The sequence below is a fragment of the Paractinoplanes brasiliensis genome (genome assembly GCF_004362215.1).
In the GTDB taxonomy this organism is placed as follows: Bacteria; Actinomycetota; Actinomycetes; order Mycobacteriales; family Micromonosporaceae; genus Actinoplanes; species Actinoplanes brasiliensis.
On sequence record NZ_SNWR01000001.1, the window covers coordinates 5775551 to 5832144 of the forward strand.

Sequence of the window (56594 nt, forward strand, 5' to 3'; positions counted from 1 at the left end):
CCGACCGGTTCCTCGACGACTATCCGGGGGCGATCGGGGCCTGCATCCGCGCGGGCGGCGACGTCGACACCACCTGTGCCATCGCCGGGGGAGTCGTGACGGCGTACACGGGCAGCGACGGCATCCCGGCGCGCTGGCGAGCGGCCCGTGAGCCGCTGCCCGGGTGGCTGACCGCCCAGGCCTGACCCGGTCGCTGACGTAGGGTGCCCGTGTGAGCGACCCCGACGGCCTCGAGCGGCTCTGGACCCCGCACCGCCTCGACTACGTCACCGGCGAGGGCCGTCCCGACGGCTGCCCGTTCTGCCTGGCGCCGGCCGAGCCCGAGGCGACCAGCCTGGTCGTGGCGCGCGGCGAGCTCGTGTTCGCCGTGCTCAACCTCTATCCGTACAACCCCGGGCACGTCATGGTCTGCCCCTACCGGCACGTGGCCGACTACACCGACCTCACCGACGCCGAGACGGTCGAGGTGGCTTCCTTCACCCGTACGGCGATGCGCGTGATCCGGTCGATCAGCAGCCCGCACGGCTTCAACCTGGGCATGAACCAGGGCGCCGTCGCGGGCGCGGGGATCGCCGCCCACCTGCACCAGCACATCGTGCCGAGGTGGGGCGGCGACGCGAACTTCATGTCGGTGGTCGGTCAGACCAAGGTGCTCCCGCAGCTGCTCGGCGAGACCCGCCGCCTGTTGATCGGCGCGTGGCCGGTCACTTGACCGTCTGCTCCTTTTTGAAGGCTTCTGCCAGGTGCACGGGCATGGGTTCGTGGCGGGCGTACGTGCGGGTGAAGGTGCCCGCGCCGGAGGAGAGGGCTCGTAGCTCGACGGCGTAACGCACCAGCTCGGTGGCGGGCACCTCGGCGCGGACCAGGCTGTGCGTGCCGTCGCCGTCGTTCTCGGTGCCGAGCGGCCGGCCGCGGCGCCCGGAGAGGTCGCTCATCACCGCGCCCACGTACGTGTCGGGCACCCGCACCACGATCTCGTCGATCGGTTCGAGCAGCGTGACCTGCCCGTTCGCGGCGGCTTCGCGCAGCGCGAGCGCACCGGCGGTCTGGAACGCGGCATCCGACGAGTCGACGCTGTGCGCCTTGCCGTCGTACAGGGTCACCCGCAGGTCGACCACCGGGCAGCCGGCCGCCAGCCCGCGTTCGAGCTGGGCCCGCACCCCCTTCTCGACCGAGGGGATGTAGTTGTGCGGCACCGCGCCGCCGACCACCTTGTCGACGAACTCGAAGCCGGACCCGCGGGGCAGCGGCTCGACCCGGATGTCGCACACCGCGTACTGGCCGTGGCCGCCGGACTGCTTCACGTGCCGCCCGTGCCCCTGCGACTCGCAGCCGAAGGTCTCGCGCAAGGCCACCTTGACCGGCTCGGTGTCGAGCTCGACCCCGCCCGAGCGCAGCCGGTCGAGCACCACGTCGGCGTGCGACTCGCCCATGGTCCAGAGCACCAGCTGGTGGGTGTCGGGGTTGCGTTCCAGCCGCATGGTCGGGTCGCCGGCGACCAGGCGGGCGAGGTTCTTGGCCAGGGCGTCCTCGTCCGAGCGCGACTTGGCGACCACGGCGATCGGCAGCAGCGGTTCCGGCATCGTCCACGGCTCCATCAGCAGCGGCAGGTCCTTGCTGCTGAGCGTGTCGCCGGTCTCGGCGCTGCCCGACTTGGTGATCGCGCAGATGTCGCCGGCGACGCACTGGCCGACCTCGCGCAGCTGGGCGCCGAGAGGGGAGTAGATGTGGGCGACCCGCTCGTCGGCGTCGTGGTCGGGGTGGCCGCGGTCGGCCATGCCGTGCCCCGAGACGTGCAGCGTCTGCTCCGGCCGCAGGGTGCCGGAGAACACCCGTACGAGCGAGACCCGGCCCACGTGCCTGTCGATCGTGGTCTTGACCACCTCGGCCACCAGTGGGCCGTCGGGGTCGCAGGTCAGCGGCGGGCGAGCCGAGCCGTCGACGCCGGTGACCACCGGCAGCTCGTGCTCCAGCGGCGACGGCGCGGCGCTGACCAGGCCGTCGAGCAGCGCGTCGAGCCCCACGCCGGTGCCCGCGCAGACCGGGATGACCGGATAGAAGTTGCCCCGGGCGACCGCTTTCTCGAGGTCCGGCAGCAGCGTCGCCGTGCTGATCAGTTCGCCGCCGAGATAGCGGTCCATCAGGGATTCGTCCTCGCTCTCGGCGATGACCCCCTCGATGAGCGCGTTGCGGTCGTCGGCGATCGGGTTGAGGTGCTCGGGCTCGGCCTCGCCCTCGCGCGGCGGATACCCCTCGGAGTAGTCGAGCACCCGCAGCGTGACCAGGCCGATCAGGCCGGCCACGGAGACACCGTCGTCGCCGAGCATGGGCTGGTAGATCGGCATCACGTTCTCACCGAACGCCTCCTGCACGCCGGCCAGGGTGTCCTCGTAGTCGGCGCGCGGGTGGTCGAGCCGCGTGATCGCCACCGCCCGGGGCATACCGACCGCGGCGCACTCCTCCCACAGCGCGACGGTGGCGTCGTCGACCCCGTCGACGGCCGAGACCACGAAGAGCGCGGCGTCCGCGGCCCGCAGGCCGGCGCGCAGCTCCCCGACGAAGTCGGCATAACCGGGGGTGTCGAGCAGGTTGATCTTGACGTCCCGGTGCACGACCGGCGCGCACGACAGCGCGACCGAGCGCTGCTGACGGATCGCGGCGGGGTCGTGGTCGGTCACCGTGGTGCCGTCGGTCACCGAGCCGGCCCGGGAAATCGTCCCGGTGGCCGCCAGCAGGGCCTCGACCAGGGTGGTCTTGCCCGCGCCGGAGTGTCCCACCAGCACCACGTTGCGTACTCTGCCGGGCTCGGTCACCACCGGCGCCGTCGCGCCGTTGAGCCCCTTCTCCGAGGTCTTCTGCGCCATGGCGGCCGCTCCCGTCCGGTTCGAGGTCCTTCGGGGCCGGGCTCCCGCGCGCGGCCGACGAAGTCCATTACGTGACTGTTACGACGCTCTTACTGAATCCCACACCCGCGAGTGTCCGAAGGGCAACCCTTTGTGGTGGCGGAGCGTCACAGAAATGACGATACGGCCAAGGCCGCTCACCGGACGCCGGGGACCGGCGCCTCGGCCGATATGGTGGGACGGCCATGGCAAAGATCGTTCAAGTACCCGCGCGCGCCGTCATCGCCTACGGCGTGAATCCACTCGCCCGATTCCTGCTGCGGATCGGCGTCACGCCCAACGCGGTCACCGTCGCCGGCACCGTCGGCGTGCTGTTCGGCGCCTCGTTCGGTGCGAGGGGCCACCTCATCTGGGGCACGGCCATCGTCACCTTCTTCGCCCTGACCGACGCGCTCGACGGCACGATGGCCCGGATGCGCGGCGGATCGAGCAAGTACGGCGCCCTGCTCGACTCGTCGATGGACCGCATCGCCGACGCGGCCGTCTTCGGCGCGGTCGTCTACTACCTGCACACCGAGGGCAACCCGTACGGGGGGATGATCGCGGCCCTGGTCAGCCTGGCCGCCGGTCAGGTCGTGTCGTACGTGAAGGCGCGCGCCCAGAGCCTCGGGCTCGACGCCGACGTCGGCATCGCCGAGCGCCTCGAGCGGCTGCTCATCGTGGGTGTCGGCGGCCTGCTCGGCGGGGCTGGGCTGGAATGGGGCCTGCCGGCCGCGCTCTGGGTGCTGGCCGCGCTGTCGATCGTCACCGTGTTCCAGCGGCTGATCCACGCGCACCGCACGGAGCCCGCGCCGGCGAAGGAACCCACTGCGTGAAGGACCGGCTGATCGAGTGGGGCTACGCGGCCGGGTGGCGGGTCACGCGGGCCCTTCCGCTGCCCTTGGCGCGCCGTCTCTTCCAGTTCGGGGCCGACCGCGCGTACGCGAGAAACGGTCCGGGCACCCAGCGGCTGCGGCGCAACCTGCGGCAGGTCAAACCGGACATGGACGACCTGCTGGTGCGGGACGGGCTGCGTTCGTACGCGCGGTACTGGCTGGAGGCGTTCCGGCTGCCCTCGCAGACCCGGCAGCACTTCCTCGACGGCTTCGGCATGTCCGACGAGAACTACTCCGAGCTCAAGTCGGCGATCACCGACGGCAAGGGGGTCGTGCTCGCCCTGCCGCACGTCGGCAACTGGGACGCGGCCGCCGCGTGGCTGGTGTCGCACGACTGGCGCATGGTCACCGTGGCCGAACGGCTCAAGCCCGAGGGCGTGTACGAGCAGTTCCTCGCGTACCGCAGAAAGCTCGGCATGGAGGTGCTGCCGCTCACCGGGGGCCGGCGCGCCCCGCTCGAGGTGCTGGCCGAACGGCTGGGCCAGGGGTACGCGGTGTGCCTGCTGGGCGATCGTGACCTGTCCCGCAACGGCGTCGAGGTGACGTTCTTCGGCGGGCGTACCCGGATGCCGGCCGGGCCCGCGATCCTGGCCATCCGTACAGGGGCGCCCCTGTACGCGGTCGACCTGTACTTCACCGAGACGCAGACCCGGGCGGTGCTGCGCCGCATCACGCCGGCGACCGAGGGCCCGCTCGACGTACGGGTCAAGGCCACCACCCAGATGCTCGCCGACGCGTTCGCCATCGGCATCGCCGAGCACCCGCAGGACTGGCACATGCTGCAGAAACTGTGGTTGTAGGGAGCCGGGACATGCGGATCGGGATCGTCTCGCCCTACTCGTTCGACGTGCCCGGCGGCGTTCAGAACCACATCATGGACCTGTCCGAGGCGCTGATCGGGCTGGGGCACGAGGTGAGCGTGCTGGCCCCGGCCGACGAGGACGCGGAACTTCCCCCGTACGTGGTCTCGGCCGGACGCGCCGTGCCGCTGCCCTACAACGGGTCGGTCGCCCGCATCGCGTTCGGGCCGGTGTCGACAGCGCGGGTGCGGCGCTGGCTCAAGGCCGGGCGGTTCGACGTGCTGCACGTGCACGAGCCGATGACGCTCAGCCTCTCGCTGCTGGCGGTGCTGTCGGCGCGGGGGCCGGTGGTCGCCACCTTCCATACCGCCATGACGCGTTCGCGGGCGCTTTCCGCTGCTCAGGGGATGCTGCAGCTGGTGGTCGAGAAGATCACGGCGCGGATCGCTGTCAGTGAGCTGGCGCGGAAGGTGCAGGTCGAGCATCTCGGCGGGGGAGCGGTGGAGATCCCCAACGGGGTTGCTGTCAGCAAGTTCGCCTCGGCCTTGCCCCTCGACGGGTGGCCCGGAGAGGGTGGTTCGCTGGGGTTCCTCGGGCGGTTCACCGAGCCTCGCAAGGGGTTCGACATCTTGCGTGCGGCTTTTGTCCCCTTGGCTCGCCGGCGGCCGGGATTGCGGCTGCTCGTCGCCGGTCCCGGCGACCGAGACGACCTTTACCACGAAATTCCGGTTGATCTGCATGATCGGGTGGTGTTTCTAGGACTTGTCCCCGAATCGGACAAGGCTCGCATGTTGCGTAGTGTCGATGTCTACGTGGCGCCGAACACCGGGGGCGAGAGCTTCGGGATGATCCTGACCGAGGCCATGGCGGCCGGAACGGCGATCGCGGCCAGCGACCTGGACGCCTTCCGGCGGGTGCTCGACGGCGGCCGTGCCGGGGCGCTCTTCCCCACCGGTGACGCCGAGGCGCTGTGTGGCCTGCTCGACGCGCTGCTCTCCGACCCGGCCCGGCGGGCGGGCCTGTCCGAGGCGGCATCGAGCGCGGTCTTGGCGTTCGACTGGACATCGGTCGCGCAGCGTGTCCTCGAGGTGTACGCAACGGCGATAGAGGCCACCGACGGGCGGGTCATGGACGAGGAGTGGGACGAACCACGTTCCGGCGAATGACACCGGCGAGCCCCGGGGCACTACGATTCCGGCCATGTGGTGGGTCCTGGGTGTCGTGGCGGCGGTCGTGCTGCTCGCCGCCTACCTGGGCTGGACGGCTCACCGCGTCGAGCGGGTGCACGTGCGCGCCCAGTCGGCCGAGCGGGCCCTCGACGCCCACCTGATGCGCCGGGCCGCGGCGGCGGCCGTCGTCGCCGAGCAGGCCGACATCGTCGAGCTCTACGCTGCGGCGCGGCTCGCCCTCGACGCCGACCCCGACGAACGCGAGTCCGCCGAGAACGACCTGACCCGCCAGTTGCAGGCGATCACGTTGTCGGGCACGGATCCCGCCACCCGCACGCTCGTGGCCTCCAGCCGGCGGGTGGTGCTCGCCCGGCAGGTGCACACCGATCTCGTACGCGATGCTCTGACCGCTCGCCACCGTCCGCTCGTACGCGCTCTGCGGCTGGCCCGGCGTTACCCGCGCCCGCAGTATTTCGACATCGAGGAGCCACCGATGCCGCCGGCCGTTCCTGCTCCGGCTTCGGTTCCGGCGGCCCCTCTCGAGCCGGTCTGAGCTTTCCCGGCGGCGTTCTTGCCGGCCGCTTTGCCTGCCGAGCCTTTACCAGCCGCGCTCGGACAGGCGGTGCGGCACGGGCTCGTCCTCGACGTTGATGCCGACCATGGCCTCGCCCAGGCCGCGCGACACCTTGGCCAGCACGTCCGGGTCGTCGTGGAAGGTGGTGGCCTTGACGATCGCGGCCGCGCGCTGGGCCGGGTTGCCCGACTTGAAGATGCCGGAGCCGACGAACACACCCTCGGCGCCCAGCTGCATCATCATCGCCGCGTCGGCCGGGGTCGCGATGCCGCCCGCGGTGAACAGCACCACCGGCAGCTTGCCCAGTTCGGCCACCTCGCGAACCAGCTCGTACGGGGCCTGAAGCTCTTTCGCCGCGACGAACAGCTCGTCCTCGGGCAGCGTCTGCAGCCGCCGGATCTCCTGCCGGATCTTGCGCATGTGGGTGGTCGCGTTGGAGACGTCACCCGTGCCGGCCTCGCCCTTCGACCGGATCATGGCCGCGCCCTCGGTGATGCGGCGCAGCGCCTCACCCAGGTTGGTGGCGCCGCAGACGAACGGCACCGTGAAGTTCCACTTGTCGATGTGGTTGGCGTAGTCGGCCGGGGTCAGCACCTCGGACTCGTCCACGTAGTCGACGCCGAGCGCCTGCAGGACCTGCGCCTCGACGAAGTGCCCGATCCGGGCCTTGGCCATCACCGGGATCGACACGGCGTTGATGATCCCGTCGATCATGTCGGGGTCGGACATCCGTGACACGCCACCCTGCGCACGGATGTCGGCGGGCACCCGCTCCAGGGCCATGACCGCCACGGCCCCCGCATCCTCAGCGATCTTCGCCTGCTCCGGCGTGACGACATCCATGATCACGCCGCCCTTGAGCATCTCCGCCATACCACGCTTGACCCGCGCGGTCCCGACGGCGGGCTGGTTGTCAGACATGGGAAAACTCGCTCCTCAGACAGGTGATGGGTCAGCCGGATCGTAACCACGCCACCCGTCCCCACCGATGGCCAATCGACCCCCCGGTGGCCTGCCCGCCGCCGGCTACCCGAGGTCGGCCGGGTTGAAGTCCTTCTTCTCGACCAGCACCAGCCAGTTGCCTGTGTTGTCCCGCATCACCGCCTCCACCCCGTACGGGCGATCGGCCGGCTCCTGCAGGAATTCCACCCCCGCCGAGACCAGCTCCGCGTGGGTCTTGCGGCAGTCGTCGACCCGCAGGCCGAACCCGCCCATCTGTCCCGCCTCCAGCTGTCCCCGGATGAACGCGGCGGCCTCCGGCGACAGCGGCGGGCCGGGCGTCATCAGCGTCAGCTCGAGCTCGGGCTGGTTGGGGTGGGCCAGTGTGACCCACCGCATCTCACCCATGCGTGCGTCCACCCGGGGCTCGAACCCCAGATGACGTACGTAGAAGTCGCGGGTGGCCTCCTGGTCGAGGCAGTACACGGTCATCAGCGAGACGTTGAGAATCATGGTTCGACGCTAGGCCGTACCGGCGTCCCGGGCTTCTCCGAAATTGATATCACCCCGTGCATGAACAGCCAGCACCCCGGAATGTGCGGCGCCCCGTCCGCGTAGCGCCGCTGATAGGCCAGCGGGCTCTCGCCGACCAGGGCGGTGAACCGCGACGAGAACGAGCCCAGCGACGAGAAGCCGACCGCCATGCACACCTCGGTGACGGTCAGGTTGGCGTGCCGCAGAAGCTCCTGGGCCTCGGCGATGCGCCGGCGCGACACGTAGCGCATGGGAGTTTCCCCGTACGCGGTCCGGAATGCTCGCACGAGATGACAGCGCGACATGCCGGCCAGCGCGGCCAGCTCACCGAGCGTGAGATCGCGCGCGCTGTGCCGGTCGATGTGGTCGCGCACCCGGCGCAAGGCGAACACGGCCCGAGCTTAAGCTGGCCGTCGTGAACATCGGAGTGCTGGCCCTGCAGGGCGACGTGCGCGAACACCTCGCCGCGCTGGCCGAGAGCGACGTGCTGGCCCGTCCGGTCCGCCGGCCCGAGGAGCTGGCCGACGTCGAGGCGCTGGTCATCCCGGGTGGGGAGTCGACCGCCATCAGCAAGCTGGCCGTGGCGTTCGGGCTGCTCGATCCGGTCCGCAAGCGGATCGCCGACGGGATGCCGGTCTACGGGTCGTGCGCGGGCATGATCATGCTGGCGTCGACGGTGCTCGACGGGCGGCCCGACCAGGAATCGTTCCACGGCATCGACATGACCGTGCGGCGCAACGCGTTCGGCCGGCAGGTCGACTCGTTCGAGGGCGACGTGGCGATCGACGACATCGAGGGCGGGGATTTCCACGCCGTCTTCATCCGCGCGCCGTGGGTGGAGGAGGTCGGCGACGACGTACGGGTGTTGGGTCGCGTCACCGGCGGTCCGGCCGCCGGTAGGATTGTCGCCGTTCGGCAGGGGAACCTGCTCGCCACGGCTTTCCACCCGGAGCTCACCGGCGACCTCCGCGTCCACCGGTACTTCGTCGAGATGGTCCGCCAGGCCGTAGACGTTTAGGCACGACTCGGAGGTTTCGCATGTCCGGCCACTCAAAATGGGCGACGACCAAGCACAAGAAGGCCGTCATCGACGCCAAGCGCGGCAAGATGTTCGCCAAGCTGATCAAGAACATCGAGGTCGCGGCGCGCACCGGCGGTGGGGACCCGGCCGGTAACCCCACGCTCTACGACGCCATCCAGAAGGCGAAGAAGAGCTCGGTCCCCAACAGCAACATCGACAACGCGGTCAAGCGCGGCTCGGGCCTCGAGGCCGGTGGCGCCGACTGGCAGACGATCATGTACGAGGGGTACGGCCCCAACGGTGTCGCCCTGCTGATCGAGTGCCTCACCGACAACCGCAACCGCGCGGCCACCGAGGTACGCACGGCGCTGACCCGCAACGGTGGCACGTTCGCCGACGCCGGCAGCGTGTCGTACCTGTTCAACCGCAAGGGCGTCGTGATCGTCCCCAAGGCCGGCCTCAGCGAGGACGACCTGATGCTGGCCGTGCTCGACGCCGGCGCCGAAGAGATCAACGACCTCGGCGACTCGTTCGAGGTGGTCAGCGAGCCGACCGACCTGGTCGCGGTGCGCACCGCCCTGCAGGACGCCGGCATCGACTACGACTCGGCCGACTCCTCGCTGCTGCCCACGATGACCGTGCCGCTCGACGAGGAGGCCGCGCGCAAGTTCCTCAAGCTGGTCGACGCGCTCGACGACTGCGACGACGTGCAAGAGGTCTACCCGAACGCGGACATCAGCGACGAGGTCATGGCGGCCATCGACGCCTGACACACAGTATGGTGGCGGGGCCGATCGGTGATCGGCCCCGCTTCGCCGTATCCGCCGGGGAGTGACCCGCCATGTCCGGCCTCTCGCTGCCGCCCATCGAGGACCTCGACGTCGACGACCTCGCGTCGCTGCCCAAGCCCTACCGTTACGAACTCCGCGAGGGCAACCTCGTCATCGCCGCGCCCTCCAGCTTCTGGCACAAGGTCATGGCGCGCCGCGTCCTGCTGATGTTGCACGCGTCGGGCCTCAACGTCTTTCAAGATCCCGGCGTACGGGGTGACCGGCCGCGCGACAACCGCGTGCCCGACCTCGGCGTCGTCTCCCGCCTGCCACCCGGCCTGGCGACCTACTCCAACCTGCCCGCGAGCTCGTTCAGCCTCGTCGTCGAGATCGTCTCCGAGGGCGCGGCCAACGGCGAGTACACCGACAAGGCCGCCTGGTACGCCGAGCACGGCATCCCCGAGTACTGGATCGTCGACCGCACGCCCGACCGGGCCGACGACGACGCCTTCGTGTTCGTGCATCGGCTGCTGCTCGCCGGCGGCGAACCGATCTACGGCAGGGAACGCAACGTGTTGCTCTCCGAGCTCGAGGCCGAGTATCCCGATATTGCGGCCGGCTAATGTCGCTCGTCTATGTCTGAAGGCAATTGTCAGTAATCCACCGAGAGCCACTGCATGGTCTGGATCATCGTGGCGATGAGAAGCACCCCTAACACGATCCGGCGGCCCACCGCGTGCCACTGCTGCCGCCGGTACGCCTGACACCACGCTATTCCCGCGTCGGCGCTCGCGACCACACCGCGACGGACCGTGCCCGGGATCAGCTCCGCCTTGCGCAGGGCCAGGCTGCCGCCCCGCCGGTAGAAGGCGGGGGAGTACGCGGGCGGCGGGAGGACCCGCACGTCGACCTCGTAGATCTGCTCGTCGCGCCACTGCTTCGTGCGTACGGCCAAACGGTGTTGCATGTATTCGCGCACGGCGTGCGGCCGGCCCAGCAGCCGCCGGCGCCACGCCAGACGGCGCCAATGGCAAGCCACGTCGGCCAGCACGTCCATGTAGATGTGGGCGGCCTCGGTGTCGCCGCCGACCAGCCGGTTCGTCTCGCGGCGCAGGTCGTCGAGGTGGTGGGTGACGAAGTCGACGTACTCCGGCGGCGGCTCGTCGTCCATGGGCGGAACGAGATACATGACTCACCCCCTCCCTCATCGTCGAGGCGTGTCGCCACCGGGCGCAAGTGGGTCGCGTACTAAGGTGTCGAACACACGTACGTGAGGCAGGGGAGGTCCGTGGTGCGCGTGCTCGGGATCGACCCGGGTCTCACCCGTTGCGGGGTCGGGGTCGTCGAGGGCGTGCCGGGCCGGCCGTGCAAGCTGATCGGCTACTACGTGGTCTACACCGAGCCGGACGACGACATCTCGCTGCGCCTGCTGCACCTCGACCGGTCGCTGGGCGAGCTCGTGGCCGAACACAAACCCGACAGCGTCGCCGTCGAGCGGGTCTTTTCCCAGCACAACGTGCGTACGGTGATGGGCACGGCCCAGGCCAGCGCGGTCGGTGTGCTGGCCGGGGCGCGTGCCGGGCTGCCCGTCGAGACGTACACGCCCAGCGAGGTGAAGGCCGCCGTCACCGGCTCCGGTCAGGCCGGCAAGGCGCAGGTGACGGCGATGGTCACCCGGCTGCTGTCGCTCGACGCGCCGCCCAAGCCGGCCGACGCCGCCGACGCGCTCGCCCTCGCCATCTGCCACATCTGGCGCGGCGGCACCCGCGCCCGCATTCAGGCGGCCGCGGTGGCCGCAGCTCGTAAAGGGGTCAGGAAGCGATGATTGCCAGCGTGCGCGGGGTGGTGGCGGCGATCGCGCCGGACAGCGCGGTCATCGAGGTCGGCGGCGTCGGCCTGCGGGTGCAGTGCGCCCCAGGCACCCTCGCCGGCCTCAAGACCGGCGCCGAGGCCCGGCTCGCCACCAGCATGGTCGTACGGGAGGACTCGCTGACCCTGTACGGCTTCGCCGACGACGACGAGAAACATCTGTTCGAGCTGCTGCAGACCGCGAGCGGCGTCGGCCCCCGCTTGGCCCAGGCAGTGCTGGCCGTGCACCAGCCCGAGACCGTACGCCGGGCCATCGCCGGGGGTGACCTGGCCACACTGACCCGGGTCCCCGGCATCGGCAAGAAAGGCGCCGAACGCATGGTCCTCGAGCTGCGCGACCGCATCGGCCCGATGCCGATCGCCGACGGCGGCCCGGCCGGCGTGCTGCACGGCGCCTGGCAGGAACAGGTGCGCCAGGGCGTGCTCGCGCTGGGCTGGACAGCCGCCCAGGCCGACCAGGCGGTCGCCGCCGTCGCCGAGGGCATCGACGGCGAGGTTCCGCCCGTGCCCGTGCTGCTGCGCCAGGCCATCCGGCTGCTGGGCAAGTCCCGATGAGCGAGCTGGTCTCCCCCGACGCGGACGACGAGGACCTCGACGCCGAGGCCAGCGTCCGCCCCCGCCGGCTGGCCGACTTCATCGCTCAGCACCGGGTGCGCGACCAGCTCGAACTCCTCCTCAAGGGCGCCATGGGCCGCGGCACCCCACCCGACCACATCCTGCTCTCAGGCCCGCCTGGCTTAGGTAAGACGACGCTGGCCAACATCACGGCGGCGGAGCTGGGGACGGGGATTCGGACGACCAGTGGGCCGGTGATCGAGCGGTCGGGCGATCTGGCCGCGATCCTGACCAGCCTCGGCCCCGGTGATGTGCTGTTCATCGACGAGATCCACCGCATCGCCAAGCCGGCTGAGGAGTTGCTGTACAGCGCGATGGAGGATTTCCGGGTCGACGTCATCGTGGGCAAGGGGCCCGGGGCGACCGCGATTCCGATCGACGTCGAGCCGTTCACGCTGGTGGGGGCGACGACCCGGGCGGGGCTGCTGTCAGGGCCGATGCGTGACCGGTTCGGCTTCGTGGCGCACCTGGACTTCTACTCACCGGAGGATCTTGACGCGTTGCTGCACCGCTCGGCCCGCATCCTCGGGGTGCCGATCACGGCGGGCGGCGCGGCCGAGATCGCCGGGCGTTCGCGGGGCACTCCGCGTATTGCGAACCGCCTGCTCCGGCGGGTGCGGGACTTCGCCGAGGTGCGCGCCGACGGGGTGGTGACCGAGGAGACGGCTCGGGCGGCGCTCAAGGTGTACGACGTGGACGCTCTGGGCCTCGATCGGCTGGACCGGGCCGTGTTGCGCGCGTTGATCGAGTCGTTCAAGGGTGGCCCGGTGGGTCTGTCCACGCTGGCGGTTGCCGTCGGCGAGCAGTCCGACACGGTCGAGGAGGTCTGCGAGCCTTTCCTCGTACGGGCCGGCTTGCTCGCCCGGACGCCGCGTGGGCGGGTCGCGACCGAGGCTGGCTGGGCACACCTGGGAAAGACGCCGCCCTCCGGCACGGTCCAAGGGGATTTGTTCGCCCGGGACGCCTGAAATCCTCTCGTAATGCGAACGTGATGTGTGCCGCATTCGGACTTCTCAGGTTGACCGATTAGACTCGCCGCCGTTCAACCCGGGATGTGCTTATCGCCCCGGTGCGCGTGATCCGCGCCGCCGGTGGCCAACGGAAGGCTTTATTTCGTGATCCAGGCAGCCGAGGCATCCGGCGGTGGCAGCTTCACGCCGCTGCTCCTCATCGTTCTGCTCTTCGCCGTGATGTATTTCCTCATGATCCGGCCGCAGCAGAAGCGGCGCCGTGAGGCTCAGCAGATGCAGAACGCCCTGGGCCCGGGCGACCGCATCGTCACCATCGGTGGCCTGCACGGCACGGTCGTCTCCGTCGACGACGACGTCGTGACCCTCGACATCGCCGACGGCGTCCACGTGCAGTTCGCCCGTCCGGCGATCGCCCGCGTCCTTCCCGCCGAGTCCGCCGCCGCGCCGATCGAGGAGCCGGTCGAGCCCGCGGTGGAGGAGCCGGTTGTCGACCCGGTGACCGATACGCGTAAAAAGGACTGACGTTAGTCCCTACGGGCCGGCCCGCGGTGACTCATAGCCGCCGGGCCGGTTCGTCGGGTGTGCGCGGAGCCAGCCGCGTGAGCCAGATTCACCAGACCGGATCAGATTCGCAAGACACAGGGAGACCGAAGCCGTGGCACGACCACCACAGGGACAGATGCATCCCGGACGGCAGCTAGCCGTGCTCGGCGCGATCTTCGTTGTCCTGTACCTGCTGGTTTTCTTCACCGGCGGCGCGAGCGGCAGCTTCACCGACCGCCTGCACCCCAAGCTCGGCCTCGACCTGGTGGGTGGCACGCAGGCCACGTACATCGCGTCGGTGCAGGGCGGTCAGGTGCCGTCGAAGGAGAGCATGGAGCAGGCCCGCGAGATCATCGACCAGCGTGTGAACGCGCTGGGCGTCTCCGAGGCCGAGGTTGTCATCCAGGGCGACCGCAACATTGTGGTGTCCCTCGCCGGTAAGGCCGACGACCAGCTCAAGGACCTGTCGCAGGCCGCTCAGATGCGGTTCCGGCTGCTGATCGGCACGACCGGAGACGTGTCGTCGGTCGCGCTGAACCCGCCGTCGGCGCAGCCCAGCGCGGCACCGACGGGCAGCGGCGCGCCGTCGGCCCCGGCTTCAGCTCCGGCTTCCGGAGTCCCGGCCGCCACCAACGGCCCGTCGTCGGGTGGCCAGGGCGGTGGCGAGGTGGTCAAGGCCCCGGCGCCGACCCCGACCCCGACTCCGACCCCGTCGGCTTCGGCCGCGCCGGTCTCGGCCGAGGAACAGGCCAAGCTGGACGACGTGAAGGAGAAGGTCGGCGCGGCCGCGTGGGCCGCGGCCGAGAAGCTGACCGCCCCGGTCGACCTGAGCAGCGACCCGAACGCCGGCAAGCCGTTCGCCTCCTTCGCGAAGCTGAACGGGACCGAGGTGGCCGCGCTGCCGGCGAAGATGCAGTTCAACGTGCCGACGATCAGCTGCAAGCAGCTCGACGACCGGCCCAACGGCGCGATCGACGACGTGAAGACCGAGGCCGCCGTCTGCTACCAGAGCGCCAAGGTGCTGCTGGACAAGGCCGAGGTGGTGGGCGACGACATCTCGAAGGCCAGCCCGCAGATCGAGCAGCAGTCCGGTCAGTGGGTCGTGTCGCTCGACTTCAAGAGCGAGGGATCGGCCAAGTGGGCCGCGCTGACCCGTAAGGCGTTCGAGGCCACCTCGAGCGACCCCTGCTTCGTGGCCGCCCAGGCGCTGTACGGCCAGGTCGACCACTGCGCCGTCGCCGTGGTGCTCGACAAGACCGTGGTCTCGGCCCCGCAGATCCAGGGTGTGCTGAGCGGCACCTCACAGATCACCGGCCAGTTCAACAGCGCCTCGGCCAAGCAGCTGGCCGACCAGCTGAACTTCGGCGCGCTGCCGGTCACCTTCACCTCGGGCCCGGCCCAGACGGTGTCGGCGACCCTGGGCATCCAGCAGCTGCAGGCCGGTCTGCTGGCCGCGGGCATCGGCATGGCGCTGGTGGCGATCTATTCGTTCTTCTACTACCGCCTGCTCGGCACCGTCATCATCCTGAGCCTCATTCTGTCCGGCCTGCTGACCTTCGGCGCGCTCGTGTTCCTCGGCCGCTCGATGGGCTTCACGTTGACCCTGGCCGGCATCGCGGGCTTCATCGTGTCCCTCGGTGTCGCGGCGGACTCGTTCGTCATCTACTTCGAACGTCTGAAGGACGAGATCCACGACGGTCGAAGTCCGCGAAGCGCCGTGCCGCGGGCCTGGGCACGCGCCCGGCGTACGATCATCTCGGCGAACGCGATCACGATCCTGGCGGCGGTCGTGCTGTACGTCGTCTCCGTCGGCGCCGTACAGGGCTTCGCCTTCGCGCTGGGCCTGGCCACCGTTCTCGACCTGCTCGTGGTGTTCCTGTTCCGGCACCCGATCATGACGATGTTCGCGCGGACCAAGGCGTTCCTGTCGCCGCGCGTCAGCGGCCTCGGCCGCGTCCTGCGCAGCACTTCGACCGATGCCAAGGAGGCCTGACATGGCCCGCGACGGTTTCGCCACCCGCCTCTACACGGGCGAGGCGAACATCAACATCATCGGTCGGCGGAAGCTGTGGTTCTCCATCGCCGCCGTCCTCGTCCTGTTGTCGATCGGCAGCTTCGCGATCAACCGGTTCCACCTGGGCATCGAGTTCGCCGGTGGCACGTCGTTCAGCATTCCGGCCGAGACCGGCGACCGTACGCTCACCCAGGCCGAGGCCTCCGAGGCCGTCGAGCGGGCGATCAAAGCGGTCGACCCGGCGGCCGAGATCGGCGCCGCCCAGCAGGTCGGCCTGACCGGCGGCGACCAGCGTTTCACCGTCCGCGCGTCGGCGCTGACCGCGCAGCAGGCCGAGCAGGCCAAGGCGGCGCTGGTCGAGGATCTGGGCGTGCCGGCCAGCGAGATCAGCGACGACCAGGTGTCGGCAGCCTGGGGTGGCCAGGTGACCCGGCAGGCCATGCTGGGTCTGGTCATCTTCCTGGTGCTGGTGATGGTCTACCTGGTCGTCAGATTCGAGTGGCGGATGGCGGTCGCCGCCGTCTCGTCGCTGGTCCTGGACCTGATCCTCACGGCCGGCATCTACTCGTTCGTCGGGTTCGAGGTCACGCCGTCCACGGTGATCGGCTTCCTGACGATTCTGGGTTATTCGCTGTACGACGTGGTGGTGGTCTTCGACAAGGTGCAGGAGAACACCCGCGGGATCACGGCGGGCAGCACCCGGACCTACACCGAGGCCACCAACCTGGCGGTGAACCAGACCCTGATGCGGTCGATCAACACCAGCCTGGTGGCGCTGCTGCCCGTCGGCGGCCTGCTGTTCATCGGCGCCGGTCTGCTCGGCGCGGGCACCCTGAAGGACCTGGGCCTGGTGCTGTTCGTCGGCATGGGCCTCGGGGTGATCTGCTCGATCCTGTTCGCGGCGCCGGTGCTGACCGTGCTCAAGGAGCGCGAGCCCAGGATCAAGGCGCACACCGCCCGGGTGCTGGCCCGCCGGGCCGCGGTCCGCTCGGGCGACGTCGCCCCGCGGCCCGAGCGCACCGGCCGCAACGCCAACGCGACCGACTCCGACGAGGAGGCCCCGGCGCTCGCGTCGTCCGCTCCGCGGCCGGGTTCGCGGCCCACGGGGAAGCGCAACACCAACCGGGGCGGACGTCCCGGTGGCGCCGGTCCCCGGCCCAGCGGGGGCAACAAGCGACGCTAGGCGTGAACAGGGCATGACAAGACAGCGGGGGCGGCCGGATCACGGCCGCCCCCGCTGTCGTTAGGCTGGCGCGGTGACTGATGAGATCCCCCACGCCACCGGTGACAGCGGCCCCGGGCTCGCCGCGGTAGTGCTCGGCGGCACGATCGACGTGTCCGACTTCCCCAAGCCCGGCATCGTCTTCAAGGACCTGATGCCGTTCTTCGCCGATGGGCGGGCCTTCCGTACGGCGGTCGACGGCATCGTCGCCCACCACGGGCCGGGCTCGTTCGACGTGGTGGCCGGTGTCGAGGCGCGCGGCTTCGTGGTGGCGGCGGCCATCGCGTACGCGGCCGGGGTGGGTGTCGTGCCGGTGCGCAAGGCGGGCAAGTTGCCGCGGCAGGCACTGTCGGCCTCGTACGAGCTCGAGTACGGCGAGGCCACTCTCGAGGTGCACGAGGACGCGTTCATCGCCGGTCAGCGTGTCCTGGTGGTCGACGACGTGCTCGCCACCGGGGGCACCGCAGCGGCCGCCCTGGAACTCGTGGAGCGGGCCGGGGGCACGGTGGCGGGCTTCACCGTGCTGATGGAGCTGGCCTTCCTGAAGGGCCGGGAGAGGCTCAGCCCCCGTACGGTCCATGCGTTGCTGACCGTTTAGTGACTCTTTGCCCGGGGGCGGCCGCTCTTTCGGAGGTTCGGGCGGGGCATCGGGGAAGAGTCTGCGGGTAGGATGGCGTTCCTAACCAGGTGACCAACCCTGGCATTGGTGGACTTCTCCGGCCGGCGACGACCGGCGAGGTCCCGAGCGATGGTGTGAGGAGGCCGGTGTCCAGCGACGTCGTCCCTCCGGCGGAGGGCACGGTGCAGCCGACCGAGGACTCACGAAACGACGCGGACGCCTCGGCGCCCGCTGACGAGGCACGGCCGGCCGAGGTCTCTGACCCCGATGTCACCCAGCCGATGCCGCCTGCCGACGGTTCGGCGGGCGGATTCGGGCTGGCCAGCGCGCCGACCGGTCGACGGGTGCGAGCCCGCCTGGCCCGGTTCAACGCGCCGTGGCAGAGCACGCAGGTCAGCGAGGTTCTCGAGCCGCTGATCGCCACCCACCGGGCGAGTCACCCCAAGGCCGACGGCCGCATGCTGCAGCGTGCGTTCGACGTCGCCGCGCGGTGGCATTCGGGTCAGTATCGAAAGTCCGGCGACCCCTACATCACACATCCGCTCGCCGTGGCGACGATCCTGGCGAACCTCGGCATGGACACGACCACCCTGGTGGCGGCCCTGCTGCACGACACGATCGAGGACACCGACTACTCGCTCGACCAGATGCGCGGCGATTTCGGGGCCGAGGTCGCGCTGCTGGTCGACGGCGTCACCAAGCTCGACAAGGTGAAGCTGGGCGACGCGGCCAAGGCCGAGACCATCCGCAAGATGGTGGTCGCGATGGCCAAGGACCCGCGCGTGCTGGTCATCAAGCTGGCCGACCGGCTGCACAACATGCGGACGCTGACCTTCCTGCCCCGCCCCAAGCAGGAGCAGAAGGCCAAGGAGACGCTCGAGATCCTGGCGCCGCTGGCCCACCGCCTCGGTATGAACACGATCAAGTGGGAGCTGGAGGACCTCGCGTTCGGCACCCTGTTCCCCAAGCGGTTCGAAGAGATCAACCGGCTCATCGGGGAGCATCAGCCGCAGCGTGAGGCGTTGCTGCGGCAGGTGACCAACAGGGTCAGCCTCGACCTCAAGTCGGCGAAGATCAAGGCCGAGACCACCGGCCGCCCCAAGCACCTCTACTCGATCTACCAAAAGATGATCGTGCGGGGCCGCGACTTCAACGACATCTACGACCTCGTCGGCGTCCGTATCCTGGTCGACACGGTCCGCGACTGCTACGCCGCGCTGGGCGTCATCCACGCGAACTGGCAGCCCGTGCCGGGCCGGTTCAAGGACTACATCGCGATGCCGAAGTTCAACATGTACCAGTCGTTGCACACGACGGTCATCGGCCCGACCGGTAAGCCGGTCGAGATGCAGATCCGTACGTTCGCGATGCACCGCACGGCCGAGTTCGGCATCGCCGCGCACTGGAAGTACAAGGAGCAGAAGGGCGCGACGATCGTCGGCCCGCCGGCGCACATCGACGAGATGACCTGGCTGCGGCAACTGCTCGACTGGCAGCGTGAGGCGAGTGACCCGTCGGAGTTCCTCGACGCCCTGCGGTTCGACCTGTCGAGCCAGGAGGTGTACGTCTTCACGCCCAAGGGCGACGTCATCCCGCTGCCGACGGGCTCGACCCCGGTCGACTTCGCCTACGCCGTGCACACCGAGGTCGGGCACAAGTGCATCGGCGCCCGGGTCAACGGCAAGCTGGTGCCGCTCGAGTCGACGCTGTCCAACGGTGACGTCATCGAGATCTTCACGTCGAAGTCGTCGAACGCCGGCCCGACGCAGGACTGGCTCGGCTTCGTCAAGAGCCCGCGAGCCCGTACGAAGATCCGGCAGTACTTCAACAAGGAGCGGCGCGAGGAAGCAATCGAGATCGGCAAGGAGGCGATCGTCAAGGCGATGCGCAAGCAGGGCCTGCCCCTGCAGCGCATGCTGACCAACGAGAACCTCACGACGATCGCCCGCGACCTGCACCTGCCCGACGTCGCCTCGCTGTACGCGGCGATCGGGGAGAACACCGTGTCGGCCCAGTCCGTCGTGCAGAAACTCGTGGCCGGGTTCGGTGGTGAGGAAGGCGCGGTCGAGGACATCGCCGAGACCGCCGTCGCGACCCGGCCGCCGCGTAACCGCAGCACGGCTCAGGACCCGGGCGTCGTGGTCAAGGGCGTCAGCGACGTGTGGGTGAAGCTGGCCCGCTGCTGCACCCCGGTGCCGGGCGACGCCGTGTTCGGCTTCGTCACCCGCTCGGGCGGCGTCAGCGTGCACCGCGAGGACTGCGCCAACGCCGAAGACCTGCGCGACCAGCAGGAACGCGTCGTCGAGGTGACCTGGAAGCCGACCAGCGCGTCGACGTTCCTGGTCGCCATCCAGGTCGAGGCGCTCGACCGGCACAAGCTGCTGGCCGACGTCACCCGGGTGCTGTCGGAGGAAAGGGTCAACATCCTGTCCGCCACGGTCACCACGACCCGTGACCGGGTGGCCGTCAGCCGGTTCACCTTCGAGATGGCCGACCCGAAACACCTGGGTCACCTGGTGGCCGCGGTCCGCAAGGTCGACGGCGTCTTCGACGCCTACCGCGTCACCTCCGGAGCATGAAAAAGCGGGGCCTCCGGACGGAGGCCCCGCTCAACAACTCCGTTACGCGGCGGCCATCGTCAGCGACTTGATGGTGACCTCCTTCTTCGGGTGGCCACCCCCCGCCTGCTGCGCGAACGCGCCGTCGTCACCGGCCTTCACCACGTCCTTGACGATGTTGAGGCCCTCGGTGATCGTGCCCAGCAGCGTGTAGTTCGCCGGCAGCTGGGTGTCTTCCGAGACGATGAAGAACTGGCTGCCCGTGCTGCCGGGCTGACCGGTGTTGGCCATCGCGATCGACCCGGCCGGGTACGGCTTCTGGGTGTCGGTCGGCAGGTTCTCCTCGGCCATGGTGTAGCTCGGGCCGCCCTGACCGTCGGTGTCGCGCCAGCCCTTGCCCGAGGCGAACGGGTCGCCGCACTGCAGCACCTTGAAGCTGGCCTCGTTGACCAGGCGGTGGCACTTCGAGTTGTCCCAGAACTTCTTGCTCGCCAGGAACTCGAAGCTGGCCGCGGTGCACGGCACCTTGGTCTTGTCGACTGTGGCCTTGATGGCGCCCAGGTTGGTGTCCATGGTCAGCACGGCGCTGCCGGTGTTGGGCGCCGTGGCCGGCGGGGTGCCGACGTCCTTGACCTTGCCGCCGCCGCCCGCGTCGGGAGTCCAGGTGCAGGCGACCTGGCCCGCCGGCACGCCCGAGGCCGCCGTGTCGGCGGGCTTGTCGTCGTCGCCGAGCGCGGTCACGATCCACACCGCGGCGCCCGCGATCAGCACGACGGCGATAGCGGAACCGATGATGGCCTGCTTCTGCCGGCGCTTACGAGCGGCAGCGGCCCGCTCGGCCATCTCCTTCTCGAGCCGGGCCCGCGCCGCCGCGCGCTGCCGGTCCTTGATCGACGACACGGTGTTCCTCCTGCTGAATATGTCGGCCTGGGGGATTGCCTAGGACTGGGTGCTCGCCGACGGGGCTGCGGACGCTGGAGCGTCGCCGACGGTCAGGGTCTTGATGGTGATCTTCTGGGTGGGCTTGACCTTCTCGCCCGCGTCGTTGGCCGACGTCGGAATCTTGGCGATCTTGTCGAGCGTCGCCTGCCCGCCGGTCACCTTGCCGACGATGGAGTACTCGGCGGTCGCGGGGCTGTAGTCCTTGAAGAAGATCAGGAACTGGCTGCCGTTGGTGCCGGGCGGGTCGCCGATCAGCGCGACGGTGCCCTTCGGATAGAGCGGCGTCTTGGCGCCGGCGTCCGCTCCGGCCGACGCGCTCGGCTCGGGCGCGGTCGGCACGTTCTCGTTGTAGACGCTGTACGTCGGGCCGCCGAGCCCGGTGCCGCTCGGGTCGCCGCAGCGCAGAGCCCCGTACGAGGTGATCTCGTGGCAGTCGGTGTTGTCGTAGAACTGCTTGCTCGCCAGGTACGAGATGTCGGCCGTGCCGCACGGCGAGAGCTCCCGGTCGAGGCCCACCACGATCGGCTCACCCTGGTTGGTGGTGACCGTCATCGTCTCGGTGCCCAGCGTCGGGATGTCCTTGGTCGGGGGCGTGCCCACGTCCTTGAGGTTCGAGTTGGTGCTCGCGTTCTGCGGGGTCCACAGACAGATGTCCTGGTCGGCGGCGTCGGTCGACGGTTCGTCGGAATCGAACGCCCCACCCATCCACGCCACCCCGGCAACGATCACCAGAACCGCGACGACCGCGCCGGCCCCGGCCAGCAAGCGACGCTTACGGCGCTCCTTGACGGCCCGGCGTGCCATCTGCCGATCGAGTTTCGCGCGCGCCAGCTTGCGCTGCCGGTCCCTGCTGGATGCCACCGAACGCTGTCCTCTCGTACGACCCATGTCACACGCCCGCAAGAGTGTACGGGTACCTCCTGAGAAAGTGGTGTGCGCCCGCCGGGCTAGGCTCGTTACGATTCGCTACTGTTTTTCTTGCTCGCTTCTCCAGAGAGGCCCGTTGTGCTTGTCACCGGCGTGGAGGCCCAAGCCTTCGGCACCAATTGCTATGTGGTCGCCGCCGCCCCGGGCGAGCAATGCCTGATCGTCGATCCCGGCATCGGCGTGCTCGACCAGCTCGACGAGCTGCTTGCCGAGCACCGCCTCTTCCCGGCCGCTGTGCTGCTCACCCACGGCCACCTCGACCACACGTTCTCGGTCGCCCCGGTCTGCGGCGCGCGCGGCATCACGGCGTACGTGCACCCGGCCGACCGCGAGATGCTGGCCGACCCGGCCAAGGGCCTGAGCGCCGACCTCACCCAGCTGTTCGGTGGCCGCCTGCAGTACTCCGAGCCCGACGACGTGGCCGAACTGACCGACGGCGCGACGCTCACGCTGGCCGGCCTCGAGATCACCGTCGACCATGCGCCCGGCCATACCGGCGGGTCGGTGCTCTTCCGGCTGCCCGGCGCGGGCTCGGAACTCGAGGCGGACCAGGTCTGCCTCTCCGGGGACGTCCTGTTCGCCGGCTCGATCGGACGCACCGACCTGCCGGGCGGCAGCACCGCGACGATGATGACCAGCCTGCGGGACAAGATCCTGCCGCTGGCCGACGACACCGTCGTGCTGCCCGGCCACGGACCGGCCACCACCATCGGCCGCGAGCGCGCACAGAACCCGTACCTGCGGGAACTGATCGCCGCGCCCGGCCGTGGGCTGTAAAGACTTTTCGCTAGGAGACCCTGAGCCATGCCCATTTCCGGTTTTCCCGAATGGATGCCGCCGCAGCGCATGATCGAGCAGCGCGTGCTCGACCGCATCCGCACCACCTTCGAGCTGTACGGCTTCTCCCCGCTCGAGACCCGCTCGGTCGAACCGCTCGACACCCTGCTGAGCAAGGGCGAAACCTCCAAAGAGGTGTACCTGCTGCGCCGCCTGCAGGCTGACGAGAACACCAAGGACGACGACGCGCTCGGCCTGCACTTCGACCTGACCGTGCCGTTCGCCCGGTTCGTCATGGAAAACGCGGGCAAGCTGCAGTTCCCGTTCCGGCGCTACCAGATCCAGAAGGTGTGGCGCGGCGAACGCCCGCAGGAAGGCCGCTACCGCGAGTTCCTGCAGGCCGACATCGACGTGGTCAACCGCGGTGAGCTGCCGTTCCACTACGACTGCGAGATGCCGCTGGTGATCGGCGACGCCCTCGGCGGCCTGCCCGTCCCGCGCGTCCGCATCCAGGTCAACAACCGGAAGATCTGCGAGGGCTTCTATCGCGGGCTCGGCCTCACCGACACCGCGCAGGTGCTGCGTACGGTCGACAAACTCGACAAGATCGGGCCGGCGCGGGTGGCCGAGGCGCTGATCGAGACGGCCGGCGCCACCCGGGCCCAGGCCGACGCCTGCCTCGAACTGGCCGCGATCTCGGCCGACGACGGCTCCTTCGTGGACACCGTCCGCAAACTCGGCGTGACCGACCCGCTGCTCGACGAGGGCCTGGCCGAGTTGCTGCAGGTCGTCGAGACGGCCCGCGAGCACGCGCCCGGCCTGGTCACGGCCGAGCTGAAAATCGCCCGCGGCCTCGACTACTACACCGGCACCGTCTACGAGACCCTGCTCGAAGGCTACGAGCGGTTCGGGTCGATCAGCTCCGGCGGCCGCTACGACAACCTGGCCGACACCGGCAAGGAACGGTTCCCCGGCGTGGGCTACTCGATCGGCGTGTCCCGCATGCTCGGCGTGCTGTTCGGGCAGAACGCGCTGCACGTGTCCCGCTCGGTGCCGACCTGCGTGCTGGTCGCGCTGCCCAGCGACGAACAGCGCCCGGCCAGCGACCGGATCGCGGCGGCCCTGCGCAAACGCGGCATCCCGACCGAGGTCGCGCCCACCGCCGCCAAATTCGGCAAACAGATCCAGTACGCGGACCGGCGCGGGATCCCGTACGTGTGGTTCCCGGGCGAGCCCGACACGGTCAAAGACATCCGTTCGGGGGAGCAGGTGGAGGCCGACGCCGCCGAGTGGCAGCCACCCGCCGGCGACCTGCACCCCGTCATCGCGGGCTGACCGAGCGAGAAACGCTCCACCGGCTTCGACGTCGTCGTGCCGGCGGCCTGCTCCCCGCACAACGCGGTGGTCAGGAACGCCTGCACGGCCACGTCGATCCGGCGACGCCTCACTTTTCCCTCACCGGCGAGATGTTGGCGACGCCGGTGGCGAGCCGCAGCGCGTGCGCACCTCGGGCGGGTCTGAAGAGGTTTTCGATCGTTCGCGGCGGCTGTCAGGACGATGAGCGCACGTCGTTTCCTGACCCCGTCCTCCAAGACGGGCCGAGGCGCGCAGGGCGAAAGCACCCGGGAGCGGTACCCTTACCTACGGTGCCGTAAGTTACGGGACCGTAGGGAGTGATTGTCATGCCGTTGGACCAGACCGCCCTGCTCATCGAACTCGAGCCCGTCGTCGCCACCAACCTCGACCGGCACCTGTCGCTGGCCAAAGAATGGTTCCCGCACGAATACGTGCCGTGGAGCGAAGGGCGCACATTCGACGGTCTGCTCGGCGGCGAGGCATACTCCCCGACCGACTCGAAACTGCCCGACGTGGCCCGGACAGCGCTGATCGTCAACCTGCTCACCGAGGACAACCTGCCCTCATACCACCACGAGATCGCGACCCTGTTCGGGCGGGACGGGGCGTGGGGGACATGGGTGCATCGGTGGACGGCCGAAGAGGGAAGGCACGGAATCGCGCTGCGTGATTACCTGACGGTGACGCGAGCGGTCGATCCGGTCGAACTCGAACGGGCCAGAATGACCCACATGGAGTCCGGATACTCCAACGACCACCCGGACGAGATCCTGCACTCCATCGCGTACGTTGCCTTCCAGGAACTGGCGACACGCATCTCGCACCGGAACACGGGCCGGGCGACAGGCGACCCGATAGCGGAACAACTGCTGGCGCGGGTGGCGGCGGACGAAAACCTGCACATGGTCTTCTACCGCAACCTGCTGGCGGCGGCGTTCGACCTCGACCCCAACCACGCGATGCGAGCGGTCACCGACGTGGTCGCCGGGTTCCAGATGCCGGGGGCCAACATCGAAGGGTTCGGCCGTAAGGCCCTGTCGATCGCTCTGGCCGGAATCTACGACCTGCGCCAGCACCGCGACGAGGTCCTGCAGCCCGTTCTGCGGCAGTGGAACGTTTTCTCCCGTACCGACCTCTCCGCGGACGGCGAGAAGGCGCGGGACGAATTGGCCGCTCACATGGACGACCTCGAATCTCAGGCTTCCCGGTTCGAGGAGAAGCGCGAGGCTCGTCGTCAGCGCCTCCAGCGCTGACCTGTGCGTCATCCTTTCCCTGCGCGGCGTCGTCCCGCCCTGCGCGGGGTCGTCCTTTCTCTGCGCCGGGTCGTGCTTTCTCGCGCTGGCTCGTGCTTTTCTCGCCCTGGGTCGTGCTTGCTTGCGCTGGGTTGTGCTTCTCGCGCTGGGTGGGTGGGGGCTTGCTTGCGCTGGGACGCTTCGGGGGAAGGGGTGACCACTAACGGCGGGATGGAGCCTTTTATGCCGTTAGTGGTCACCCCTTCCCCCGAATCTTGCATGGGAGCCTCTGACGGCCAGGACTTTGGTCGCCGGTCTCTGGTCGCATGACCGGGCTGGGTCACCCCCGTCACCCTGAGGGGTCTGGCTTACGCGCCGGTACAGCCAGGACTTTTGCTTGGGCAGGCCGGCCTGGGTGGTGGGTCGTGCGGACGCACCTCGCCGGTTGCGCCGGGGATCATCGCTGCGCTCGTAAACCCGGCAACGGGCCGGCTGCATGGTCAAGCCCGTCGTTGCCGTCCAACTGACCGCTCGGTCACGGCCCCCTTGGCCGGGCTTGACATCCGGCCCGCCCTTGGTGTTGCGCCCGTTGGCTGGGCTTGGTGTTGGGCTTGCGGGGGTGTCGCGCCCGCTGGCTGGGCTAAGTGTCCGGCTTTCGCTCTGCATGTACCGGTTGGCTGGTTGGGTCGGCGGCTTTTGCTGGGTGTCGCGCGGTTGGCTGGCTGAGCGGGCGGCTTCTGCTGAGTGTGGCGCGCGTTGGCGGGTTGGGCGGGCGGCTCTCGCTGAGTGTCGCGCGCGTTGGCTGGCTCACCGGGTGGGCCGGGCTCGTCTTCGCCCTGCAGTGGTCAACGAGTGGTGGGCCGGGTGGCGATGTGTGTGGTGGGGGTCAGCCTGTGGGCTGGGCGGTTCGGGTTGGGTGAGCGGTTGGCGGGCAGGTGGACGGCACCGACGGGCTGGGCCATGCAGGCGGCCGGCTGCGGTTTGCGAGCGTAGCGATGAGTCCGAGCGCAACCGGCGAGGTGCGTCCGCACGACCCACCACTCAGGCCGGCCTGCCCAGGCAAAAGTCCTGGCTCAACCAGCGCGTAAGCCAGACCGCCCAGGGCGAGGGGGGTTCCGAGGCCCCGCCGTGCAACCAGAGGCCGGCGACCAAAGTCCTGGCCGTCACAGGCTCCCATGCAAGGTTCGGGGGAAGGGGTGACCACTAACGGCATAAAAGGCTCCATCCCGCCGTTAGTGGGCACCCCTTCCCCCGAAGCGTCCCAGGGTGAGCGAGCCCGCGGCCCACGGCTGGCGCTGAGCAAGACGCGGGGAGGCGGGAAAGCGCCTGACCGCGGGGTGGGAGGGGGACGCGGGGAGCGGGAAGGGCTGAGCAGGCGGGAGAGGACGCGGGGAGCGGGAAGGGCTGGGCAGGCAGGGGAGGAGGCGTGGAGCGGGAAGGGCTGTTCGGGTGGGGGGAGGCGGGGGAGAAGGGGAGGGCTAAGCGGGTGGGAGGGGGAAGAGGAGGCAGGTGGACATGGCCTGGGCGACGAGGCGGCCGGAGGCGTCGGTGAGGCGGGCCTCGGCCAGGGCGGTTCGGCGGCCCGACTGCAGGACCGAGCCGGTGCAGGTCAGGCGGCCGGAGGCAAGGGTGATGGGGCGGAGGAACTTGACGTTCAGGTCGAGGGACGTGTAGCCGACGCCCGCCGGCAGGGTGCTGTGGATCGAGCAGGCCGCCGCGGTGTCGAGCAGGGTGGAGATGACACCGCCGTGCATCGTGCCCAAGGGGTTGTAGTGGAACTCCTGGGGGTCCAGCTGCAGGGTTACCGAACCCTCGACGACTGTGAGGGAGGCCAGGTCGATCAGGTCCATGATGGGTGGGGCGGGGAGCTCGCCCGAGGCCAGGGCCTGCAGCATTTCCAGGCCTGTGCTGCGGCCCACGTGGGAGGCGTGGATCGACGGGTCGCTCCAGGAAAAGGTGCGCGTGCGGGCCTGCTGGGTCTGGGTCATGGACGCAGCGTGGCACCCCTTGCTGGGTCTGTCCAGTGGACTTAGCCTCGGTGTCATGAGTTCCACAACGTCGCCCGAGGCGCTCAACTGGTCGGTGGACAACTGCACGATCGGCCGGGCCATGGAGATTCTCGGGGAGAAGTGGACCGTCGTCGTGCTGCGTGAGGTTTTCGCCGGCATCCGGCGCTTCGACGACATGCGGGTGCGTACCGGCATTCCGCGGCAGGTGCTCACCAACCGGCTCGCCATGCTTGTGGACAACGGCGTGCTGCACCGTGTTCCTTATCGGGAGCCGGGCGCGCGGGCCCGCCACGAGTACCGGCTCACCGGCAAGGGCTTCGACCTCTATCCGGTGATGGTCGCCGTCGCCACCTGGGGTGACCGCTATCTGGCCGGGCCCGAGGGGCCTCCGCTCGTGTTCGAGCACCGTGACTGCGGCGGCCGGGTCGGGGCGACGCTCACCTGCGACCACGAGCACGTCGTGGGGGATCTGCGCGAAGTGTTGCCCACGCCGGGGCCGGGGGCGCGCCGCCGCTAGATTGCCGGGGTGGACTCACCCTGGGCGCCGCTGCGGGGCCGTGTCTTCCGGATGCTGTGGATCGCGGTGCTGGCCGGCAATGTCGGCACCTGGATGCAGACCGTCGGCGCGCAGTGGCTGGTGGTGCAGGAGCCGAACGCGGCCACCTGGACCAGCCTCGTGCAGACCGTGACGATGCTGCCCGTCCTGTTGCTGGCCCTCCCGGCGGGTGCGATCGCCGACGTGTTCGACCGCCGCCGCCTGCTGCTGGCCGTGCAGGTCGTGCTTTGCCTGGTCGGGGGTGCGCTCACCGTCCTGACCGTGTTCGGCCTGATGCCGCCGCCCGTGTTGCTGGTGTTCACCTTCCTGCTCGGCGTGGGTCAGGCCCTCACGTTGCCGACCTGGCAGGCCGTCATTCCCGAGCTCGTTTCGCGGGACGAGTTGCCCGCGGCTTCCGCCCTGGGCGCGGTGAACACCAATCTGGCCCGGTCGGCGGGTCCGGCCGTGGCGGGTCTGCTGGTGGCCCATGTCGGGTCGGCCGCCGTTTTCGCGCTCAATGCCCTCTCGTACGGGGTTTTCGCCCTCGCTCTTCTGCTGTGGCGCCGCCCCGCGCGTCAGGGGCCGGGTCACCCGGAGCGTTTCGGTCCCGCCGTCCGGGCCGGCGGCCGGTTCGTCCGGTACGCGCCGAGCGTCCGTCGCCTGCTGATCCGCGTGATCCTGTTCGTGGTGCCGGGCAGTGTCGTGTGGGGTCTGCTGCCCGTGGTCGCGCGTCAGGAGCTCGGGCTGGGCGCGAGCGGCTACGGGGTTCTGCTGGCCGCGCTGGGCGTGGGCGCGATCGCCGGCGCGCTGCTGATGCCACGGATCCGGCGGGTGTTGTCGGCCAACCGGCTGATCGTGGTGGCCGGTGTGGTCTATGCGGGGGCACTGCTGGTCACCGCGCTGGTGCCGAACGAGTTCGCCGTCACCGGTGTGCTGGTGCCGGCGGGGGCGGGCTGGATGTGCTTGGTCTCGCGAATGAACGCCGGCCTGCAGTTGCTGCTGCCGAACTGGGTGCGGGCCCGCGGGTTCGGGATCTATCAGGTGGTGTTCGCCGGGGCGCAGGCGCTGGGCGCGCTGCTGTGGGGGCAGGTGGCCGAGGTGTTCGGGCTGCCCGCGACGTTCGTGGCCGCCGCTGCGGTCATGCTGCTGGGCACGGCGACCGTGTTCTGGTTGCCGGTGCACGAGCACGACGACGCCGACCGGAGTCCCGCAACCTTGTGGGCGGAGCCGCACATCATGCTGGACCCGCATCCCGAGGAGGGGCCCGTGCTGGTGACGGCTGTCTACCGCGTACGGGATCAGCAGGCGGACGGTTTCGTCGAGGCCATGAACGCCGTACGGCTGACGCGGTTGCGGACGGGGGCGACGCGCTGGGGTTTGTTCCGTGACGGCGAGGACCCGGTCCGCTATGTCGAGGTCTATCAGGTGCCGACGTGGGAGGACCATCTGCGTCAGCACGACGGCCGGATGACCGGCAGTGACGAGGAGGCCGAGAAACGCGCGCTGGCGCTGGCCGAGGGGCCGCCCGAAGTCACCCATCTGCTCCCGGCCGACAACGGCGATTAGCCGGATGTTTCGTATTTGTTCCGATTAACCTCAGGGGTGGCCGTTCCGGCCGGTTGAGGAGGTGTCGTGTCGAGTGTGGTCGATGCTCGCCGCGGCCGGTTGCTGATCATCGGCGGCGCCGCCGGCCCGGGCCTGCTCGGCCGCTTCGTCGAGCTGGCGGGCGGCGCCGCGGCGCGCATCGTCGTCGTCGCCACGGCCAGTTCGGCGCCGACCGCCGCCGAGACCGAGCACCTGGCCGCCTTCGAGTCGCTGGGCGCCGGCCGGGTCGAGGCACTGCGGATCGCGAACCGGTCCGACGCCTGCGATCCCCGGGTCGAGCCGGTGCTGCGCTCGGCCTCCGGCGTCTTCTTCACCGGCGGCGACCAGGAGCGGATCACCCGGGTGATCGGCGGGACGGTCACCGACTCGCTGCTGCAGGAGCTGGTCGCGGCGGGCGCGGTGGTGCTGGCCGGCACGAGCGCGGGCGCCGCCATGATGTCCGGGACCATGATCGTCGAGGGTGACGCCCCGGGGGTGTCGCGGGCGTGCGTGCGTACGGGCCCGGGTCTGGAATTTCTGCCGGGTGTGCTGATCGATCAGCATTTCGGCCAGCGGGGGCGGCTCAACCGGCTGCTCAGCGCGGTCGCCCTGGCTCCGCACCAGCTCGGCCTGGGCATCGACGAGGACACCGCGATCCTGACCGACGGCGACGACTTCGAGGTGCTCGGCAGCGGTGCGGTCACGGTTGTCGACGCCGGCGGCGCCGAGATCATCCGGGTGCCCGACCGCGGCCCGATCACCCTGACCGGCTGCCGCCTGCACGTGTTGCCCGCCGGGCACGCGTTCCACCTCACGGGCCGACGGCCCCGCGTCATCGAGAACGAGGCGTCATGAAGATCGAGCGCCTGCGGCATCTGCGCGGACCCAACGTCTATCTGTCCCGTCCGGCGGTGGTCGCGCGGCTGCGCCTGGGCGAGCTGACCGGCGTCGAGACGTCCGACGTCACCGGCTTCACGGAACGGCTGCTGCGGACGTTGCCGGGTCTGGCCGAGCACCACTGCGCGGCCGGGGCGCCGGGCGGGTTCGTGAGCCGGCTGCGCGGCGGCACCTACTTCGGGCATGTCACCGAGCACGTCAGCCTCGAACTGTCGCAGCTGATCGGGCGCGACGTGAGTTTCGGGCGCACGGTGTCGGCCGGTGAGCCGGGTTGTTACGACCTGATCGTCGAGTGCCCGGTCGACGAGTCCCCGGTGTCGCGGGTGCCGGGGGAGCTGCTGCGGGAGGCGGTGGATCTGGTGCTTTCGGTGATCGACGGGCGTACGGGCAAACCGGTTCTGTCGGAGCTGGCGGCGCGGGCGGAACGGGAGGCGGCCGGGCCCAGCACCCGGTCGATCATCGCGGCGGCCCGGCGGCGCGGCATCCCGGTCGAACGCTACGACGACCTGAGCCTGCTCCGGCTGGGCTGGGGCAACCGGCGGCGGCTGGCCTGGGCCGCGATGACCGATCAGACCAGCGGCGTGGGCATCGACATCGCCGGTGACAAGCAGGTGACCAGGCGGTTGCTGACCGAGGCGGGCGTGCCGATGCCCGAGGGAGGCGCCGCCCGTACGCTGGAAAACGCTCTGGCCTGGCTGAAGAGGCTGGGCGGCCCGGTGGTCGTCAAACCCCGGCGGGGCAGCCAGGGCGAGCACGTGGCCCTGAACCTGTGCACGCCGGAGCAGGTCGAGGCGGCGTTCCGGGCGGCCGGCGAGGACGTGATCGTCGAGCGGCAGCTGGACGGCCGTGACTACCGCGTGCTCGTGGTGGCGGGCGAGGTCGTCGCGGCCGCCGAACGGATCGCCGCGCACGTGGTCGGTGACGGGCGCAGCACGATCGACGAGCTGGTCGAGCGGGTCAACGCCGACCCCCGGCGCGGCGTCGGGCATTCGCGGGTGCTGACCCGGGTGACGCCGGTGCCCGCGCTGCTCGAGCGGCAGAACCTGACCGCCCGCAGCGTGCCGGCGGCCGGGCGGCGGGTGTGGCTGGCCGACACCGGCAACCTGTCCACCGGCGCGACCAGCCACGACGTCACCGACGACGTGCACCCCGAGGTGAAACGGCTCTGCCTGCGGGTCGCCGCGCAGCTCGGGCTCGACATCGCCGGGATCGATCTGCGCCTGCCCGGCATCGGCGAGCCGGCGCCGCCGGTGGAGGCCGGGTCGGAGGTCCGGGCCGGGGTTATCGAGGTCAACGCGATGCCCGGCCTGCGCATGCACCTGGCGCCGGTGCGGGGCCGCTCGCGGGACGTGGGCGACGCGATCGTCCGGGCGATGTACCCGGCCGGCTCGGACGGGCGGATCCCCACGGTGGCGATCACCGGCACGAACGGCAAGACGACAGTGGCCCGGATGACCGCGCACCTGCTGGCCGACAGCGGGTTGCGGGTGGGGCTGACCACCACCGACGACGTACGCGTCGACGGGCGCGTGATCTTCCGGGCCGACGCCACCGGGCCGCTGTCGGCGCAGATGGTGCTGGGCGACCCGGGTGTGCAGGCCGCCGTGCTGGAGACGGCGCGGGGCGGGCTGCTGAACCGGGGGCTGGGTTACGACTGGTCCGACGTGGGCGTGCTGACCAACATCACCGCCGACCACCTGGGGCAGGACGGGCTGGCCACGATCGAGGACCTGGCCCACGTGAAGGCGCTGGTGGCCGAGCGGGTGCGTGACGGCGGGACGCTCGTGCTCAACGCCGACGACCCGTGGGTGCGCACGATGGTCGACCGGCCGCGGGTGCGCGCGGACCGTAAGCGGGTGGTGTGGTTCGGGCTCGACGCCGAGCAGCCCGTGGTGGTCGAGCATCTCGCCCGCGGCGGGACGGCCTATCTGCTGGACGACGGGTGGGTGCTGCAGGCGACCGGGGCCCGGCGGACGGCGCTGCTGCGGGTGGGTGACGTTCCCGGGGCGTACGGGGGAGCGGCGCCCCACGTCTTGGCGAACGCGCTGGCGGCCATGGCGGCGGCCCGGGCGCTGGGCGCGGGGCAGGAGGCGGTGAGCCGGCGGGTGGCCGAGTTCGATCCCACCGTCGAGAACGCGGGCCGGGGCACGCTGTTCCGGCTCGGGGACGTGTCGGTGTTCGTCGACTACGCCCACAACCCTGCGGCGCTGGCGGCCACCCTGCGGACCCTGCACCGGCTCTGGGGGGCCGATCGCTGCGTGGCCGCGCTGACCCTGCCCGGTGATCGGCGGGACGATCTGATCGCGGCGTGCGCGCAGGTGGTGGCGGACGCGGTGACCCGGGTGGTGCTCTACGACGACGAGGACCTTCGAGGCCGCACGCCGGGGGAGGTGTCCGCGCTGGCCGAGCGCGAGATGCGGGCGCGGCGGCCCGGGTTGTCCTCGGTGCGGGCCGGGGACTGCCGGGAGGCCGTCACCGAGGCGCTGCTGATCGCCCGCCCGGGCGATGTGGTGCTGGTCGTCTACGAGAAGCTGGCGCCGGTGCTCGCGCTGCTGGCCGAGTTGGGCGCCGTCCCCGCCGCTGAGGCCGCGCCGGTGCTGCCCGGACGTGGACCCGGGGCCGTACAGTCGCCGGCAAGATCCCTACTGGGGAAGGAACGGGTTCCCGTCCCCGGTTATCACGGCTGATCCGTCGTTCGGGGAGGTTGGCACGCAGAATGGGCTGATCGGCGGAGGGGACTGACCGTTTGAGCGAGGTTGCACAGGTCAGTCCCTGAACAGTTGCTACAGGGCGACTATTTGTCGACATCGCCCGGCATCGCCTCTAGGTGACGATGGTGTAACGGCTGGTAGGCCGACTGTTGTCGAGCGCTGCGAAAGTCCCCGTGGAAGAGACTTCCGATAAAGCGGTCATACCGGCGTGTCTCTATGTAATGCACCCGGATTTCAGTCAGAGATCCGACTTTCGGGTACTGGACGGGCACCCGTCGCAGGTGCGATCCGTCCGGAAACGGACGGTGATGAACCGCAGGTAAGACCGCATGTGCACGGGATCGTGAGGGGGCCGATCATCGGCTAGCATCCCTTCCGTCGATGGGGAACAACCGGCTGTGTGCCGGCGCCCCGACGCCGAGGGGCATGGCGGTGCAACTCGGTGTTTCTTCGAAGCGCGCATGTGGGGGCACATGAGCACGACGGACCTTCCGGGTTCGAGTCTGCTGGCCGGTCGATATCGACTGGTCGAGCGGCTCGGCGCCGGCGGGATGTCAGTGGTGTGGCGAGGGTTCGACGAGGTCCTCGGGCGCCAGGTCGCGGTGAAGGTTCTGCCACCGTCGACAAGCGCGGACCCGGCGTTCCGGCGCCGGCTTCGCGCGGAGGCTCAGGCTGCCGCTCGGCTCAGCCATCCCAATATCACGAATGTCTACGACTACGGCGAGGCGACCACCGTCGACGGTGAGCCCGTGCCGTACGTCGTCATGGAGCTGATCGACGGCGAGTCGCTCGCCGCCGTGCTCGCGCGCGTGCGCAAGCTGCCCTGGCAGCACGCCGTGCGGATAACCGCCGAGGTGGCCGCGGCGCTGGCCGCCGCACACTCGCGCGGCATCGTCCACCGCGACGTCACCCCGGCCAACGTCATGCTCACCCCGACCGGGGCCAAGGTTGTCGACTTCGGCATCTCGGCCCTGATCGGCGAGAACGACATCGACCCCGACGGCAGCCTGCTCGGCACCCCGGCCTACCTCGCGCCCGAGCGGCTCGAGGGCGGCCAGGTCAGCCCGGCCACCGACGTCTACGCCGTGGGCCTGCTCATCTACCGCACGCTCATCGGCCAGCTGCCGTGGGACGTCGGCACGACGACGGCCCTGCTGCGGGCTCACCAGTACACCGAGCCCGAGCCGCTGCCGGTCGTCGAGGGGCTGCCCGCCGAGGTGGACGCCCTGGTGGGCCGCTGCCTCGAGAAGCGGCCGTCCGACCGCCCGTCGAGCGCCGAGCTGGCCAAGATCCTGGCCGCTCTCGCCCAGGGCGCTCCGGCCACCGCGCGGGGTTACGTTCCTGAGTGGTCCGACGGCGGCGAGGACACCACGATTCTGCCGTCGCCGCAGGCGTACGCCGAGGGCCTCGCCGCGGGCGCGATCCCGGTGTCGCCGGCCGCGGCGGGAGCTGCGCCGGTCTCGCCCGCTGCGGCTGGGGCTGCGCCGGTCTCCCCGGCCGGCCCGGCGCCGGCGGCCGAGCCGGTCGGCGCCGCCGAGGATGCCCAGTCCGAGCCGGCTGCTCCGGCGCGCAACAGCCGCTTCGGCGACCTGCCGTCGGGCCCGGTCTACAACGCCGCTCCGGTGGCGGCGGCGGGCTCGGGCGGGCTGCGTCCGGCGTACGGCAACCAGCCGGACGGGCCGGACACACCGGGCGGCTCCACCTCGCCGTCCTGGTCCCGCATCTCGCAGACCAAGACCCGCCGCGTGCTCGTCGTGGCTCTCGGGGTGCTGCTGCTGGGCGTCGGGACGTACGGGTGGACCCTGACCGGCGCCCCGGGCGAGAACTCGGCCAAGGGCGCGACGCCCGCGGCCATCCCGCAGGACAACCGATGCGTCGTCAGCTACGCCGTGTGGAGCGACAAGAACAGCCGCTTCCTGGCCCAGGTGACGGTGGCCAACCGCAACGAGACGCCGATCAAGGACTGGAACCTCTGGTTCATCATGCCGGGTGACCAGGTGGTCTCCGGCGCCGGTCAGGTCGACCTCACGCAGGAGTCGCCCCAGGGCGGCGCCGTCACCGTCAACTCGGCGCAGCAGATCGAGCCGCTCAAGACGGTCTCGCTCAAGATCAATGGACGGTACGGCACGAGCAACGTGCCGCCGATGGCCTTCAAGCTCAACGGCCAGCAGTGCGAGACCTTCGTGTCGTCCAAGCCGAACGAGCCGTCGCGATACGTGGAACACCTGGCCAACGGTCAGACGCGGCTGGGGCCCACGACGTCGCCGATCCCGGGCATCTCCATCGGTGACGACGGCATCATCAACGTGACGCCGACGAAGCCGGGCTCGACGTCGAAACCGGGCGTGCCGGGGACGACTGCGCCGCCGGAGTCACGGTCGCCCACGACTCCGCCGCCCACGACGCCGCCCCCGACCACGGTGCCGCCGACTCCACCGCCGCCCACGACTCCGCCCCCGACGACGGTGCCGCCGACTCCGCCGCCGCCCACGACTCCGCCCCCGGTCACCACGGACAAGCCGACGATCGACGCCGGTGGCCCGGAAGGCTGTGACGACGCCTTCCCGGAGGACTGCGAGACCCCGTAACAAGCTGTATCAAAAGGCCGGCTCACTACGAGCCGGCCTTTTGTGCTCCCGGGCCGGATGCTGGAGAGGTAGTGGGCGGCGGCCGGGTCGATGGGGCGTACCGCCGGGGCCGACGGGAATCCGGGGTCCGATGGTGTACAGGTCAACGGCCGAAATCGGACGCGATGCCGCTCGCTCCGGAGTTACTGTGTCAAGAATGCATCAGGCACTTTCCTCCGTTTCGTCCGGCGTGGCAGCCGGGCAGGGACCGTGCGTGGGCAAAAGATGAGATAGCGGAACTGTGCGCGGCAATTCGGTCTGAAAAGCCCGAGAACGGGCACTCGAGGCTGCGTACGGCAGGTTGTCGTCCATGGGAGTTCGACATGATCAGCATTGTCAAGGATCTGGCGGCGGAGGCCCTGTTCGTCTCCGACCTTCAGCCGTCCCAGTGCCCGACCAGCGAGGCGGTCGAGCAGGCGGTGACCGCCATGATCTTGCGGCACGGCAGCGACGGATGTGCGGCCGAGGTGGCGCTGGAGTTCGGCGATCACCCGGACGTCGCGGTGCGCCGCATGCACTGGGTGCACGCGGAGTTGACCGAGGTGCTGGAGCCTCGGCGCGCGGCCGTCTTCCACTGAAAACCTGAGCTTTTCTCGCGAAAAGCACCCTAAAAGCAACCGAGTTCGGCCGCCTTCGCACCTTTCGACGGCAAAAGTCTTCCTCATCAGCCGGTTTTCACTCAACCGGTAGTACGAGCGAGGAGGACTACGTGACCGACGCGACCGAACTCCCCGCCGCCATCGGCACCACCCACGACGCGCCGTCCGCGCGTGACATCGAGGACATGGTCCGCGAACACATGCCGATGGTTGGCCATCTGGTCCGGGAACTTCTGAACCGGGTACCGGGTCACGTCCATGCGGACGACCTGTCCTCGGCCGGCTTCGCCGCGCTGCTGGGGGCTGCCCGATCCTTCGACGTGACCCGGGGGATCCCGTTCCACCGCTTCGCCGCGGTACGCATCCGCGGTGCGCTCCTCGACGAGCTGCGCGGACAGGACTGGGCCAGCCGATCGGTGCGCGCCCGGGCCCGCAAGAGCGCGGCCGCCCGCCAGGAGCTCACCGCGGCTCTGGGTCGCACACCCACCGACGCCGAGGTGGCCGAGCTCCTCGGCATCGGCGTCGGCGAGCTGGCCACCGTCGAGGACGACGTGCAGAAGGCGGCCCTCCTGAGCCTGCAGGGCTTCCCCACGGGTGCGGCCGAGGAGATGGTGCCGGAGACGTCCGAGGGGCCGGAGGACCTGCTGCTCAAACGGGAACGCCTCGGCTATCTGCACCAGGCCGTCCAGGCGCTGCCCGAGCGGCTGCGCATGGTCGTCACCGAGTCGTTCCTGCAGGAGCAGCCCCTCAGCGACGTGGCGGCGCGACTGGGCGTGACCGAGTCGCGCATCTCCCAGCTGCGGACCGAGGCGCTGCAACTGCTGCGCGAAGGCCTCAACAGCTCGCTGGCGCCGGAACTGCTCACGGTGGCGGCCGGCGGACCCCGTACGCGGAAAGGTTGTATGCAGCGCCGCCGCTCGGAGTACTTCGCCCGGGTGGCCCAGCAGGGCAACCTGCACACCCGCCTGGCACTGACCGACGAACACGGGGTGCCGATCGCGGTAGCGGCTTGATCCACCCATAACAGAACGGGGGCGGCCGGGATGCCGCCCCCGTTCCCATGTCCGGCCCCTTGGCCCGACGGGCCGGGCGGGGGCGCTTATCCGACCGGTTGCGGAGAGGTATTGCCGAGCGGGCGCGGCCGGGGCTCGCTGGGCGGTCCGGGAGTGGCTTGCGGCCGGGGCTCGCAGAGGGGGTCGAGGGCGGCGCGGACTGTCCGGATGTCGGCGCCGACCGCGGTGGCCAATGACCCGGGGCCGGCCAGCGGCATCACGGCGAAATCGCCCGGCCCCGCGGCGGCGGGCAGGGCCGCGGGCGTCGAGACCAGGGTGCCGAGCGCGCGCCCGCCACCCAGCACCGCCGCCTCTGACCAGCCCGGGGCGGCCGGGCCGACGGACAGATCGTGGCGGTGGAGCGTGCGTCCCGCGTACCGGATGGTGGTGTTCTGGACGGCGTTGCCGCTGGGCTCGTTGTGGCGGCCGCAGACCAGGTCGTCGCGCCAGAGCAGCGAGCCGCCCGCGGCCACCTCGACGCGGGTGACGGTGCCGTGGTCGCAGCCCGCCGCGGCGATCAACGGCTCGGGCAGCCAGCGCAAGGACCCGCCGGGGGCGACGGTCGCGTTGATCAGGAACCGGGACGGCTGCAGGTGGGCTTGGCCGGGCAGGGCCAGCTGAGCCGCCACGCTGCGGATCTCCAAGGTCGCGCCCGGGCCGACCTCGATGTCGAGCCGCAGGTCGTCGCCGCGCAGCGGGCCGGCGCCGCCGCCGACGAGGTGGACCGTCGCCGGGCCGGTGCGGCGCAACAACAGGGGCGACTCGCTGCGCAGGACGGTCAGCCTGGTTCCGCCGAGCGTGTCCCGTTCGGCCACCACCCGGGCGAAGGCCCTCATGCCGCGGCGATCAGGCCACGGATCCAGTCCGCGACGGGCGCGGCGGTGCGGTCACCGACCAGCGACAGGAAGACGGTCGGCAACTCGCCGCGGCGGGCCTTGGCGTCGCTCTCCATCACCGCCAGGTCGGCGCCGACCATCGGGGCCAGGTCGGTCTTGTTGATCACCAGTAGGTCGGCGGTGGTGACGCCGGGGCCGCCCTTGCGCGGAACCTTGTCGCCGCCCGCCACGTCGACCACGAAGATCTGCTGGTCGATCAGGCCCTTGCTGAACGTGGCGGTCAGGTTGTCGCCGCCGCTCTCGACCAGCACGAGGTCGAGCGGGCCGAGCGTCGACTCGAGGTCCTCCACGGCGTCCAGGTTGGCCGAGATGTCGTCGCGGATCGCGGTGTGCGGGCAGCAGCCGGTCTCGACGGCCCGCACCCGGTCGGCCGGCAGCACGCCGTTGCGCAGCAGGAAGTCGGCGTCCTCGGTGGTGTAGATGTCGTTGGTGACCACGGCCAGGCGCAACTCGTCGCCGAGGGCCCGGCAGAGCGCGGCCACCAGCGCGGTCTTGCCCGAGCCGACCGGGCCGCCGATGCCGATCCGCAGTGCCCGGGGGCCACTGGTCAGGGGCTGATGCGGGTCGACGCCGGGATCGGGGTGGGTGTGCGGCACCTCGTCCGGGTCGTGCGTGTGCGGGGGGACGTAGCCGTCGGACGGGTGGGGAAGGGCCCCGCCGGCGACGGTGTGAGTTTCAGGATGCAAAGAGACGCACCTCCCAGGTGGCGTGGAGCTCGGCGCCGATGTCGAGCAGGGGTCCGCTCGCGGCCGGCAGATCGTCGACGGGCCGGTCGCAGTGCGCGGCGGCGCCGGCCGCGATCCGGTCGCATTCGGGGGCGAGGCGGGCCAGCAGCCCGTGCACCGCGTACGGGTCGAGACCGAGCAGCCGTACGCCGGCCGACGCCGCGCCGCTGACCGTGCCGTGAGCCGCCGCGACAGCCGCCTCTTCGGGGCCGAGCCCGCCCGCACCCGCGACCACGCCGAGCGCGACCGGCTGGTGCACCTCACGGCCGACGGGCGGCAGGCTCCACATGGCGCGGGCCGCACGCAGCAGTGCCCGGCCCTGAGCACGCGACGCTTTCCGGAGCGCGGGTGAGGGCGTACGGGAATCAAGCCCTTGATCCAGATCGGCCCACTCACCCGGCCGGGCGCAGGCCGCGGCCGCGAACGCCGCCGCCACCAGGCCCGCGGTGGCGAGCTTGCCCCGCAGGAAGCCGTCGAGCGAGCCGGAATCCCGCACGCGTCCGGCCGAGACCTGCGCCTCGAGCCCACCGGAGTGTGCATGCCCACCCGACGGCAGTCGCCCGTCGGCGAGCACAAGCAGCGTCGCCAGGCTCATGTCAGAAGAGGAAGTAGCGCTGGGCCATGGGGAGCTCGGTGACCGGGTCGGGGTCGATGATCTCGCCGTCGACGCGGACCTCGAACGTGTCGGGGGTGACCTCGATGTGGGGGAGGGCGTCGTTGCGGGGCATGTCGGCCTTGGTGACCGCGCGGGTGTTCTCGACCGGGGTGAAGGCCCGCTTGACGCCGATGCGGTCGGTCAGCAGGGCGTCGATGGCGGCCTCGGCCACGAAGGCCAGCGACGTCTGGGCCGGGACCACGCCCTTCGCGCCGAACATCGGGCGGGGCAGCATGGGTTGCGGGGTCGGGATCGAGGCGTTGGCGTCACCCATCTGGGCGTAGGCGATCATGCCGCCCTTGAGGACCAGCGCCGGGCGTACGCCGAAGAACGCCGGATCCCACAGCACCAGGTCGGCCAGTTTGCCGGGTTCGACCGAGCCGACCTGCGACGACATGCCGTGCGCGACCGCGGGGCAGATCGTGTACTTGGCGACGTAGCGCTTGGCCCTGTTGTTGTCGGCCGTCGTGTCCCCGGCCAGGGCGCCGCGGCGGGCCTTCATCACGTGGGCGGTCTGCCACGTGCGCATGATGACCTCGCCGACGCGGCCCATGGCCTGCGAGTCGGAGCCGATCATCGAGATCGCGCCGAGGTCGTGCAGCAGGTCCTCGGCGGCCATCGTGGACGGGCGGATGCGGCTCTCGGCGAAGGCCAGGTCCTCGGGCACGGCCGAGTTCAGGTGGTGGCAGACCATGAGCATGTCGAGGTGCTCGCTGAGGGTGTTGCGCGTGTACGGCCGGGTCGGGTTGGTCGACGACGGCAGCACGTTGGGCTGCCCGGCCACCGTGATGATGTCCGGCGCGTGGCCGCCGCCCGCGCCCTCGGTGTGATACGCGTGAATCGAGCGGCCGGCGATGGCCCGCAGGGTCTCCTCGACGAAACCGGCCTCGTTCAGCGTGTCGGTGTGAATGGCCACCTGTACGCCGGAGGCGTCCGCGACCTTGAGGCAGGCGTCGATCACGGCCGGGGTGGTGCCCCAGTCCTCGTGCAGCTTGAAGCCGCCGGCCCCGCCGCGCAGCTGCTCCCACATCGACTCGGCCGACATGGTGTTGCCCTTGCCGAGCAACAGGACGTTCACCGGGTACGCGTCGATCGCCTCGAGCATGCGGGCCAGGTGCCACGCGTTCGGGGTGACCGTGGTCGCCTTGGTGCCCTCGGCAGGCCCGGTGCCGCCACCGATGATCGTCGTGATGCCGGACGCGACGGCGGTGTCGAGGATGGTCGGGCTGATCAGGTGGACGTGGCTGTCGATCGCGCCCGCGGTAAGGATCTTGCCGTTGCCCGCGATCACCTCGGTGCCCGGGCCGATGACCAGGTCGGGGTGGACGCCGTCCATGGTGTCGGGGTTGCCGGCCTTGCCGATCGCCACGATCCGGCCGTCGCGGAGGCCGACGTCGGCCTTGACGATGCCCCAGTGGTCGAGCACCACCGCGCCGGTGATCACCGTGTCGGGGGTGCCCTCGGCGCGGGTGGCCCGGGACTGGCCCATCGACTCGCGGATGACTTTGCCGCCGCCGAACACGACCTCGTCACCGGGACGCGGGCCGGCGCTGCGGTCCTCCTCGACCTCGATGAGCAGGTTGGTGTCGGCCAGCCTGATCCTGTCCCCGACGGTGGGGCCGTAGAGGGCGGCGTAACGGCCGCGATCCAGGGTGGTCATCGCAGGCTTCCGTTCTCGGGCTGCGCCGGGCCGTCGTTCCGGGCGGTTTCGTGGTCGCCGGCTGCCTGCCGACCGTCCGCCGCCTGCTGTTCACCCGCTCGCGATCCGCCCGATGAATCGGATAAGTCGGATTTGTCGGGCGAGAGAGGGTTGAGGGGGAGGGAGGAGGCGGCGCCGGGGGGAACCGCGGTGGCGCCGGGGTCGGAAGGGGCGCCGCCCGCGAGGGGGGCGGCGGAGGGTGTGCCGTCGGTGGCGAGCTTGTCGAGGGGGCCGGCGGCCAGGGCGCGCAGGCCGGGGACCACGCGGGCGCCGGCCAGGGCGACGAGGGAGACGTCGCGGGGGATGCCGGGCTCGAAGCGTACGGATGTCCCGGCGGGGACGGCGAGGCGGTGGCCCCAGGCGGCCGCTCGGTCGAAGTCGAGGGCCTCGTTGGACTCGGCGAAGTGGAAGTGGGAGCCGACCTGCACGGGGCGGTCACCGGTGTTGCGTACGGTCAGAGTCAGCACCTCGCGACCCGGGTTGATCTCGATGTCGCCGTCGCCGAAGAGGATCTCGCCGGGGATCATGAGATCGGCCCGTGCACGGTGACGAGCTTGGTGCCATCCGGGAAGGTGGCCTCGACCTGCACCTCGGCCAGCATCTCGGGAACGCCGTCCATCACGTCGTCGCGGGTCAGCACGCGCCGCCCGGCGTCCATGAGCTCGGCCACCGTACGGCCGTCCCGGGCGCCCTCCAGCAGGAAAGCGGTGATGACGGCGGTCGCCTCGGGATGGTTGAGCTTGAGGCCACGCTCACGACGCCGTCGCGCCACGTCGGCCGCGACATGGATGAGCAGGCGTTCCTGCTCGTGCTGGCTGAGGAACAACGGACCTCCCGCGGGTTGCGCTTCGCGATGCTCGCAGCTCGACGTTTCGGACGTGTTACCCGTCGGGCGCCCTGAGACGATCAAAGCAGACTCGGGGCGCCACGCACGGAAGAACGATCAGGGTCCGGTGTAGAGAACCGCGTCGATCTCGATGTCGAAGCCGACCAGCGGCACCGGCAGGGTGGTGCGCACGGGAAGGTCGGGGCCCTTGATGTACTCCTGGTAGATCTCGTTCAGCTCGGCGAAGTCGTCGAAGTCGCGCAGGTAGACGCCGATGCGGACGGCCTGGTCGAGGCTGGACCCGGCGGCCTCGGCGACGGTGGCGAGGTTGCGGAACGCGGCGTGCGCCTGCTCGGCGAAGCTGCCGGTCACCATGGTGCCGTCGGGCAGCGCGGGCACCGAGCCGGCCAGGTAGATGAAGTCGCCGGCCACGACGGCATGCGAGTACGGGCCGCCGGCCGGGGCTGCCTTGCCGGCCTTGAGGGCGCGCTTGGGCATCTGCTGATCTCCTAAGAGGTGCGTGGGAACTGTTCTTCGAGGGCTTCGGGGCCGACCAGCGGGGTGCTGAGCAGGTCGCGCAGGGCCCGTTCACGGCCGGCCAGGGCGTCCCGCTGGCCGGCGGTGAGCGGCGACCACGGCGGGGGAGCGGCGGGCCAGGCGGGCGGGAGCAGGCGGCCGCCCACGTACGTGGCGACGTTGACGAGGCGTACGGGGGAAACACGGGTCTGACGGTGGGAATCGACGAGCTCCTGCTCCTCGGCGCGCACCTCGAACACGGCGAGATCGGCGGGCGAACCGGGCTCGAGAGCGCCCCCGGGCAGGCCCAGAGCGCGGGCCGGACGGGTGGTGACCATGTCGAGCACGTCGGGCAGGGGCACGCCGGCCGCGAGCACCTTGGCCATCGTGGTCGGCAGGTCGAAAACCGGGCCGTAGACCGAGCGGCAGTGCAGGTCGGTCGAGATCGTGTGCGGGGCCAGGCCGAGGTCGAGCTGGCGTTCCAGCACGTCGAAGGCGAAACCGCCCGAGCCGTGGCCCAGGTCGAGCAGCACACCCCGGTCGACGGCGGCGCGCACGGCCGGCCCGAGCGGCGACGCGATGCCGCTGGCGCTGTGCGTGACGATGTCGCCGGGACGCAGCAGGTCGAGCACCTCGTCGAGCGCGGGCGGAGCGGTGCCGATGTGGACCATCACAGGCACGCCGCACACCTCGCCGACGGCCAGGGCGCGGCGCAGCGGCTCGACCCCGTTGCCGCCGACGGTGTCGCGGTCGATGCGCACCTTGAGACCGCGTACGAGATCGCGGTTGCGCTGCACGGTGTCGACGGCGAGCGGGACGTCGCAGTTGCTCAGATCGCGGCTCTCGCCGGTGCGGGCGGCCAGGCCGGGGGCGGCGATGTTGAGCAGGGCGGGGATGCGTACGGCGGAAAGGGCGGCGGTGTGGCGCAGGGCGTCGAGTGAGTACGCGCCCGCGGAACCGGCGTCGACCCAGGTGGTGACGCCGGTGTGCCAGGCGATCGGGTCGGGGGAGACGGACCAGTAGCCGGGGCCGACGTGGGTGTGCAGGTCGATGAGGCCGGGGGTGATCAGCAGGCCGGAGACGTCGACGACGACGTGGGCGTCTCGGGGCAGGGAGGGGCCGGTCGCGGTGATGACTCCGGCGGTGACGGCCACGTCGAAGGGGTCGCCTCCGGCGAGAAGCAAGTCGTACGTCAAGGCCACCTCCCGGGCCGACACTATCTTGAGCTGATGAGTGTGCAGGGGCTGGTTCCTGAGCCGGTTTCGGTTGACGCGGCCGACGGCGAGTTCCGGCTGGGGGCGGACACCGAGGTCGACTGCCCGCCGGAATTGGGCGGGGTCGCGCAATGGCTCAGGCAAGCGCTGCGCCTGCCGTTGCCCGCGGGCAAGGGCGGGCTGCGGCTCCGGGTTGATCGGGGGCTCGCGAACGAGGCGTACGTGATGACGTGCGCGACCGGCGGGATGGAGATCGCGGGTGGGTCGGCGGCGGGGGTCTTCTACGGGTGCCAGACGCTGCGCCAGCTGTTGCCGCCGCGGGCGTTGCGCCGGGGTGGGCCGGCCGGCTGGGCGGTTCCCGCCGTCAGGATCGAGGACCGGCCCGCGTACGGGTGGCGCGGGGTGATGCTCGACGTCGCGCGCCACTTCATGCCGGTGGGCGATGTGCTGCGGTTCGTCGACCTGGCCGCCTTTCACAAGCTCAACGTGCTGCACCTGCACCTGACCGACGACCAGGGCTGGCGCCTGGAAGTGCCGGGCCGGCCGCGGCTCACCGAGGTCGGCGCTTGGCGGGCGCAGAGCATGCTGGGTGCGCGGCAGCACGACAGGTTCGACGGGCGGCCGCACGGCGGGTTCTACACGACCGGCGACCTGCGCGAGATCGTGGCGTACGCGCAGGAGCGGCACGTCCGGGTGGTGCCCGAGGTCGACATGCCGGGGCACATGCAGGCGGCCGTGGCGGCGTATCCGAGCCTGGGCAGCGGGCGGCACGAGGTCCGTACGAGCTGGGGCATCTCGCCCCACGTGCTCAACCTCGGGGAGGAGTCGCTGGCGTTCTGCCGGGCCGTGCTCGATCACCTCTGTGACGTGTTCCCGGGCGAGCTGATCGGCATCGGCGGCGACGAGTGCCCGGCCGACGAGTGGGACGACCCGGGGCTGCAGCCGTGGTTCACCGCGCTGATGGCCGAGCACCTGGCGAAGCGGGGGCGGCGGGTCTTCGGGTGGGACGAGATCCTGGAGGGCGGCGCTCCGGCCGGCGCCGTGGTGGCGGCCTGGCGGGGGCCGGAACCCACGCTGGTCGCGGCCCGGCTCGGGCATCAGGTGGTGTCGTGCCCGGACATCGCGGCCTACCTCGATTACCGGCAGTCGGACGACCCGGGTGAGCCGACCCCGGTGGGAACCCGGCTCACCCTGGCCGACGTGTACGGGTTCGACCCCGTGCCGGAGGGCCTGTCGGCGGCGGAACGCGAGCTGGTGCTGGGCGGGCAGGCGAACGTCTGGACCGAGCACATGGACTCGGCCCGCGCCGTCGACTATATGACGTACCCGCGGCTCAGCGCGTTCGCCGAGGCGGTGTGGGGGCGGAAGTCGTACGGGGAATTCCTGTCGCGCCTCCCGGATCACCTGGCCCGGCTGGACGCGCTCGGCGTGAACTACCGGCCGTTGAGCGGGCCTCGGCCGTGGGACGCGCGCCCGGACGCGCCCGGCAACCCGCGGACCCTGGCCGACCGGCGGGACGAGATGCGCGAGATGACCAAGCGCTTGCCATCGGGCGGGTGAGTCTGATGAGCTGCGGGGAGCGTCGCGTGCACCCGGCAAACAGGCCGCCGCGGGCATGGAGGCGTGGAACCATGGGAAGTCCGTGGACGACGGCTACACAGGTGAGACGGCGCGTTTTCGCGCGTACGGGAATCAGCTGATCGGCGCCCACCTGCGCCTGCGCGAGATGATCGACGACCTCTACGACGCCTTCGACGACGGTCGCGACGCGCACGACCTGCACGTGTACTGCATGACGCTGTGCGGGGCGGTCACCAGGCACCACACGGCCGAGGACGCGAACGTCTTCCCGCTGCTGAGCGCGCGGCACCCGGAGCTGGAGGCGTTCCTGCGCGGCCTCAAGAGTGACCACAACATGATCGCGAGCCTGCTGTTCCGGCTGCAGCGGTCGACCACTCGCGAGGAGCTGGACGCCGTCAGCGCCGTACTGGAAACACACTTCATCGGCGAGGAGAAGCGCCTCGTTTCGGTGCTCAACGCTCTGGAGCCGATGGGTGACCTGGGGATCGAGGTATTCGATGGACGTGCCTGAGGTGATCGTCGACTGGCGCAGCAAGGGCTTCTGGATCCCCGAGGGGTCGATCTCGGCCGCCGGCATCTCGGCCGACCTGTTCGGGGGACTGTTCACCTGGCCGCTGCTGGTGCTGCGGCGGGATGCCGCCGAGGCCAACATCGCGACCATGGCCGCCTACTGCCGCCGGCACGGGTGGGAGTTCGCGCCGCACGCCAAGACCACCATGGCGCCGGGCCTGCTCGCGCGGCAGATGGCGGCCGGGGCCTGGGGGCTGACCGTCGCCACCGCCAACCAGGCGCTCGTGCTGCGCCGGCTGGGCGTGCCGCGGGTGCTGATCGCCAACCAGGTGCTCGACCCGACCACGCTGCGGTGGCTGGCCGGGGAGACCGCGGCCGGGTGGGAGGTCTACTTCCAGGTCGACTCGGCCGAGGGGGCGAGGGCGGCGGCCGGGGCCGGCTCCTTGCGGGTGCTCGTCGAATTGGGGCACGAGAACGGGCGTACGGGGATCCGGTCGCCGGCCGGCGTGGAGGAAGTGGCCCGGGTCGTTGCCGAGGCGCCCGGCCTGGAGCTGGCGGGGCTCACCGCGTACGAGGGGCAGTTGAAGGACCAGCGTGAGGTGGACGACTTCCTCGACCGGGTGATGGCCGCTTTCGAACGCCTCCGCGCCGCGGGTCTGCTGCCGGAGCGCCCGATCCTGTCGGCCGGGGGCAGCGCGTGGTTCGACCGGGTCGTGGAGCGGGTCAAGGCCGTGGACGCCACGCTGGTGTTGCGCAGCGGCGCCTCGGTGACCCACGACGACGGCTTCTATCGTGAGCGCACGCCGTTCCTGCGGGTGCCGCAGGAGGGTCCGCTCGCCGCCGCGCTCGACATCTGGGCCCAGGTGATCTCGGCGCCCGAGCCGGGACTGGCACTGGCCGGCATGGGCAAGCGGGACGCGCCGTTCGACGAGGGGCTGCCGGCGCCGATGGAGATCCGGCGGGCCGACGGCACGTACGCGGCCACCACCGGCATCGAGGTGACCAAACTCAACGACCACCACACGTACCTGTCCACCGGCGACACCACCCTGACCCCGGGCGACCTCGTACGCTTCGGCATCTCCCACCCGTGCACGGCTTTCGACAAATGGCGGCACATTCCGGTGGTTGACGCCGACCGACGCGTGGTCGACGTGCTCGCCACCTACTTCTGACCCGCCGCCGCTGGCAGACTGCGGCCATGCAGGACATTTTCCGCGTTCGATTCGACTGGGGGCCGGTGGGCGCGGACGCGGTGGCGCCCGGCGCGGCGTACGTGGCCGTGGTCGACGTCCTCTCGTTCACCACCACGCTCACCGTCGCCGTCGGGCAGGGCATCAGCGTGCTGCCGTACCGGTGGCGCGACGACTCGGCGGTGGCGGTGGCCCGGCGGCACGGGGCGATGCTGGCGGTGCTGCGCTCCCAGGCCGGTCCCGGGCAGGTCACGCTCTCGCCCGAGAGCATCCTGCGCACCGACCTGGAGGCGGCGAAGATCGACCGGCTGGTGCTGCCGTCGCCCAACGGGTCGGCGATCTCGGTGCGGCTGGCCGACGCCGGTTGCACGGTGGTCGGGGTCTGCCTGCGCAACGCCGCGGCCGCCGCGGCCTGGGTGTGGGAGCGGGCGGGGGACAAGCCGATCGCCGTGGTGGCCGCCGGGGAACGGTGGCCGGACGGGTCGCTGCGCCCGGCCGTCGAGGACCTGTGGGGCGCGGGCGCGTTCCTGACCCGGCTGGCCGAGCTGGACGGCACGGAGGGGTTCTCACCGGAGGCCCTGGCGGCGCTGGCCGCGTACCGGGGGGTCGCCGACCGGATCGAGCTGGAACTGCCGGAATCGGCCAGCGGCCGGGAACTGCGGGCCAACGGTTTCGCCGGGGACGTCACGGTGGCCGGCGACATCGGCGCCAGCCCGGTCGTGCCGGTGCTGCGCGACGGCTGGTTCGTGCCCGGTGAGCCCTCGCTGGCGACGGAATCCATCTGACAGACCCCGCGCACGTCCGACGGGTAAGCCGTCGCCTACTCCGGGGCCGCGTCGTGCACGCTCCAGGCCAGGATGTCGTACGGGTAGGGCAGCGGCTCAACCGCGGTGACCTTGTCCAGTCTTTCCACCAGCGCCACGTCCAGGTCCCAGCCGACCGCGCCCAGATTGGCTTCCAGCTGCGCGAGATTACGAGCCCCGATGATCGGCGCCGTGACCGTCGGGCGTTGCAGCAGCCAGTTCAGCGCCACCTGCGCCGGTTCGCGTCCGGACTCCACCGCCACCGTCTGCAGTGTGTCCAGCACCCGCCAGGTGCGCTCGTTGTCGTAGACACTCCAGCGTTCGCCCCAGTTCTCGGCGTCCGCCATGCCGACCCGGCTGTCGGCCGGCACCGCCCCGCCCCGCGTGTAGCGCCCGGTCAGCCAGCCGCCCCGTAGCGGGCTCCACGGCAGCACCCCCAGCCCGGCATCGGCGGCGAGCGGGCCCTGTTCCCATTCGAACTCGCGGTCGAGCAGGTTGTAGCGCGCCTGAATGGCGGCGAACGGCTCCCATCCCCGCTTGTCGGCGACGCCGAGCGCCTTCTGGATCTGCCAGGCGGCCCAGTTGCTCACCGCCAGGTAGCGCACCTTCCCGCTGGTCACCAGCACGTCGAGGGTGCGCACCACCTCCTCGACCGGGGCTGCCGGGTCCCACCCGTGCACGTGGTAGAGGTCGATGTGGTCAGTGCCGAGCCGGCGCAGGCTGCCCTCCGCCGCGGCCAGCACGTGTTTGCGGCCCAGGCCCGCGCGGTTGCCCCCGGGACCCCACCGCACCTTCGTCGAGATGACCCAGTCGTCCCGGTCGTGGTGTTTGAGCCAGCGGCCCACGATCTGTTCGCTGCGTCCCGCCCCGTAGGCGTCGGAGGTGTCGAGGAACGTGCCCCCGGCCTCGGCGAACCGGTCCATCATGCGGTTACTGGTGTCCTCGTCGGCCTCGCGTCCGAAGGTCATCGCGCCGAGGCAGAGCTCACTGACGGCCAGCGATGTGCGGCCGAGAAATCGATAACGCATGCCGGTGACCCTACGGCCGGATCGGTCTGTGATTACTATCCATTTCCATGCCGGTTTCCCGTACCAATTTCGCCTGGGAGACGTTGCTGGAACTGCCCGGCAACGGGCCTCGGCACGTCGCGCTGGCCTCGGCGTTGCGGTCGGCTATCCGGTCGGGCCGGGTGCCGACGGGGGCCGCGCTGCCGCCGAGCCGGGTGCTGGCGCCGGCCCTGGGGTGCTCGCGGTGGGTCGTGACGCAGGCGTACGCGCAGCTCATGACCGAGGGCTATCTGGAGGGCCGGACCGGTTCGGCAACGCGGGTGCGCTTCTCGGCTGCCGACCAACCCCGCCACGATATATCGATAAGTCCGGACAAAAGGCTGATGGATCTCGCGCCGGGAACACCTGACCTGCGCTTCTTCCCGCGCCGCCAGTGGGCCGACGCCCTCGCGAAGGCCGCCTTGACCACGGATCTTGGCTATCCCCCACCCGCCGGCCAGGCCGAGCTGCGAAGGGTGCTCGCCGAGTATCTGGCCCGTTCGAGGGGAGCGGCCACCGACCCGTCCGCCGTGATCATCGGCAGCGGCATCCGGGACGCCGTGGGCCGCCTCTGCCGGGGCCTGTTCGCCGCCGGTCACCGCGAGATCGCCGTCGAGGATCCCGGCTGGGGCGCCCTGCGTGCGGTGGCGGCCGACGCGGGCCTGCGGCCACGCCCGGTTCCGGTCGACAGTGACGGCTTGCGGGTGGCTGAGCTTCCTTCCCCCGTACGGGCGGTGCTCCTCTCGCCGGCCCACCAGTTCCCGACCGGGGCCGTCCTGTCGCCGGCGCGCCGGTCCGCCCTGATCGACTGGGCCCGCGCGGTCGACGGCGTGATCGTCGAGGACGAGTACGACAGCGAGTTCCGCTACGACCGCAAGCCGGTGGGCTGCCTGCAGGGCCTGGACCCGGCGCGCGTGGTGCTCGTCGGCTCGGCCCACAAGACCCTGGCCCCGGCGATCGGGGTCGGCTGGGCCGTGGCGCCGGAACGGTGGCGTCCGGCCCTGGAGTCGGATCCGTCGGCGGCCGCGATCGACCAGGCGGCGTTCGCCGCCTTCGTGGCGGCCGGGCGCTACGACCGGCACCTGCACCGGGCCCGTCAGCGCTACCGTGCCCGCCGCGACCTGCTGATCGCCGAGCTGGCCCGGCAACTGCCCGGCTGCGCCACCCAGGGCGTGTCGGCCGGTCTGCACGTGGTCTGCTCGTGGCCCGGCCTCGACGAGCGCGCGGTGGCGGCGGCTGCCCGCTCGGCCGGCGTCGACGTGATGACCCTGGCCGACTACCGGGTCGCGCCCGGCCCGCCGGGGTTGGTGCTCGGTTACGGCAACATCAGCGACGCGGCGATTCCGCGGGCGGTCCGGGTTCTCGCGCACGCCCACCACGGGTAAGACGGCGCCCACCACCAGGGGATTCTACGGGCGGGACAGCAGTTGACCTTGTCCCCTCACCGAGGGATGGATCACGCCGGGTGACCGCCTTACGGTCCTTTGGACCTGATTTGTCACCGGAAGACCTCGGAGCCGCCCGATGTCCACGTTCCGCGCGACCGCCAACACCCCGCCCCGGGCCCGCGACCCGTACCCGGCGAGCCGGCCCCGGAGCGAGGAGGAGTCCTCGATCCCGGACGGCCCGACCGAGCAGATCGGCGAGCCGCGGCCGGGCAAGCGACGCAACTGGGGGCTCCTGGCTGCCGCCGCCCTGGCCCTGTTCGCCCTGAACCTTGCCGGGGTCGCGATCTTCGTGGCGTGGCGGGCTTCCCACCTGGCCAGGGCTGCCCTGCAGCAGCAACCACCCGCGGCGGCCGCGCCCCCGGCGCCGGACGAGGACTTCGACGTCTCGTACGCCCAGGAGCCGTTGCGAGTGCAGGTGGGCTGCTCGGCCGTCATCTTCATCGACCTCGACGAGCCCCGGTCCAACGCCGCCGACAAGGTCAGCGACCTGCGGTACGACAGCCGCTGCGGCGATCAGGCGCCCAGCCTGACGCTCGCGGCCGGCGCGGCGGGCGGCAGCCAGGTCAAGAGCACCGACATGGACGCGGCCGGGTGCGCGCGAGCGATCAGGACCAGCCCCCTGGGTCCTGGGGCAAGCGTTCCCGTACGCAAGGGCGCCGTCCTCTGCGTGCTCACGGCGGCCGCTCCGGCCCGCATGGTGCTCGTCGAGATCACCGACGTGGGCCGGACCGGAACTGCGGGTATGCGGGCGACGTCCTGGAAAGTAGCGGCCTGACGACGGTCGCGCCGGGCGTCCCTGACAGAATGCGGGTGCGCCCGTGACATCTGTGAGGAGACGTTCCCGTGATCCGTACCCATGAAGCCGGCACCCTTCGCGCAAGCGACGCCGGCACGACGGTGACGCTCGCCGGGTGGGTGGCCCGCCGGCGCGACCACGGCGGCGTCATCTTCGTCGACCTGCGTGACGCCTCGGGCGTGGTCCAGGTGGTCTTCCGCGAGGAGGACGCGCACGCGCTGCGCAACGAGTTCTGCGTGCTCGTCGTGGGCGAGGTGTCCGCGCGTCCCGAGGGCAACGCCAACCCCGAGCTGGCCACCGGCGAGATCGAGGTCGTGGCCTCGCAGCTGACCGTGCTCTCCGAGGCCGCGCCGCTGCCGCTCCCGGTCGACGACACGATCACCGCCTCCGACGACCTGCGCCTGAAATACCGCTACCTCGACCTGCGGCGTTCCGGCCCGGCCAAGGCGCTGCGGCTGCGCAGCCGGGCCAACCAGATCGCCCGCGAGGTGCTGCACGCCCGCGACTTCAACGAGATCGAGACGCCGACCCTGACCAGGTCGACCCCCGAGGGTGCGCGTGACTTCCTGGTCCCCGTGCGCCTGCAGCCCGGCACGTGGTACGCCCTGCCCCAGTCGCCCCAGCTGTTCAAGCAGCTGCTGATGGTCGCGGGCATGGAACGCTACTACCAGATCGCCCGCTGCTACCGCGACGAGGACTTCCGCGCCGACCGGCAGCCCGAGTTCACCCAGCTCGACATCGAGATGTCCTTCGTCACGCAGGACGACATCATCGCCCTCGGTGAGGAGATCGTCTCCCGCCTGTGGAGCGAGCTCGCCGACTACCAGGTGCAGCTGCCGATCCCGCGCATCACCTGGACCGACGCGATGAACCGTTACGGCTCCGACAAGCCCGACCTGCGCTACGGCGTCGAGCTGGTCGAGCTCACCGACTACCTGCGCGGCACGTCCTTCCGCGTCTTCGCCGGCGCGATCGACGCCGGCGGTTACGTGGGCGCCGTGGTCATGCCGGGCGGCGCGTCGCAGACCCGCAAGGAGCTCGACGGCTGGCAGGACTGGGCCAAGGCCCGCGGGGCGCGTGGTCTGGCGTACGTCGTGCTCGACGCCGAGTCGGGCGAGGCGCGCGGCCCGGTGGCGAAGAACCTGTCCGCCGAGCACCTGTCCGGCCTGGCCGACGCCGTGGGCGCCAAGCCCGGCGACGCGATCTTCTTCGCCGCCGCCACCGAGCGTCGCGAGGCACAGGAACTGCTCGGCGCGGCCCGCATCGAGATCGCCAAGCGCGCGGGCCTGATCGACGAGTCGGCCTGGGCGTTCTGCTGGGTCGTCGACGCCCCCATGTTCGAAAAGACCGACGAGGGCGGCTGGACGGCGGTCCACCACCCGTTCACCTCGCCCAACGACGAGTGGATCGACCGTTTCGAGGAGGCGCCCGACAAGGCCCTCGCGTACGCGTACGACATCGTCGTCAACGGCAACGAGATCGGCGGCGGCAGCGTCCGTATCCACCGGGCCGACGTGCAGAGCCGGGTCTTCGACCTGCTCGGCATCACCCCCGAGGAGGCGCAGGACAAGTTCGGCTTCCTGCTCGAGGCCTTCAAGTACGGCCCGCCGCCGCACGCCGGCATCGCGCTCGGCTGGGACCGCACCTGCATGCTGCTCTCCGGCAACGACTCGATCCGCGAGGTCATCGCGTTCCCCAAGACACGCGGCGGCTACGACCCGCTGACCACGGCGCCCACCCCGATCACCGCGCAGCAGCGGCTCGAGGCGGGCATCGACGCGAAGCCCAAGCCGACGGCCGGCACCCCCGGCACCGACGGTCAGGCTGTTCCCGTGGAGCGCTCGAACTGATCTGATCGACTCATGAGCACACTCATCGTCGGCGCATCCGGTTTCCTCGGTTCCGTTGTGGCCCGTCAGGCGACGGCCACCGGTCACGCGGTGGTGGGCACGTCCACCACCGGGTCGGGCGTGTGGGTGCCGGTCGACGTCACCGATCGCAAGTCGGTGCGTGCGCTCATTTCCGCCGTACGCCCGAAGCTCGTGATCAACAGCACGCGCGGGAACTGGCGGGTCTCGGCTGACGGCGCGGCCACCGTGGCAGCGGAGGCCGTCGCCGTCGGGGCCCGGCTGGTGCACGTGTCGACCGACGCGCTCCACGCCGGACGCCCTGCTCCGTACACCGAGGACGACACGCCGACCCCGGTCAGCCTGTACGGCGCGGCCAAGGCGGCGGCCGAGACGGCGGTGGCCGCGATCGACCCGTCAGCGGTCATCGTGCGCACCTCGCTGATCTTCGGCGGCGGCAGCTCGCACGAGACACTCGTGCTCGACCTGCTCAACGGCCGGAGCAGCGGCATGCTGTTCACCGACGAGATCCGCTGCCCGATCCACGTCGAGGACCTGGCCGCGGCCCTGCTCGAACTGGCCGACTCCCGCTTCTCCGGCATCCTCAACGTGGCCGGCCCCGACGCGGTCTCGCGCGCCGACTTCGGCCGCATGATCGCGCGGGCCCGCGGCCTCGACGACAGCAAGCTCCCCGTCGGGCTCAGCCGCGACGGCGGTCTCGGCCCCCGGCCGCTGGACGTGCGGCTCGACACCTCCCTGGCCCGCACCATCCTGCGGACCAGGCTCCGGCCGCTTGCCGAGACCGTGTCCGCCCCGGCCTGACCACGGCGTCGGTTTGCCCAGGCCCGGCCTGGCGTTCGTTTGCTCGCATCCGGGTTCGCCTCGGCCCGGTGTTCGTTTGCTCGCGTCCGGGCTTGCCTCGGCCTGGTGTTCGTTTGCTCGCGTCCGGGTTCGCCTCGGCCCGGTGTTCGTTTGCTCGCGTCCGGGCTTGCCTCGGCCCGGTGTTCGTTTGCTCGCGTCCGGGCTTGCCTCGGCCTGGCGTTCGTTTGCTCGCGTCCGGGTTCGCCCCGGCCTGGCGTTCGCTTGCCACGTCCGGGTTCGCCCCGGCCCGGCGTTCGCTCGGCCTGAAGTCGCGGGGCTGCCGTGTGAGACTGGCCGGGTGGAGCCGACCATCGTCGAGCTGGGCGAACAGCCGTACGTGGGCCGTCGCGAGAGCATCACCATGACCCGGTTCGCGCGGGTCGCCGATCACCTGCCGGCGATGTTCGCCCGGCTCGGCGAGCGCGGGGTGCCCGTGGCCGGCGCCCCGTTCCTCCGCTATCGGGTGATCGACATGTCGGCGGACCTGGTCGTCGAGGCCGGCATCCCGATCACCGGCCCGGCCCGGGTCGCGCCGCCGCTGTTCGTCGAGTCGCTGCCCGCGGGCCGCTACGTGACGACCAGCCACATCGGGCACCCCGACGGGTTGATGCAGGTCACCGCCCGGCTGCTCGACTGGGCCTACGACCGGGGCCTGGAGTTCGACATGCACCCCACCCCGACCGGCGAGGTCTGGGGCTGCCGCCTCGAGGTGCTGAGAACCGACCCGGCCGAGGAACCCGACATGCACAGGTGGCGTACCGACCTGTTCCTCAAGCTCGCCGCCTAGTTTGGACGAAACCGCCTCCGGGGTATCTGCGTGGCAGAACTCTCACCCCCGGAGGACATAAAATGCTTGCCATCGCCGCCGCCGTCGTGTTCGGAATCTGGCTCCTGCTGGACCTGCTCGACACCAACCTGGGCGCCCCCGACCTCTTCAACTTCCAGACCATGGCCTCGATCGGCTTCCTGCTGCTCGCCCTCTACCTCGCGGGCGTCGGCAGCGGGCCGCGCGCCGGCACCGGCTCGGGCCGCCGCTTCTACGGCCGCCGCCCCGGCCGCGGCTGACCCGACCATCCCCCTCGAGCCGCCGGCGGTCCCGCACGGCACGGCTCGAACCCCGGCCCGCCGCTCGCGCGTCCCGTGCGCGTTCCGGCGGGCCGGCCTTTTACCCCGTACGGGGTGGTCGGGCCCTTCTTCAGCGGCGCGGGCGGTCTTCCCGTACGGGGTGGCCGGGGTCTTCGCATGCGGGGCGGCCGGATCTCCGTACGGGGTGGCTTGGTTTTTCGCGTGCGGCGCTGCGGGTGGCGGCCGGAGTGGTCGCCGAGCGCGCGTTACAGGGTGCTACCGGCGGGCCGGTACTGTTTTCCCCGATGTCTGACGATGGGCTTTTCTCCGTGGCGCCGACCGGTGGCACACAGGCCGCCGGGCCGGCCGACGGCTTCACCACCCCGGCCGCCGACTCGCCGCTGCCGGTGCGGATGCGGCCCGTCTCGCTCGACGAGCTGGTCGGCCAGGAACACCTGCTCGCCCCCGGCGCACCGTTGCGGCAGCTGGTCACGGGGGCCAGTCCCATGTCGGTGATCCTGTGGGGCCCGCCCGGCACCGGCAAGACGACGATCGCCCACCTGGTCGCCGGCGCCACCAACCGTAAATTCGTCGCCATGTCGGCGCTGTCGGCCGGCGTCAAGGACGTCCGCGCGGTGATCGACACGGCCCGGCGCGAGCGTCGTTACGGCGGGGCGCCCACGGTGCTGTTCATCGACGAGGTGCACCGCTTCAGCAAGACCCAGCAGGATTCGCTGCTCGCCGCGGTCGAGGACAGGACGGTCACGCTGCTCGCGGCAACCACCGAAAACCCGTACTTCTCGGTCATCTCGCCCCTGCTATCGCGCTGTGTGCTGCTCACCCTGCGCGCGCTCGACGACGACGATGTGCGTGGCCTGCTGCGCCGCGCGGTCACCGACGATCGCGGGCTGGGCGGCGCGGTCACGCTCAGCGACGAGGCCGAGGAGCACCTCGTACGGCTGGCCTCCGGCGACGTGCGCAAGGCCCTGACCGCCCTCGAAGCCGCGGCAGGCTCGGCCGTGGCCCAGGGCGTGAAAGAGATCGACCTCGCCACCGCGGAGAAGGCGGTCGACGTGGCTGCGGTGCGCTACGACCGCGACGGCGACGCCCACTATGACGTGACCAGCGCGTTCATCAAGAGCATGCGGGGCAGCGACCCCGACGCGGCGCTGCACTGGCTGGCCCGCATGCTCGTGGCCGGCGAGGACCCGCGGTTCATCGCCCGGCGCATCGTCATCTTCGCCAGCGAGGACATCGGCATGGCCGACCCGCAGGCGCTGCTGGTGGCCACGGCCGCGGCCCAGGCCGTACAGCTGATCGGTCTGCCCGAGGCCGGGCTCAACCTGGCCCAGGCGGTGATCCACATGGCGACCGCGCCGAAGAGCAACAGCGCCACCACCGCGATCGGGGCCGCCATGGCCGACGTGCGGGCCGGTCGCGGGGGAGCGGTGCCCTCGGCGCTGCGTGACGCGCACTACCCCGGCGCCCGCGGATTAGGGCACGGGCGAGGTTATCGCTATCCGCACGATGACCCTCGCGGGGTGGTAACTCAGCAGTATCTGCCCGACGATCTGGCCGACGCGGAGTATTACCAGCCGACCGACCACGGCGCCGAACGGGCGATCGGGGAGAGGGTTCCCCGCCTGCGACGCATCGTTCGTGGTCGCGC

The 56594-nt window shown here is 70.9% G+C and carries 55 protein-coding genes (2 of these 55 running past the window's edge); 38 read left to right on the forward strand and 17 right to left on the reverse strand.

The genetic code is table 11. The features are described from left to right. Together C8E87_RS26215 and C8E87_RS26220 are read left to right on the forward strand one after the other, a co-directional pair. A protein-coding gene (locus tag C8E87_RS26215) for an ADP-ribosylglycohydrolase family protein (protein WP_133875545.1) crosses the window boundary here: on the forward strand, positions 1–185 show its 3' portion. 700 nt of this gene lie to the left of the window's left edge; the window shows 185 of its 885 coding nt (coding positions 701–885); its start codon lies beyond the left edge, outside the window; it ends in the stop codon at positions 183–185. Between the two features lie 26 nt (positions 186–211). Continuing rightward, positions 212–712 (forward strand): HIT family protein, encoded by a 501-nt coding sequence (locus C8E87_RS26220; RefSeq protein ID WP_133875546.1) that lies wholly within the window; start codon positions 212–214, stop codon positions 710–712. On the opposite strand, the gene C8E87_RS26225 is transcribed toward C8E87_RS26220, so the two are convergent. Beyond that, on the reverse strand, positions 705–2864 hold the full coding sequence (locus C8E87_RS26225) for an elongation factor G-like protein EF-G2 (protein WP_133875547.1): 2160 nt from the start codon (positions 2862–2864) through the stop codon (positions 705–707). The two genes, C8E87_RS26220 and C8E87_RS26225, sit on opposite strands and share 8 nt — an antisense overlap. A gap of 224 nt (positions 2865–3088) precedes the next feature. On the opposite strand from C8E87_RS26225, the gene pgsA reads away from it, so the two are divergent. Genes pgsA through C8E87_RS26245 form a run of 4 tightly spaced genes read left to right on the forward strand, consistent with a single transcriptional unit; the run spans position 3089 to position 6300 of the window. Then, positions 3089–3718, forward strand: a complete 630-nt coding sequence (gene pgsA / locus C8E87_RS26230) for a phosphatidylinositol phosphate synthase (protein ID WP_133875548.1) — start codon at positions 3089–3091, stop codon at positions 3716–3718. Further along, on the forward strand, positions 3715–4578 hold the full coding sequence (locus C8E87_RS26235) for a phosphatidylinositol mannoside acyltransferase (RefSeq protein WP_239079997.1): 864 nt from the start codon (positions 3715–3717) through the stop codon (positions 4576–4578). The genes pgsA and C8E87_RS26235 overlap by 4 nt, the downstream gene beginning before the upstream one ends. Before the next feature lie 11 nt (positions 4579–4589). Next, complete coding sequence (locus C8E87_RS26240; RefSeq protein WP_133875550.1) at positions 4590–5744, forward strand: glycosyltransferase family 4 protein; 1155 nt, start codon at positions 4590–4592, stop codon at positions 5742–5744. Between the two features lie 25 nt (positions 5745–5769). Next, the gene (locus tag C8E87_RS26245) at positions 5770–6300 is read left to right on the forward strand and encodes a hypothetical protein (protein WP_133875551.1); all 531 of its coding nucleotides are present in this window, start codon (positions 5770–5772) and stop codon (positions 6298–6300) included. A gap of 45 nt (positions 6301–6345) precedes the next feature. Here C8E87_RS26245 and pdxS read toward each other — a convergent pair whose 3' ends face one another. From pdxS to C8E87_RS26260, 3 genes are all read right to left on the reverse strand, one after another. Beyond that, positions 6346–7242 carry a pyridoxal 5'-phosphate synthase lyase subunit PdxS gene (pdxS, locus tag C8E87_RS26250; protein WP_133875552.1) on the reverse strand — a complete coding sequence of 299 codons (897 nt, stop codon included), beginning with the start codon at positions 7240–7242 and terminating at the stop codon, positions 6346–6348. A 105-nt stretch (positions 7243–7347) separates the two neighbouring features. Further along, entirely contained in the window at positions 7348–7773 is a 426-nt protein-coding gene (locus C8E87_RS26255) for a VOC family protein (RefSeq protein ID WP_133875553.1), read from the reverse strand. Next, on the reverse strand, positions 7770–8186 hold the full coding sequence (locus tag C8E87_RS26260) for a helix-turn-helix domain-containing protein (RefSeq protein WP_133875554.1): 417 nt from the start codon (positions 8184–8186) through the stop codon (positions 7770–7772). The genes C8E87_RS26255 and C8E87_RS26260 overlap by 4 nt, the downstream gene beginning before the upstream one ends. 14 nt (positions 8187–8200) lie before the next feature. On the opposite strand from C8E87_RS26260, the gene pdxT reads away from it, so the two are divergent. From pdxT to C8E87_RS26275, 3 genes are all read left to right on the forward strand, one after another. Next, on the forward strand, positions 8201–8812 hold the full coding sequence (gene pdxT, locus C8E87_RS26265) for a pyridoxal 5'-phosphate synthase glutaminase subunit PdxT (RefSeq protein ID WP_133875555.1): 612 nt from the start codon (positions 8201–8203) through the stop codon (positions 8810–8812). A gap of 20 nt (positions 8813–8832) precedes the next feature. Continuing rightward, the gene (locus tag C8E87_RS26270) at positions 8833–9585 is read left to right on the forward strand and encodes a YebC/PmpR family DNA-binding transcriptional regulator (protein ID WP_133875556.1); all 753 of its coding nucleotides are present in this window, start codon (positions 8833–8835) and stop codon (positions 9583–9585) included. Between the two features lie 71 nt (positions 9586–9656). Then, on the forward strand, positions 9657–10208 hold the full coding sequence (locus C8E87_RS26275) for a Uma2 family endonuclease (protein ID WP_133875557.1): 552 nt from the start codon (positions 9657–9659) through the stop codon (positions 10206–10208). 29 nt (positions 10209–10237) lie between these two features. Here C8E87_RS26275 and C8E87_RS26280 read toward each other — a convergent pair whose 3' ends face one another. Further along, positions 10238–10774 carry a hypothetical protein gene (locus C8E87_RS26280; RefSeq protein WP_133875558.1) on the reverse strand — a complete coding sequence of 179 codons (537 nt, stop codon included), beginning with the start codon at positions 10772–10774 and terminating at the stop codon, positions 10238–10240. Positions 10775–10876: 102 nt separating this feature from the next. Here C8E87_RS26280 and ruvC point away from each other — a divergent pair, with 102 nt between their 5' ends. From ruvC to C8E87_RS26320, 8 genes are all read left to right on the forward strand, one after another. Beyond that, positions 10877–11410, forward strand: coding sequence for a crossover junction endodeoxyribonuclease RuvC (gene ruvC / locus C8E87_RS26285; protein ID WP_133875559.1), 534 nt, complete (start codon positions 10877–10879; stop codon positions 11408–11410). Next, the gene (ruvA, locus tag C8E87_RS26290; protein ID WP_133875560.1) at positions 11407–12009 is read left to right on the forward strand and encodes a Holliday junction branch migration protein RuvA; all 603 of its coding nucleotides are present in this window, start codon (positions 11407–11409) and stop codon (positions 12007–12009) included. Before ruvC ends, ruvA begins: the two co-directional genes overlap by 4 nt. Next, positions 12006–13037: a Holliday junction branch migration DNA helicase RuvB gene (gene ruvB, locus C8E87_RS26295; RefSeq protein ID WP_133875561.1), complete on the forward strand. Its 1032-nt coding sequence runs from the start codon at positions 12006–12008 to the stop codon at positions 13035–13037. Before ruvA ends, ruvB begins: the two co-directional genes overlap by 4 nt. A gap of 147 nt (positions 13038–13184) precedes the next feature. Beyond that, positions 13185–13562, forward strand: a complete 378-nt coding sequence (yajC, locus tag C8E87_RS26300; RefSeq protein ID WP_133875562.1) for a preprotein translocase subunit YajC — start codon at positions 13185–13187, stop codon at positions 13560–13562. 157 nt (positions 13563–13719) lie between these two features. Further along, a complete protein-coding gene (gene secD, locus C8E87_RS26305) occupies positions 13720–15576 on the forward strand; it encodes a protein translocase subunit SecD (RefSeq protein WP_133877097.1) in 1857 nt (618 codons plus the stop codon). Between the two features lies 1 nt (position 15577). Then, the gene (gene secF, locus C8E87_RS26310; protein WP_133875563.1) at positions 15578–16780 is read left to right on the forward strand and encodes a protein translocase subunit SecF; all 1203 of its coding nucleotides are present in this window, start codon (positions 15578–15580) and stop codon (positions 16778–16780) included. 73 nt (positions 16781–16853) lie between these two features. Then, the gene (locus tag C8E87_RS26315) at positions 16854–17417 is read left to right on the forward strand and encodes an adenine phosphoribosyltransferase (protein WP_133875564.1); all 564 of its coding nucleotides are present in this window, start codon (positions 16854–16856) and stop codon (positions 17415–17417) included. Positions 17418–17584: 167 nt separating this feature from the next. Next, a complete protein-coding gene (locus C8E87_RS26320; protein WP_133875565.1) occupies positions 17585–20017 on the forward strand; it encodes a RelA/SpoT family protein in 2433 nt (810 codons plus the stop codon). A gap of 42 nt (positions 20018–20059) precedes the next feature. Here C8E87_RS26320 and C8E87_RS26325 read toward each other — a convergent pair whose 3' ends face one another. Both C8E87_RS26325 and C8E87_RS26330 read right to left on the reverse strand, forming a co-directional pair. After that, on the reverse strand, positions 20060–20896 hold the full coding sequence (locus C8E87_RS26325) for a peptidylprolyl isomerase (protein WP_133875566.1): 837 nt from the start codon (positions 20894–20896) through the stop codon (positions 20060–20062). Positions 20897–20935: 39 nt separating this feature from the next. After that, positions 20936–21799 (reverse strand): peptidylprolyl isomerase, encoded by an 864-nt coding sequence (locus C8E87_RS26330; protein ID WP_133875567.1) that lies wholly within the window; start codon positions 21797–21799, stop codon positions 20936–20938. Between the two features lie 144 nt (positions 21800–21943). Here C8E87_RS26330 and C8E87_RS26335 point away from each other — a divergent pair, with 144 nt between their 5' ends. From C8E87_RS26335 to C8E87_RS26345, 3 genes are all read left to right on the forward strand, one after another. After that, positions 21944–22642, forward strand: a complete 699-nt coding sequence (locus tag C8E87_RS26335) for an MBL fold metallo-hydrolase (protein WP_133875568.1) — start codon at positions 21944–21946, stop codon at positions 22640–22642. Between the two features lie 27 nt (positions 22643–22669). Continuing rightward, entirely contained in the window at positions 22670–23977 is a 1308-nt protein-coding gene (gene hisS / locus C8E87_RS26340; RefSeq protein ID WP_133875569.1) for a histidine--tRNA ligase, read from the forward strand. 347 nt (positions 23978–24324) lie between these two features. Beyond that, positions 24325–25251 (forward strand): acyl-ACP desaturase, encoded by a 927-nt coding sequence (locus tag C8E87_RS26345; protein ID WP_133875570.1) that lies wholly within the window; start codon positions 24325–24327, stop codon positions 25249–25251. 1457 nt (positions 25252–26708) lie between these two features. Here C8E87_RS26345 and C8E87_RS26350 read toward each other — a convergent pair. Next, positions 26709–27218: a PaaI family thioesterase gene (locus tag C8E87_RS26350; RefSeq protein WP_133875571.1), complete on the reverse strand. Its 510-nt coding sequence runs from the start codon at positions 27216–27218 to the stop codon at positions 26709–26711. Positions 27219–27273: 55 nt separating this feature from the next. Here C8E87_RS26350 and C8E87_RS26355 point away from each other — a divergent pair, with 55 nt between their 5' ends. The 7 genes from C8E87_RS26355 to C8E87_RS26385 all read left to right on the forward strand — a co-directional run bounded on the left by C8E87_RS26355 (position 27274) and on the right by C8E87_RS26385 (position 37205). Continuing rightward, a complete protein-coding gene (locus C8E87_RS26355; RefSeq protein WP_133875572.1) occupies positions 27274–27756 on the forward strand; it encodes a winged helix-turn-helix transcriptional regulator in 483 nt (160 codons plus the stop codon). 9 nt (positions 27757–27765) lie between these two features. Then, the gene (locus C8E87_RS26360; protein WP_133875573.1) at positions 27766–29340 is read left to right on the forward strand and encodes an MFS transporter; all 1575 of its coding nucleotides are present in this window, start codon (positions 27766–27768) and stop codon (positions 29338–29340) included. Between the two features lie 66 nt (positions 29341–29406). After that, the gene (locus tag C8E87_RS26365) at positions 29407–30213 is read left to right on the forward strand and encodes a cyanophycinase (protein ID WP_239079996.1); all 807 of its coding nucleotides are present in this window, start codon (positions 29407–29409) and stop codon (positions 30211–30213) included. After that, a complete protein-coding gene (cphA, locus tag C8E87_RS26370) occupies positions 30210–32942 on the forward strand; it encodes a cyanophycin synthetase (RefSeq protein ID WP_133875574.1) in 2733 nt (910 codons plus the stop codon). Before C8E87_RS26365 ends, cphA begins: the two co-directional genes overlap by 4 nt. A 422-nt stretch (positions 32943–33364) precedes the next feature. Continuing rightward, positions 33365–35554: a protein kinase domain-containing protein gene (locus C8E87_RS26375; protein ID WP_341771750.1), complete on the forward strand. Its 2190-nt coding sequence runs from the start codon at positions 33365–33367 to the stop codon at positions 35552–35554. A gap of 362 nt (positions 35555–35916) precedes the next feature. Continuing rightward, a complete protein-coding gene (locus tag C8E87_RS26380) occupies positions 35917–36171 on the forward strand; it encodes a hypothetical protein (RefSeq protein ID WP_133875575.1) in 255 nt (84 codons plus the stop codon). A gap of 131 nt (positions 36172–36302) precedes the next feature. Then, positions 36303–37205, forward strand: coding sequence for a sigma-70 family RNA polymerase sigma factor (locus C8E87_RS26385; RefSeq protein WP_133875576.1), 903 nt, complete (start codon positions 36303–36305; stop codon positions 37203–37205). Positions 37206–37291: 86 nt separating this feature from the next. Here the strand turns inward: C8E87_RS26385 and C8E87_RS26390 are convergent, their stop codons facing one another. The 8 genes from C8E87_RS26390 to C8E87_RS26425 all read right to left on the reverse strand — a co-directional run bounded on the left by C8E87_RS26390 (position 37292) and on the right by C8E87_RS26425 (position 43763). Further along, positions 37292–38080: an urease accessory protein UreD gene (locus C8E87_RS26390; protein WP_133875577.1), complete on the reverse strand. Its 789-nt coding sequence runs from the start codon at positions 38078–38080 to the stop codon at positions 37292–37294. Continuing rightward, positions 38077–38826 carry an urease accessory protein UreG gene (ureG, locus tag C8E87_RS26395; protein WP_307870596.1) on the reverse strand — a complete coding sequence of 250 codons (750 nt, stop codon included), beginning with the start codon at positions 38824–38826 and terminating at the stop codon, positions 38077–38079. The genes C8E87_RS26390 and ureG overlap by 4 nt, the downstream gene beginning before the upstream one ends. Further along, positions 38816–39460 (reverse strand): urease accessory protein UreF, encoded by a 645-nt coding sequence (locus tag C8E87_RS26400; protein ID WP_133875578.1) that lies wholly within the window; start codon positions 39458–39460, stop codon positions 38816–38818. The genes ureG and C8E87_RS26400 overlap by 11 nt, the downstream gene beginning before the upstream one ends. A 1-nt stretch (position 39461) precedes the next feature. Next, complete coding sequence (locus C8E87_RS26405; protein WP_133875579.1) at positions 39462–41180, reverse strand: urease subunit alpha; 1719 nt, start codon at positions 41178–41180, stop codon at positions 39462–39464. Next, a complete protein-coding gene (locus C8E87_RS46995; protein ID WP_133875580.1) occupies positions 41177–41746 on the reverse strand; it encodes an urease subunit beta in 570 nt (189 codons plus the stop codon). The genes C8E87_RS26405 and C8E87_RS46995 overlap by 4 nt, the downstream gene beginning before the upstream one ends. Beyond that, entirely contained in the window at positions 41743–42045 is a 303-nt protein-coding gene (locus C8E87_RS26415; protein ID WP_133875581.1) for an urease subunit gamma, read from the reverse strand. The genes C8E87_RS46995 and C8E87_RS26415 overlap by 4 nt, the downstream gene beginning before the upstream one ends. Before the next feature lie 117 nt (positions 42046–42162). Further along, positions 42163–42543 (reverse strand): RidA family protein, encoded by a 381-nt coding sequence (locus tag C8E87_RS26420; RefSeq protein ID WP_133875582.1) that lies wholly within the window; start codon positions 42541–42543, stop codon positions 42163–42165. A gap of 11 nt (positions 42544–42554) precedes the next feature. Continuing rightward, positions 42555–43763: an amidohydrolase family protein gene (locus tag C8E87_RS26425; protein WP_243755178.1), complete on the reverse strand. Its 1209-nt coding sequence runs from the start codon at positions 43761–43763 to the stop codon at positions 42555–42557. A gap of 27 nt (positions 43764–43790) precedes the next feature. Between C8E87_RS26425 and C8E87_RS26430 the strand changes: the two genes are divergently transcribed. The 4 genes from C8E87_RS26430 (at position 43791) to C8E87_RS26445 (ending at position 47844) form a co-directional block, all read left to right on the forward strand. Then, positions 43791–45335 (forward strand): beta-N-acetylhexosaminidase, encoded by a 1545-nt coding sequence (locus C8E87_RS26430; protein ID WP_133875584.1) that lies wholly within the window; start codon positions 43791–43793, stop codon positions 45333–45335. Between the two features lie 82 nt (positions 45336–45417). After that, positions 45418–45867 (forward strand): hemerythrin domain-containing protein, encoded by a 450-nt coding sequence (locus C8E87_RS26435; RefSeq protein ID WP_166661243.1) that lies wholly within the window; start codon positions 45418–45420, stop codon positions 45865–45867. Further along, positions 45854–47041, forward strand: a complete 1188-nt coding sequence (locus C8E87_RS26440; protein ID WP_133875586.1) for an alanine racemase — start codon at positions 45854–45856, stop codon at positions 47039–47041. The genes C8E87_RS26435 and C8E87_RS26440 overlap by 14 nt, the downstream gene beginning before the upstream one ends. A gap of 26 nt (positions 47042–47067) precedes the next feature. After that, positions 47068–47844: a 2-phosphosulfolactate phosphatase gene (locus tag C8E87_RS26445; RefSeq protein WP_133875587.1), complete on the forward strand. Its 777-nt coding sequence runs from the start codon at positions 47068–47070 to the stop codon at positions 47842–47844. A gap of 35 nt (positions 47845–47879) precedes the next feature. Here C8E87_RS26445 and C8E87_RS26450 read toward each other — a convergent pair whose 3' ends face one another. Next, positions 47880–48890 carry an aldo/keto reductase gene (locus tag C8E87_RS26450; RefSeq protein WP_133875588.1) on the reverse strand — a complete coding sequence of 337 codons (1011 nt, stop codon included), beginning with the start codon at positions 48888–48890 and terminating at the stop codon, positions 47880–47882. Positions 48891–48937: 47 nt separating this feature from the next. Here C8E87_RS26450 and pdxR point away from each other — a divergent pair, with 47 nt between their 5' ends. The 7 genes from pdxR to C8E87_RS26485 form a co-directional block, all read left to right on the forward strand. Then, the gene (pdxR, locus tag C8E87_RS26455) at positions 48938–50293 is read left to right on the forward strand and encodes a MocR-like pyridoxine biosynthesis transcription factor PdxR (RefSeq protein ID WP_133875589.1); all 1356 of its coding nucleotides are present in this window, start codon (positions 48938–48940) and stop codon (positions 50291–50293) included. A gap of 139 nt (positions 50294–50432) precedes the next feature. After that, complete coding sequence (locus tag C8E87_RS26460) at positions 50433–51131, forward strand: hypothetical protein (protein ID WP_133875590.1); 699 nt, start codon at positions 50433–50435, stop codon at positions 51129–51131. Positions 51132–51199: 68 nt separating this feature from the next. Further along, the gene (gene aspS, locus C8E87_RS26465) at positions 51200–53002 is read left to right on the forward strand and encodes an aspartate--tRNA ligase (protein WP_133875591.1); all 1803 of its coding nucleotides are present in this window, start codon (positions 51200–51202) and stop codon (positions 53000–53002) included. Positions 53003–53014: 12 nt separating this feature from the next. Further along, a complete protein-coding gene (locus C8E87_RS26470) occupies positions 53015–53821 on the forward strand; it encodes an SDR family oxidoreductase (RefSeq protein WP_133875592.1) in 807 nt (268 codons plus the stop codon). Positions 53822–54158: 337 nt separating this feature from the next. Then, the gene (locus C8E87_RS26475) at positions 54159–54647 is read left to right on the forward strand and encodes a GyrI-like domain-containing protein (RefSeq protein ID WP_133875593.1); all 489 of its coding nucleotides are present in this window, start codon (positions 54159–54161) and stop codon (positions 54645–54647) included. Positions 54648–54709: 62 nt separating this feature from the next. Then, the gene (locus C8E87_RS26480; protein ID WP_133875594.1) at positions 54710–54925 is read left to right on the forward strand and encodes a hypothetical protein; all 216 of its coding nucleotides are present in this window, start codon (positions 54710–54712) and stop codon (positions 54923–54925) included. Positions 54926–55230: 305 nt separating this feature from the next. Continuing rightward, on the forward strand, positions 55231–56594 hold the 5' portion of the coding sequence (locus tag C8E87_RS26485; protein ID WP_239079994.1) for a replication-associated recombination protein A. Its footprint extends 301 nt past the window's final position; 1364 of the gene's 1665 nt are visible here — the first part of the coding sequence; it begins with the start codon at positions 55231–55233; its stop codon lies off the right edge, out of view.

Bases quoted from the DNA above. Each gene is read 5' to 3' on its own strand.
- pdxS (WP_133875552.1), bottom strand. From the start codon at position 7,242: ATGTCTGACAACCAGCCCGCCGTCGGGACCGCGCGGGTCAAGCGTGGT.
- C8E87_RS26405 (WP_133875579.1), bottom strand. From the start codon at position 41,180: ATGACCACCCTGGATCGCGGCCGTTACGCCGCCCTCTACGGCCCCACC.
- C8E87_RS26270 (WP_133875556.1), top strand. From the start codon at position 8,833: ATGTCCGGCCACTCAAAATGGGCGACGACCAAGCACAAGAAGGCCGTC.
- cphA (WP_133875574.1), top strand. From the start codon at position 30,210: ATGAAGATCGAGCGCCTGCGGCATCTGCGCGGACCCAACGTCTATCTG.
- C8E87_RS26430 (WP_133875584.1), top strand. From the start codon at position 43,791: ATGAGTGTGCAGGGGCTGGTTCCTGAGCCGGTTTCGGTTGACGCGGCC.
- C8E87_RS26445 (WP_133875587.1), top strand. From the start codon at position 47,068: ATGCAGGACATTTTCCGCGTTCGATTCGACTGGGGGCCGGTGGGCGCG.
- C8E87_RS46995 (WP_133875580.1), bottom strand. From the start codon at position 41,746: ATGATCCCCGGCGAGATCCTCTTCGGCGACGGCGACATCGAGATCAAC.
- C8E87_RS26380 (WP_133875575.1), top strand. From the start codon at position 35,917: ATGATCAGCATTGTCAAGGATCTGGCGGCGGAGGCCCTGTTCGTCTCC.
- C8E87_RS26240 (WP_133875550.1), top strand. From the start codon at position 4,590: ATGCGGATCGGGATCGTCTCGCCCTACTCGTTCGACGTGCCCGGCGGC.
- C8E87_RS26440 (WP_133875586.1), top strand. From the start codon at position 45,854: ATGGACGTGCCTGAGGTGATCGTCGACTGGCGCAGCAAGGGCTTCTGG.
- ruvA (WP_133875560.1), top strand. From the start codon at position 11,407: ATGATTGCCAGCGTGCGCGGGGTGGTGGCGGCGATCGCGCCGGACAGC.
- C8E87_RS26480 (WP_133875594.1), top strand. From the start codon at position 54,710: ATGCTTGCCATCGCCGCCGCCGTCGTGTTCGGAATCTGGCTCCTGCTG.
- C8E87_RS26275 (WP_133875557.1), top strand. From the start codon at position 9,657: ATGTCCGGCCTCTCGCTGCCGCCCATCGAGGACCTCGACGTCGACGAC.
- C8E87_RS26345 (WP_133875570.1), top strand. From the start codon at position 24,325: ATGCCGTTGGACCAGACCGCCCTGCTCATCGAACTCGAGCCCGTCGTC.
- C8E87_RS26255 (WP_133875553.1), bottom strand. From the start codon at position 7,773: ATGATTCTCAACGTCTCGCTGATGACCGTGTACTGCCTCGACCAGGAG.
- pgsA (WP_133875548.1), top strand. From the start codon at position 3,089: ATGGCAAAGATCGTTCAAGTACCCGCGCGCGCCGTCATCGCCTACGGC.
- C8E87_RS26355 (WP_133875572.1), top strand. From the start codon at position 27,274: ATGAGTTCCACAACGTCGCCCGAGGCGCTCAACTGGTCGGTGGACAAC.
- pdxR (WP_133875589.1), top strand. From the start codon at position 48,938: ATGCCGGTTTCCCGTACCAATTTCGCCTGGGAGACGTTGCTGGAACTG.
- secF (WP_133875563.1), top strand. From the start codon at position 15,578: ATGGCCCGCGACGGTTTCGCCACCCGCCTCTACACGGGCGAGGCGAAC.
- C8E87_RS26280 (WP_133875558.1), bottom strand. From the start codon at position 10,774: ATGTATCTCGTTCCGCCCATGGACGACGAGCCGCCGCCGGAGTACGTC.
- secD (WP_133877097.1), top strand. From the start codon at position 13,720: ATGCATCCCGGACGGCAGCTAGCCGTGCTCGGCGCGATCTTCGTTGTC.
- hisS (WP_133875569.1), top strand. From the start codon at position 22,670: ATGCCCATTTCCGGTTTTCCCGAATGGATGCCGCCGCAGCGCATGATC.
- ruvB (WP_133875561.1), top strand. From the start codon at position 12,006: ATGAGCGAGCTGGTCTCCCCCGACGCGGACGACGAGGACCTCGACGCC.
- C8E87_RS26420 (WP_133875582.1), bottom strand. From the start codon at position 42,543: ATGCCCAAGCGCGCCCTCAAGGCCGGCAAGGCAGCCCCGGCCGGCGGC.
- C8E87_RS26470 (WP_133875592.1), top strand. From the start codon at position 53,015: ATGAGCACACTCATCGTCGGCGCATCCGGTTTCCTCGGTTCCGTTGTG.
- C8E87_RS26390 (WP_133875577.1), bottom strand. From the start codon at position 38,080: ATGAGGGCCTTCGCCCGGGTGGTGGCCGAACGGGACACGCTCGGCGGA.
- C8E87_RS26400 (WP_133875578.1), bottom strand. From the start codon at position 39,460: ATGAGCCTGGCGACGCTGCTTGTGCTCGCCGACGGGCGACTGCCGTCG.
- C8E87_RS26225 (WP_133875547.1), bottom strand. From the start codon at position 2,864: ATGGCGCAGAAGACCTCGGAGAAGGGGCTCAACGGCGCGACGGCGCCG.
- C8E87_RS26450 (WP_133875588.1), bottom strand. From the start codon at position 48,890: ATGCGTTATCGATTTCTCGGCCGCACATCGCTGGCCGTCAGTGAGCTC.
- C8E87_RS26460 (WP_133875590.1), top strand. From the start codon at position 50,433: ATGTCCACGTTCCGCGCGACCGCCAACACCCCGCCCCGGGCCCGCGAC.
- C8E87_RS26350 (WP_133875571.1), bottom strand. From the start codon at position 27,218: ATGACCCAGACCCAGCAGGCCCGCACGCGCACCTTTTCCTGGAGCGAC.